The sequence below is a fragment of the Paraburkholderia sp. Ac-20342 genome (assembly GCF_017104985.1).
Taxonomy (GTDB): domain Bacteria; phylum Pseudomonadota; class Gammaproteobacteria; order Burkholderiales; family Burkholderiaceae; genus Paraburkholderia.
Genome location: NZ_JAAGPQ010000047.1, coordinates 1 through 56,914, shown reverse-complemented (window position 1 = coordinate 56,914; position 56,914 = coordinate 1). Strand labels below are relative to the sequence as shown.

Annotated in this window: 52 protein-coding genes and 1 tRNA gene (1 of these 53 cut by a window edge); 35 read left to right on the top strand and 18 right to left on the bottom strand. The window is 64.8% G+C overall.

The genetic code is table 11. The features are described from left to right. The 18 genes from coq7 to lpxC form a co-directional block, all read left to right on the top strand. Positions 1-559, top strand: the 3' portion of a protein-coding gene (coq7, locus tag G3N58_RS20165) for a 2-polyprenyl-3-methyl-6-methoxy-1,4-benzoquinone monooxygenase (RefSeq protein WP_206000023.1). Its footprint begins 80 nt before the window's first position; the window shows 559 of its 639 coding nt (coding positions 81-639); the start codon falls outside the window, past its left edge; its stop codon occupies positions 557-559. A 421-nt stretch (positions 560-980) separates the two neighbouring features. After that, complete coding sequence (gene mraZ, locus G3N58_RS20160) at positions 981-1,409, top strand: division/cell wall cluster transcriptional repressor MraZ (protein WP_167048669.1); 429 nt, start codon at positions 981-983, stop codon at positions 1,407-1,409. Positions 1,410-1,424: 15 nt separating this feature from the next. After that, on the top strand, positions 1,425-2,378 hold the full coding sequence (rsmH, locus tag G3N58_RS20155) for a 16S rRNA (cytosine(1402)-N(4))-methyltransferase RsmH (RefSeq protein WP_167048671.1): 954 nt from the start codon (positions 1,425-1,427) through the stop codon (positions 2,376-2,378). Beyond that, positions 2,375-2,725, top strand: coding sequence for a cell division protein FtsL (ftsL, locus tag G3N58_RS20150; RefSeq protein ID WP_167048673.1), 351 nt, complete (start codon positions 2,375-2,377; stop codon positions 2,723-2,725). Before rsmH ends, ftsL begins: the two co-directional genes overlap by 4 nt. Continuing rightward, positions 2,722-4,587 (top strand): penicillin-binding protein 2, encoded by a 1,866-nt coding sequence (locus tag G3N58_RS20145; RefSeq protein WP_167048675.1) that lies wholly within the window; start codon positions 2,722-2,724, stop codon positions 4,585-4,587. The genes ftsL and G3N58_RS20145 overlap by 4 nt, the downstream gene beginning before the upstream one ends. Next, positions 4,584-6,146 (top strand): UDP-N-acetylmuramoyl-L-alanyl-D-glutamate--2,6-diaminopimelate ligase, encoded by a 1,563-nt coding sequence (locus tag G3N58_RS20140; protein ID WP_206000022.1) that lies wholly within the window; start codon positions 4,584-4,586, stop codon positions 6,144-6,146. Before G3N58_RS20145 ends, G3N58_RS20140 begins: the two co-directional genes overlap by 4 nt. Next, positions 6,143-7,555 (top strand): UDP-N-acetylmuramoyl-tripeptide--D-alanyl-D-alanine ligase, encoded by a 1,413-nt coding sequence (murF, locus tag G3N58_RS20135; RefSeq protein ID WP_206000021.1) that lies wholly within the window; start codon positions 6,143-6,145, stop codon positions 7,553-7,555. The genes G3N58_RS20140 and murF overlap by 4 nt, the downstream gene beginning before the upstream one ends. A 17-nt stretch (positions 7,556-7,572) precedes the next feature. Further along, positions 7,573-8,742 carry a phospho-N-acetylmuramoyl-pentapeptide-transferase gene (gene mraY, locus G3N58_RS20130; protein WP_167048681.1) on the top strand — a complete coding sequence of 390 codons (1,170 nt, stop codon included), beginning with the start codon at positions 7,573-7,575 and terminating at the stop codon, positions 8,740-8,742. A 25-nt stretch (positions 8,743-8,767) separates the two neighbouring features. Continuing rightward, positions 8,768-10,279 carry a UDP-N-acetylmuramoyl-L-alanine--D-glutamate ligase gene (gene murD, locus G3N58_RS20125; RefSeq protein ID WP_206000020.1) on the top strand — a complete coding sequence of 504 codons (1,512 nt, stop codon included), beginning with the start codon at positions 8,768-8,770 and terminating at the stop codon, positions 10,277-10,279. Next, positions 10,276-11,541 carry a putative lipid II flippase FtsW gene (gene ftsW / locus G3N58_RS20120; protein ID WP_167048685.1) on the top strand — a complete coding sequence of 422 codons (1,266 nt, stop codon included), beginning with the start codon at positions 10,276-10,278 and terminating at the stop codon, positions 11,539-11,541. The genes murD and ftsW overlap by 4 nt, the downstream gene beginning before the upstream one ends. Next, positions 11,538-12,662, top strand: coding sequence for an undecaprenyldiphospho-muramoylpentapeptide beta-N-acetylglucosaminyltransferase (murG, locus tag G3N58_RS20115; RefSeq protein ID WP_206000019.1), 1,125 nt, complete (start codon positions 11,538-11,540; stop codon positions 12,660-12,662). Before ftsW ends, murG begins: the two co-directional genes overlap by 4 nt. Next, positions 12,659-14,062 carry a UDP-N-acetylmuramate--L-alanine ligase gene (murC, locus tag G3N58_RS20110; protein WP_167048689.1) on the top strand — a complete coding sequence of 468 codons (1,404 nt, stop codon included), beginning with the start codon at positions 12,659-12,661 and terminating at the stop codon, positions 14,060-14,062. Before murG ends, murC begins: the two co-directional genes overlap by 4 nt. 1 nt (position 14,063) lies before the next feature. Next, a complete protein-coding gene (locus G3N58_RS20105) occupies positions 14,064-15,017 on the top strand; it encodes a D-alanine--D-alanine ligase (RefSeq protein WP_167048691.1) in 954 nt (317 codons plus the stop codon). Positions 15,018-15,040: 23 nt separating this feature from the next. Continuing rightward, complete coding sequence (locus G3N58_RS20100; RefSeq protein WP_167048693.1) at positions 15,041-15,793, top strand: cell division protein FtsQ/DivIB; 753 nt, start codon at positions 15,041-15,043, stop codon at positions 15,791-15,793. A gap of 27 nt (positions 15,794-15,820) precedes the next feature. After that, a complete protein-coding gene (gene ftsA, locus G3N58_RS20095; RefSeq protein WP_167048695.1) occupies positions 15,821-17,053 on the top strand; it encodes a cell division protein FtsA in 1,233 nt (410 codons plus the stop codon). Positions 17,054-17,169: 116 nt separating this feature from the next. Next, positions 17,170-18,372 (top strand): cell division protein FtsZ, encoded by a 1,203-nt coding sequence (gene ftsZ / locus G3N58_RS20090; protein ID WP_167048697.1) that lies wholly within the window; start codon positions 17,170-17,172, stop codon positions 18,370-18,372. 269 nt (positions 18,373-18,641) lie between these two features. Then, entirely contained in the window at positions 18,642-19,145 is a 504-nt protein-coding gene (locus tag G3N58_RS20085; protein WP_167048699.1) for a peroxiredoxin, read from the top strand. A gap of 288 nt (positions 19,146-19,433) precedes the next feature. Then, on the top strand, positions 19,434-20,351 hold the full coding sequence (gene lpxC, locus G3N58_RS20080; protein ID WP_167048701.1) for a UDP-3-O-acyl-N-acetylglucosamine deacetylase: 918 nt from the start codon (positions 19,434-19,436) through the stop codon (positions 20,349-20,351). Positions 20,352-20,439: 88 nt separating this feature from the next. On the opposite strand, the gene G3N58_RS20075 is transcribed toward lpxC, so the two are convergent. Beyond that, positions 20,440-20,922 carry a DciA family protein gene (locus tag G3N58_RS20075; RefSeq protein ID WP_206000018.1) on the bottom strand — a complete coding sequence of 161 codons (483 nt, stop codon included), beginning with the start codon at positions 20,920-20,922 and terminating at the stop codon, positions 20,440-20,442. Between the two features lie 300 nt (positions 20,923-21,222). Here G3N58_RS20075 and secA point away from each other — a divergent pair, with 300 nt between their 5' ends. From secA to G3N58_RS20055, 4 genes are all read left to right on the top strand, one after another. Continuing rightward, positions 21,223-24,042 carry a preprotein translocase subunit SecA gene (gene secA / locus G3N58_RS20070; RefSeq protein WP_167048705.1) on the top strand — a complete coding sequence of 940 codons (2,820 nt, stop codon included), beginning with the start codon at positions 21,223-21,225 and terminating at the stop codon, positions 24,040-24,042. A 161-nt stretch (positions 24,043-24,203) separates the two neighbouring features. Beyond that, the gene (gene argJ, locus G3N58_RS20065) at positions 24,204-25,445 is read left to right on the top strand and encodes a bifunctional glutamate N-acetyltransferase/amino-acid acetyltransferase ArgJ (RefSeq protein WP_167048707.1); all 1,242 of its coding nucleotides are present in this window, start codon (positions 24,204-24,206) and stop codon (positions 25,443-25,445) included. A 37-nt stretch (positions 25,446-25,482) separates the two neighbouring features. Further along, on the top strand, positions 25,483-26,352 hold the full coding sequence (locus G3N58_RS20060) for an ATP-binding protein (RefSeq protein ID WP_206000017.1): 870 nt from the start codon (positions 25,483-25,485) through the stop codon (positions 26,350-26,352). After that, positions 26,349-26,783, top strand: coding sequence for an NUDIX domain-containing protein (locus G3N58_RS20055; RefSeq protein ID WP_167048711.1), 435 nt, complete (start codon positions 26,349-26,351; stop codon positions 26,781-26,783). Before G3N58_RS20060 ends, G3N58_RS20055 begins: the two co-directional genes overlap by 4 nt. Positions 26,784-26,924: 141 nt before the next feature. Here G3N58_RS20055 and yacG read toward each other — a convergent pair whose 3' ends face one another. From yacG to G3N58_RS20010, 9 genes are all read right to left on the bottom strand, one after another. Next, positions 26,925-27,125, bottom strand: a complete 201-nt coding sequence (yacG, locus tag G3N58_RS20050; protein WP_206000016.1) for a DNA gyrase inhibitor YacG — start codon at positions 27,123-27,125, stop codon at positions 26,925-26,927. A gap of 125 nt (positions 27,126-27,250) precedes the next feature. Next, the gene (zapD, locus tag G3N58_RS20045) at positions 27,251-28,006 is read right to left on the bottom strand and encodes a cell division protein ZapD (protein ID WP_167048715.1); all 756 of its coding nucleotides are present in this window, start codon (positions 28,004-28,006) and stop codon (positions 27,251-27,253) included. Between the two features lie 513 nt (positions 28,007-28,519). Further along, the gene (coaE, locus tag G3N58_RS20040; protein WP_206000015.1) at positions 28,520-29,122 is read right to left on the bottom strand and encodes a dephospho-CoA kinase; all 603 of its coding nucleotides are present in this window, start codon (positions 29,120-29,122) and stop codon (positions 28,520-28,522) included. Between the two features lie 3 nt (positions 29,123-29,125). Beyond that, entirely contained in the window at positions 29,126-30,067 is a 942-nt protein-coding gene (locus G3N58_RS20035; protein ID WP_206000014.1) for an A24 family peptidase, read from the bottom strand. A gap of 28 nt (positions 30,068-30,095) precedes the next feature. Further along, on the bottom strand, positions 30,096-31,322 hold the full coding sequence (locus tag G3N58_RS20030) for a type II secretion system F family protein (RefSeq protein WP_206000013.1): 1,227 nt from the start codon (positions 31,320-31,322) through the stop codon (positions 30,096-30,098). Continuing rightward, positions 31,319-32,575 (bottom strand): ATPase, T2SS/T4P/T4SS family, encoded by a 1,257-nt coding sequence (locus tag G3N58_RS20025; RefSeq protein ID WP_206000012.1) that lies wholly within the window; start codon positions 32,573-32,575, stop codon positions 31,319-31,321. The genes G3N58_RS20030 and G3N58_RS20025 overlap by 4 nt, the downstream gene beginning before the upstream one ends. Before the next feature lie 147 nt (positions 32,576-32,722). After that, positions 32,723-34,018, bottom strand: a complete 1,296-nt coding sequence (locus G3N58_RS20020; RefSeq protein WP_206000011.1) for an HlyC/CorC family transporter — start codon at positions 34,016-34,018, stop codon at positions 32,723-32,725. A 206-nt stretch (positions 34,019-34,224) separates the two neighbouring features. Beyond that, positions 34,225-34,301 (bottom strand) — tRNA-Pro (locus tag G3N58_RS20015). A gap of 49 nt (positions 34,302-34,350) precedes the next feature. Further along, positions 34,351-35,343, bottom strand: coding sequence for a polyprenyl synthetase family protein (locus G3N58_RS20010; RefSeq protein ID WP_167048727.1), 993 nt, complete (start codon positions 35,341-35,343; stop codon positions 34,351-34,353). Between the two features lie 282 nt (positions 35,344-35,625). On the opposite strand from G3N58_RS20010, the gene rplU reads away from it, so the two are divergent. The 4 genes from rplU (at position 35,626) to proB (ending at position 38,748) form a co-directional block, all read left to right on the top strand. After that, positions 35,626-35,937: a 50S ribosomal protein L21 gene (gene rplU, locus G3N58_RS20005; RefSeq protein WP_007180329.1), complete on the top strand. Its 312-nt coding sequence runs from the start codon at positions 35,626-35,628 to the stop codon at positions 35,935-35,937. 25 nt (positions 35,938-35,962) lie between these two features. After that, positions 35,963-36,223 (top strand): 50S ribosomal protein L27, encoded by a 261-nt coding sequence (gene rpmA, locus G3N58_RS20000; RefSeq protein WP_008923994.1) that lies wholly within the window; start codon positions 35,963-35,965, stop codon positions 36,221-36,223. A gap of 213 nt (positions 36,224-36,436) precedes the next feature. After that, positions 36,437-37,558, top strand: coding sequence for an Obg family GTPase CgtA (gene cgtA / locus G3N58_RS19995; protein WP_167048729.1), 1,122 nt, complete (start codon positions 36,437-36,439; stop codon positions 37,556-37,558). Between the two features lie 71 nt (positions 37,559-37,629). Beyond that, on the top strand, positions 37,630-38,748 hold the full coding sequence (proB, locus tag G3N58_RS19990) for a glutamate 5-kinase (protein ID WP_167048731.1): 1,119 nt from the start codon (positions 37,630-37,632) through the stop codon (positions 38,746-38,748). 141 nt (positions 38,749-38,889) lie between these two features. Here proB and G3N58_RS19985 read toward each other — a convergent pair whose 3' ends face one another. Both G3N58_RS19985 and G3N58_RS19980 read right to left on the bottom strand, forming a co-directional pair. Next, on the bottom strand, positions 38,890-39,447 hold the full coding sequence (locus tag G3N58_RS19985) for a CNP1-like family protein (protein ID WP_167048733.1): 558 nt from the start codon (positions 39,445-39,447) through the stop codon (positions 38,890-38,892). Positions 39,448-39,523: 76 nt separating this feature from the next. Next, positions 39,524-40,270 (bottom strand): RNA pyrophosphohydrolase, encoded by a 747-nt coding sequence (locus tag G3N58_RS19980; protein ID WP_167048735.1) that lies wholly within the window; start codon positions 40,268-40,270, stop codon positions 39,524-39,526. Between the two features lie 298 nt (positions 40,271-40,568). Between G3N58_RS19980 and G3N58_RS19975 the strand changes: the two genes are divergently transcribed. Continuing rightward, the gene (locus tag G3N58_RS19975) at positions 40,569-42,305 is read left to right on the top strand and encodes a proline--tRNA ligase (protein ID WP_206000010.1); all 1,737 of its coding nucleotides are present in this window, start codon (positions 40,569-40,571) and stop codon (positions 42,303-42,305) included. 38 nt (positions 42,306-42,343) lie between these two features. Next, positions 42,344-42,943, top strand: coding sequence for a MarC family protein (locus G3N58_RS19970; protein ID WP_167048739.1), 600 nt, complete (start codon positions 42,344-42,346; stop codon positions 42,941-42,943). Between the two features lie 102 nt (positions 42,944-43,045). Here G3N58_RS19970 and G3N58_RS19965 read toward each other — a convergent pair whose 3' ends face one another. Next, entirely contained in the window at positions 43,046-43,597 is a 552-nt protein-coding gene (locus G3N58_RS19965; RefSeq protein WP_167048741.1) for a hypoxanthine-guanine phosphoribosyltransferase, read from the bottom strand. Positions 43,598-43,769: 172 nt separating this feature from the next. After that, on the bottom strand, positions 43,770-45,137 hold the full coding sequence (ffh, locus tag G3N58_RS19960) for a signal recognition particle protein (protein ID WP_167048743.1): 1,368 nt from the start codon (positions 45,135-45,137) through the stop codon (positions 43,770-43,772). An 81-nt stretch (positions 45,138-45,218) separates the two neighbouring features. Here ffh and ccsA point away from each other — a divergent pair, with 81 nt between their 5' ends. From ccsA to G3N58_RS19925, 7 genes are all read left to right on the top strand, one after another. Further along, on the top strand, positions 45,219-46,154 hold the full coding sequence (gene ccsA, locus G3N58_RS19955) for a cytochrome c biogenesis protein CcsA (protein WP_206000009.1): 936 nt from the start codon (positions 45,219-45,221) through the stop codon (positions 46,152-46,154). Positions 46,155-46,164: 10 nt separating this feature from the next. Then, positions 46,165-46,482: a PP0621 family protein gene (locus G3N58_RS19950; RefSeq protein ID WP_167048756.1), complete on the top strand. Its 318-nt coding sequence runs from the start codon at positions 46,165-46,167 to the stop codon at positions 46,480-46,482. Further along, the gene (ampD, locus tag G3N58_RS19945; RefSeq protein ID WP_167048758.1) at positions 46,479-47,075 is read left to right on the top strand and encodes a 1,6-anhydro-N-acetylmuramyl-L-alanine amidase AmpD; all 597 of its coding nucleotides are present in this window, start codon (positions 46,479-46,481) and stop codon (positions 47,073-47,075) included. Before G3N58_RS19950 ends, ampD begins: the two co-directional genes overlap by 4 nt. Positions 47,076-47,608: 533 nt before the next feature. After that, complete coding sequence (locus tag G3N58_RS19940) at positions 47,609-50,635, top strand: ribonucleoside-diphosphate reductase subunit alpha (protein WP_167284621.1); 3,027 nt, start codon at positions 47,609-47,611, stop codon at positions 50,633-50,635. Between the two features lie 690 nt (positions 50,636-51,325). Then, entirely contained in the window at positions 51,326-52,570 is a 1,245-nt protein-coding gene (locus G3N58_RS19935) for a ribonucleotide-diphosphate reductase subunit beta (RefSeq protein WP_206000008.1), read from the top strand. Positions 52,571-52,655: 85 nt separating this feature from the next. Then, a complete protein-coding gene (locus tag G3N58_RS19930; protein WP_167048764.1) occupies positions 52,656-52,973 on the top strand; it encodes a hypothetical protein in 318 nt (105 codons plus the stop codon). 29 nt (positions 52,974-53,002) lie between these two features. After that, entirely contained in the window at positions 53,003-53,632 is a 630-nt protein-coding gene (locus G3N58_RS19925) for a histone H1-like DNA-binding protein (RefSeq protein WP_206000007.1), read from the top strand. A 330-nt stretch (positions 53,633-53,962) separates the two neighbouring features. Here the strand turns inward: G3N58_RS19925 and G3N58_RS19920 are convergent, their stop codons facing one another. The 4 genes from G3N58_RS19920 to G3N58_RS19905 form a co-directional block, all read right to left on the bottom strand. After that, on the bottom strand, positions 53,963-54,439 hold the full coding sequence (locus tag G3N58_RS19920) for a glycine zipper 2TM domain-containing protein (RefSeq protein WP_167048766.1): 477 nt from the start codon (positions 54,437-54,439) through the stop codon (positions 53,963-53,965). Positions 54,440-54,464: 25 nt separating this feature from the next. Further along, positions 54,465-55,403 carry a carbohydrate kinase family protein gene (locus G3N58_RS19915; RefSeq protein ID WP_206000006.1) on the bottom strand — a complete coding sequence of 313 codons (939 nt, stop codon included), beginning with the start codon at positions 55,401-55,403 and terminating at the stop codon, positions 54,465-54,467. Between the two features lie 96 nt (positions 55,404-55,499). Then, positions 55,500-56,000 carry a thiol peroxidase gene (gene tpx / locus G3N58_RS19910; RefSeq protein ID WP_167048770.1) on the bottom strand — a complete coding sequence of 167 codons (501 nt, stop codon included), beginning with the start codon at positions 55,998-56,000 and terminating at the stop codon, positions 55,500-55,502. Between the two features lie 69 nt (positions 56,001-56,069). Further along, a partial coding sequence (locus G3N58_RS19905; RefSeq protein ID WP_206000005.1) for a DUF3426 domain-containing protein occupies positions 56,070-56,914 on the bottom strand: 845 nt, incomplete at its 5' end.

Below are 56,914 nucleotides of genomic sequence, written 5' to 3'. Positions count from 1 at the left end.
ACCGGTTCCACACGAGTCGGTGGCGACGGCCGAGGCACCCGAACTCTCGCCAGCGGAGCGCGCGCACGCGGCCGGTTTGATGCGCGTGAACCATGTCGGCGAGGTCTGCGCACAGGCGCTTTATCAGGCGCAGAAACTCACCACGCGTTCGCCCGTATTGCGCGCCATGTTCGAGCACGCCGCCGCCGAGGAAGAAGACCATCTTGCGTGGACCGCGAAGCGTCTCGAGGCGCTCGACTCGCGTCCGAGTCTGCTGAATCCTCTTTGGTACGCGGGCGCGTTGGCGGTCGGTTTCGCGGCCGGGCGCATGGGCGATCGCGTAAGCCTCGGCTTCATGGCCGAAACCGAGCGTCAGGTGGAGTTGCATCTCGATAGCCATCTCGAGAAACTGCCGGCAGCCGATCACGAATCGCGCGCGATCGTCGAGCAGATGCGTATCGACGAAGCGCAGCACGGCCGGGCCGCGATGGATGCGGGCGGCGTCGAACTGCCGTTTCCCGCGCGCGCGCTGATGCGCGCGATGTCGAAGGTCATGACGCGCACGGCCTATTACCTATAAAACTGTCAAGCCGAACCGCCGCTGAAACCCGTTTTCCGAAACCGGGGCGGCGTCGCACCCGCCGCTTCCTGTAAGCCCTCCGCAAGGCCTGTTTATCCCTCCCGATCCGGCTTAACGATCTCTTTCAATCCGCGCTGTTTCCCCGCACTTTTCACGTATCACCTTCACAAGTTTCACTAGCTCATTCATTTATAACGGTTTTCCGTTTTATATCTGACGTGAGGGAGTCGCGCTAAGTCCTTGTTCTAGCAAACAAAATTCGCTCGAAAAGCGGGCCGCTCCCTTGACCCGTGTTTAGCGTTCCTCTAAAGTGGGAGACAGTGTGAGAAAGTGTATTTTTGTGTGATCTCAACACCACTTTCGGGTAGATTTTTACGAATCGGGAAGCCGGCGCAATAGCGCTGCAAGAGGGGAGAGCGAAGTGTTCCAAGGGGCGTCGGCGCTGACGCTCGATGCGAAGGGGCGGATGTCGATTCCCTCTCGTTATCGGGATGCGCTGCAAACACAGGCAGAGGGACGGGTGACGATCACCAAGCACCCGGACGGCTGCCTGTTGCTCTTTCCGCGCCCCGAATGGGAAATCTTCCGTGACAAGGTCGACAAGCTGCCCATGAACGCAGCCTGGTGGAAGCGCATTTTTCTCGGCAATGCAATGGATGTGGATATGGACGGCGCAGGCCGTGTGCTCGTGTCGCCGGAGTTGCGCACGGCCGGCTCGCTGGAGAAGGAAGTGACCCTGCTCGGCATGGGCCGTCACTTCGAGTTGTGGGACGCACAGATTTACGCCGCGAAGGAACAGGCGGCGATCGCCGAGGGCATGCCCGACGCGTTGAAAGATTTCACGTTCTGATCGCGGCTTATTTATATGGCATCTGCGATGAGAAACGAGTTGCAGCATCGCACGGTGCTGCTGAACGAAGCGGTTGACGCGCTGGTGACGCGCGCGGACGGCACGTATGTGGACGGCACGTTCGGCCGCGGCGGGCATAGCCGTCTCGTGCTGGAGCGCCTGGGCGACGCGGGGCGGCTGATCGCGTTCGACAAGGACCCGCTCGCCATTGCGACGGCGCAGCAGATCGGCGATCCGCGCTTTGGCATCGTGCACGAGAGTTTTGCTTCACTGCGCTCCGCGATGGCGGAGCGTGGCGTAGGACGGGTGTCGGGGGTGTTGCTGGATCTGGGCATTTCGTCGCCGCAAATCGACGATCCGGAGCGGGGCTTCAGCTTTCGCGCCGACGGCCCGCTCGACATGCGGATGGACCCGACGCGCGGCGAGTCCGCGGCTGACTGGCTCGCGCGGGCCACGGTGCAGGAATTGACGGAGGTGATACGAGATTATGGGGAAGAACGGTTTGCTTTTCAGATTGCAAAGGCGCTTGTTGCTCGCCGGGCAGAGTCCGACCGTCTTGGGCCTCTCGTCAGCACGGGCGAGCTTGCCCAAATCGTGGCTAACGTCGTCAAAACCCGTGAGAAGGGTAAGGACCCGGCAACCCGCACCTTTCAGGCTATACGGATTCACGTCAATCAAGAGCTTGCGGAGTTGCAAGTCGTTCTAGAAGCAGCACTGTCGTTGCTGGAGCAAGGGGGGCGGCTGGTGGTCATCAGCTTTCATTCGCTCGAGGATCGGATCGTCAAGCGATTCATGCAGGCGCACGCGAGCACGCCGGCGGTCGACCGCCGCCTGCCGATCCGCGCGGTCGACCTGCCGAGCCCCCCGCTCAAGATCATCGGGCGCGTATTCCCGGGCGACGCCGAGCTCGCCGACAACCCGCGCGCCCGTTCTGCCGTGATGCGCGTGGCGGAGCGGATCGCGCCATGAACCGTCTCAACATTTTCCTGCTGATCATCGTGATGGGCTGTGCCTTGTCGGTCGTCAACGCGACCAATCAGCAGCGTCAGATTTTCATCCAGCTGCAGCGCGCCCAATCGCAGGAGCGCCAGCTGCAGCAGGACTATTCGCAGCTTCAATATCAGCAGAGCGCGCTGTCGAAAACCTCGCGCATCGAGCAGATCGCCACCGCCTCGCTGAAGATGCAGTCGGTCACGACGGGCCGCACCCAATACCTGACGCTCGACCCGGGCGCCGCGAAGGCCGTCGACGCGCCGATCCCCACTTCGGCGCCGGCCTCGGCACCGGCGGCAACCCGTCGCGGAGGCGTGCGATGAAAAAATCGTCGGCTCGCAAGAGCGTTGCGTTTTCCGCCAATCCGATCCTGTCGGTGCGCCTGCCGATGTGGCGCTCGAAGCTCGTCGTGTTCATGCTGTTCATGGCGTTCGTCGCGCTCGCCGGGCGCGCGTTCTGGATTCAGGGACCGGGCAACGCGTTCTATCTGAAGCAGGGCGAAATCCGCTATCAACGCCGCATCGAATTGCCGGCCACGCGCGGCAAGATTCTCGACCGCAACGGTCTCGTGCTTGCCACGAGTCTGCCCGTGCGCGCGATCTGGGCGATTCCCGACGCGGTGCCGGACGATCTCGGCGCCGACAAGCTCGACTCGCTCGGGCGTCTGCTCGGCATGACGACGAAGGAGCTGCGCACGAAACTGTCGGAAGACAAGAATTTCGTCTACGTGAAGCGCCAGGTGCCGCTCGACGTCGCCACGAAAGTCGCCGCGCTCGACATCCCCGGCATCTACTCGCGCGAGGAATACAAGCGCTTCTATCCGGAAGGCGAGATTACCGCCCACCTGATCGGCTTCACGAACGTCGAGGACGAGGGCCAGGAAGGCGTCGAACTCGGCGACCAGAAGCTGCTCGCCGGCATGTCGGGCAGCCGCCGCGTCATCAAGGACCGCATGGGCCACGTGATCGAGGACGTGGACGAGCAGGTCGTGCCGCACAACGGCCAGGACGTGGACCTGTCGATCGACAGCAAGATCCAGTACATCGCGTATACGAACCTGAAAGCGGCCGTCGAGAAATTCAAGGCGAAGGCCGGCGCGGCGATGGTGATCGACGTGCGCACGGGCGAAGTGCTTGCGCTCGTCAATTACCCGACCTACAACCCGAACGACCGCTCGCACCTGACCGGCGACCAGCTGCGCAACCGCATCCTGACCGACACGTTCGAGCCGGGCTCGATCATGAAGCCGTTCACGATTTCGCTCGCGCTCGATCTGCACCGCGTGACGCCGACTACACTGGTTGATACGGGCAACGGCCACTTCGTACTCGATGGCGCGCCGATCACCGACGACGCCGGCTTCGGCGTGCTGACGGTCGGCGGCGTGATCCAGAAGTCGAGCAACATCGGCGCGACCAAGATCGCGATGCAGCTGCGGCCCGAAGAGATGTGGAACATGTACACCAGCATCGGTCTCGGCCAGGCGCCGAAGGTCGGTTTCCCCGGCGCGGCGGCGGGCCGTCTGCGTCCGTGGAAGAGCTGGCGCCGCATCGAGCAGGCGACCATGTCGTACGGCTACGGCCTGTCGGTGTCGCTGTTCCAGCTCGGCCGCGCGTACACCGCGATCGCGCACGACGGCCAGCTCATGCCGGTGACGATTTTCCACACGCCGGGTGACCAGCCGGCCACCGGTCCGCAGATCTTCTCGCCGACCACCTCGCGCGAAGTACGCACGATGCTCGAATCCGTCGTGTCGGCGCAGGGTACGTCGCCGGATGCGGCGGTGCCCGGCTATCGCGTCGGCGGCAAGAGCGGTACCGCGTACAAGCACGGTCCGCACGGCTACGACCACTCCAAATACCGCGCGTCGTTCGTCGGCATGGCGCCGATGCCGAATCCGCGCATCGTCGTCGCCGTGTCGGTCGACGAACCGACCGCGGGCAGCCACTTCGGCGGCCAGGTGTCGGGGCCGGTGTTCTCGGGCATCGTCGGCGACACGCTGCGCGCGCTCAACGTGCCGCCCGACATGCCCGTCAAGCAGATGGTCGTGACCGACGACTCGGCTCCGCCCGCGCCCGGTGCGCCGGCGACGCAAGCCACGGTGAAGAAGCTGTCCACGAGTCCCGGCGTGAAAAAGATGACCATTTCCGCCAACGCGAAAAATCGTCCCGGAGTCGAGCGATGAGCGTGCTGCGCGAGCAACATCCAGCGCACCGGCAGATCGCCGACGCCCTCGCCTGGCTGCACGAGCACGTGCGGCCAGGCGCGCAATTGCATGCCGACACGCGCTCGCTCGCGGCCGGCGACGCGTTCTTCGCCTACGCGGTCGACGGCGCGGACAACCGTCCGTTCATCGACGCGGCGCTCGAACGCGGCGCGACAGCCGTGCTCGTGCAGCCCGAAGGTTTCGCTGGCGCGCTCGATGCGTCGGTCGCGCACGCGGTGCCGGCGCTGAACGAACTGGCCGGCTCGATCGCGAGCGCATGGTACGGCGAGCCGAGCGATGCGATGCTCGCGGTCGGCATTACGGGCACGAACGGCAAGACTTCGTGCAGCCAGTGGATCGCCACGGCGCTCAGTGCGCTCGGCACGCGCTGCGCGATCGTCGGCACGCTCGGTACCGGTTTCCCCGGCCAGCTCGTGCACACCGGCTTCACGACGCCCGACGCGCCGCAACTGCAACGCAGTCTCGCGCAACTGCGCGACGCGGGCGCGCAGGCGATCGCGATGGAAGTGTCGTCGCATGCGCTGCATCAGGGGCGCGTGAACGGCACTGCATTCGACATCGCCGTATTCACGAATCTCACGCAGGATCATCTCGACTATCACGGTACGTTCGACGCCTACGAGGCGGCGAAGGCACGCCTGTTTGCCTGGCCCGAACTGCAGGCAGCCGTGATCAATCGCGACGATGCCGCCGGCCGCCGTTTGCTCGCGGCCACGCGCGGCCATGCGCGCACCATCGCGTACGGCATCGAAGCCGGGCAAGGCAGCGTCGACGCCAAGGATGCGCCGCAAGCCGACGCGTGGCTCGTCGCCTCGAACGTGCGTGCCACGACCACCGGCACGGCGTTTCATCTGACTACCTCGGACTGGGGCAGCGCCGAAGTCGACGTGCAAACGCTCGGCGCGTTCAACGTGAGCAATCTGCTTGCGGTGCTCGGCACGCTGCTCGCCGCGGACGTGCCGTTCGACGCGGCGCTTGCCGAACTCGCGAAGCTCGAATCGGTGAACGGCCGCATGCAGCGCCTTGGCGGCCGTCTGCAAAACGACGAGCCGCTCGTCGTGGTCGATTACGCGCATACGCCCGACGCGCTCGAAAAGACGCTCGCCGCGCTGCGCCCGATCGCGGCCGCGCGCGGCGGCGAACTCGTCTGCATGTTCGGCTGCGGCGGCGACCGCGATGCAACCAAGCGTCCGCTGATGGGCGCGATCGCCGAAAAGCTCGCCGACAGCGTTGTCGTTACGAGCGACAACCCGCGCAGCGAAGATCCGCAGTCGATCATCGAGCAGATCGTCGCGGGCATGCGGGACGCGTCGCGGGCGCGCCGCATCGAAGACCGCGCGAGCGCGATCCTGCAGGCGATCCGCGGCGCCGCGCGCGACGACGTCGTCGTGCTGGCCGGTAAGGGACACGAAGCCACCCAGGAAATCATGGGCAAGAAACGCGCATTCTCCGATCAGGACCACGCCCGCCTCGCGCTTGCCGCGCGCGCGACGCACGCACGCGGAGGTGGCGAATGAGCATGTTCTCGCTGCACGAAGCCGCCGCGCTGATTCCGGGCGCCACCGTGTCGGGCGACGCCGGCGTGCGTTTCGAGCGCGTCTCGACCGACAGCCGCAGTGCCGGCCCCGGCGACCTGTTCGTCGCGATCAAGGGCGACCGTTTCGACGCGCACGACTTCCTGCCGCAAGTCGCCGAGCGCAACGTCGCGGCCGTGCTCGTTACGCGCACGCCGGAGAACTGGAGCGTGCCCGCGATCCGCGTCGCCGAGACGCGCGCCGCGCTCGGCGCGCTCGCGCGCGGCTGGCGCCGCCAGTTCGGCATGCCGCTCGTCGCGGTCACGGGCAGCAACGGCAAGACCACGGTCAAGGAAATGATCGCGTCGATTTTCGCGGCCGCGGTCGGCGCGGATGCGCGTCTTGCCACCGCCGGCAATTTCAACAACGACATCGGTCTGCCGCTCACGCTGTTCCGTCTGCACGCCGCGCATCAGCTCGCGGTGGTCGAGCTCGGCATGAATCATCCGGGCGAAACCGAACTGCTCGCGAAGATCGCCGAGCCGACGGTTGCCGTCGTCAACAACGCGCAGCGCGAGCATCAGGAATTCATGGCGACCGTCGAAGCGGTCGCGCTCGAACACGCGAGCGTGATTCACGCGCTGGCGCCCGAAGGCACGGCCGTGTTCCCCGCCGACGACGCCTACGCGAGCATCTGGCGCGTGGCCGCGACCGGCAACCGCATGCTCGATTTCGCGCTGAACAGCGCGGAGCGCACGACCGAAGCCGCGGTGACGGGCCGCTTCGACGGCCAGCGCCTGAGCATCGACACGCCGCAAGGCCACCTCGACGTCACGCTGCAGGTGCTCGGCGATCACAACGCGCACAACGCGCTCGCGGCGACTTCGGCGGCGCTCGCCGCGGGCGTGTCGCTCGACGCGATTCGGCGCGGTCTCGAATCGTTCGGCGCGGTGAAGGGGCGTCTGCAAGTGAAGCAGGCCGCGCTCGGCACGCTCGCGGGCGCCACGGTGATCGACGACACCTACAACGCGAATCCCGATTCGATGCGCGCCGCGATCGACGTGCTCGCGTCGCGCGCCGCGCCGCGCGTGCTCGTGATGGGCGACATGGGCGAAGTCGGCGACAACGGCCCGGCGTTTCATCGCGAAATCGGCGCGTATGCGAAAGAGCGCGGTATCGACGCGCTGTATGCAATGGGCGACGCCTCGCGCGACGCCTGCACCGCATACGGCGCGGGCGCGCACCACCTCGCCGATGTCGGCGCGCTGGTCGCGCAATTGCAGCAGGCCGGCTTCGGCGCGGCCGCAACGCTTCTCGTGAAAGGCTCGCGCTTCATGCAGATGGAGCGCGTGGTGGACGCCGTGACGAGTCCACAACCCAACGCCGCGGGCACGACGCCCGCGGCACATTGAAATAGAAGGAACCCGGCATGCTACTGGCGCTGGCGCAATGGCTGCAGAATGACGCAAGCTTCTTGCGCGTGTTCAGTTATCTGACGTTTCGCGCGGTGATGGCGACCATCACCGCGCTGTCGATCGGGCTCGTCTGCGGCCCGGCGGTAATTCGCAAGCTGACCGCGATGAAGGTCGGCCAGGCCGTGCGCAAGGACGGTCCGCAAACGCACCTCGTCAAATCCGGCACGCCGACGATGGGCGGCGTGCTGATCCTGCTCGGCATCGCCGTGGCCACGCTGCTGTGGGCCGACCTGACCAACCGCTTCATCTGGATCGTGATGCTCGTCACGTTCGGCTTCGGCGTGATCGGCTGGGTCGACGATTACCGCAAGGTCGTCTACAAGGACCCGCGCGGCATGTCCTCGCGCGAGAAGTATTTCTGGCAGTCGGTGATCGGTCTGTTCGCGGCGGTCTATCTCGCGTTCAGCGTGTCCGAGGCGAGCAACGTGCGCGTGTTCGACCTGTTCATGGCGTGGGTGCGCAGCGGCCTGTCGATGGGCTTGCCCGCGCGCGCCGACCTGATGCTGCCGTTCTTCAAGTCGATCAGCTATCCGCTCGGCGTGTGGGGCTTCATCGTGCTGACGTATCTCGTGATCGTCGGCGCGAGCAATGCCGTGAATCTGACCGACGGCCTCGACGGCCTCGTCATCATGCCGGTCGTGCTGGTGGGCGCGTCGCTCGGCGTGTTCGCGTACGTGATGGGCAGCTCGGTCTATTCGAAGTACCTGCTGTTCCCGCACATTGCCGGCGCGGGCGAATTGCTGATCTTCTGCTCGGCGATGGGCGGCGCGGGCCTCGCGTTCCTGTGGTTCAACACGCACCCGGCGCAGATGTTCATGGGCGACGTCGGCGCGCTCGCGCTCGGCGGCGCGCTCGGCACGGTCGCGGTGATCGTGCGCCAGGAAATCGTGCTCTTCATCATGGGCGGCATTTTCGTCGCGGAAACGCTGTCGGTGATGTTGCAGGTCACGTGGTTCAAATACACCAAGCGCCGCTACGGCGAAGGGCGGCGCCTCTTCAGGATGGCGCCGCTGCATCACCATTTCGAATTGTCGGGCTGGAAGGAAACGCAGGTGGTCGTGCGTTTCTGGATCATCACGTTGATGTTGTGCCTGTTCGGTTTGTCCACTCTCAAATTGCGTTAAGCAGCGGTATTTAAGGAAGCAGGCGATGTTCGGCGAGAAGTTTCGGGATCGGCAAAAGCCGAGGGTGCTCGTGCTGGGACTGGGTGAATCCGGTCTCGCGATGGCGCGCTGGTGCGCCAGGCACGGTTGTCGGCTGCGGGTGGCCGATACGCGCGAGGTGCCGCCGAACCTGTCCGCGCTCGAAGCGCATGGCGTCGATGCCGATTTCGTCGGCGGTCCGTTTGTGCCGGCGCTGCTCGACGGCGTCGAACTGGTCGCGATCAGCCCGGGGCTGTCGCCGCTCGCCGCCGATCTGCTGCCGCTGATCGCGGCGGCGCGCGAGCAGGGCATTCCGGTGTGGGGCGAGCTCGAACTGTTCTCGCAGGCCTTGCGCACGCTCGGCGAATCGGGCTACGCGCCGAAGGTGATCGCGATTACCGGCACGAACGGCAAGACCACGACGACGAGCCTGACCGGCCTGCTGTGCGAACGCGCGGGCAGGAAGGTCGCGGTGGCCGGCAACATCAGCCCGTCGCTGCTCGACAAGCTCTCCGAAGCGATCGACCAGACCGCGCTGCCCGACGTGTGGGTGCTCGAACTGTCGAGCTTCCAGCTGGAAACCTCGCATACGTTTGCGCCCGATGCGGCGGCCGTGCTCAACATCACGCAGGATCACCTCGACTGGCACGGCGGGCTCGATGCGTACGCGGCGGCGAAGGGTCGCATCTTCGGTACACAGACCGTGCGCGTGCTGAATCGCGACGACGCGCGCGTGATGTCGCTCGCGTCCGCGAGCGGTGAAGCCGAAGTGATCACGTTCGGCGTGGCCGAACCGCAGAACGACGGCGATTATGGTCTGCTGCGCGATAACGGCATGGTGTGGCTCGTCGAGGCGCACGATCGCGACGCGAGCGACGAACCGACACCGAAGCGCCGCCGCAAGAACGAAGCGGCCGCCACGCCGGACATCGCGCTGAAGCGCCTGATGCCCGCCGACGCATTGCGCATCCGCGGCTTGCACAACGCCGCGAACGCGTTGGCCGCGTATGCGCTCGCGCGCGCGATCGGCCTGCCCGGCGCGCCGTTGCTGCATGGCTTGCGCGAATATCGCGGCGAGCCGCATCGGGTGGAACTGATCGCGTCGATCGACGGCATCGACTACGTGGACGACAGCAAGGGCACCAACGTCGGCGCGACGGTCGCCGCGCTCGACGGTCTCGCGCAGCGCATCGTGCTGATCGCCGGCGGCGACGGCAAGGGCCAGGCGTTCGAACCGCTCGCCGAGCCGGTCATGCGCTGGTGTCGCGCGGTGATGCTGATCGGCCGCGACGCGCCGCAGATTCGCGCGGCGCTTGAGCACAGCGGCGTCGCAATGACGGATCACGCGACGCTCGAAGAAGCGACGCGCGCTGCCGCCGCGCTCGCTCAGCCTGGCGACGCGGTGCTGCTCTCGCCCGCCTGCGCGAGCCTGGACATGTTCAGGAGTTACGCACATCGGGCCGAGGTATTCCGCGGCACGGTGGAAGACATCGCGGCCGAACGGGGGACGATGATATGAGCTGGTCGGAACGTTTCGGCTCGCGCGAAGCAGCCGGCAGTAGCGCCGGCCCGGCGCGCGCCGCTGGCCGCACGGGCGGCAGCGGTCTCGCGAGCGCGGTCAACGGCGTGCGTCCGCTGCGCTCGCGCATGCTCGACTACGACCACTCGCTGCTGTGGGTCGTGGTCGCATTGCTCGGGCTCGGCATCGTGATGGTGTATTCGGCGTCGATCGCAATGCCCGACTCGCCGAAGTACGCCTCGTATCACGACTATGCGTTCCTCGTGCGCCAGGTCATCTTCGTCGTGATGGGCGCCGTGGTCGGCGTCGTGTCGTTCCGCATTCCGATTTCGACGTGGGACAAGTACGCGCCGAAGCTCTTCCTGATCTCGCTCGCTGCGCTCGTGATCGTGCTGATTCCGCACATCGGCAAGGGCGTGAACGGCGCGCGCCGCTGGATTCCGCTCGGCATCACGAACATGCAGCCGTCGGAAATCATGAAGCTCGCGGTGACGATCTACGCAGCGAACTACACGGTGCGCAAGCAGGAGTACATGCACAGCTTCGCCAAGGGCTTTCTGCCGATGGCGGTCGCGGTCGGTCTTGTCGGCGCGCTGCTGCTGCTCGAACCGGACATGGGCGCGTTCATGGTGATCGCGGCGATCGCGATGGGCGTGCTGTTCCTCGGCGGCGTGAACGGCAAGCTGTTCGGCGGTCTCGTCGCGACCGCGGTGGGCACCTTCAGTCTGCTCGTGTGGGCGTCGCCGTGGCGTCGCGAGCGGATTTTCGCCTACCTCGATCCGTGGGACGACCGCTACGCGCAGGGCAAGGCCTATCAGCTGACGCACTCGCTGATCGCGTTCGGCCGCGGCGAGTGGTTCGGCGTGGGCCTCGGCGGCAGCGTCGAGAAGCTCAACTATCTGCCGGAAGCGCATACCGACTTCATTCTCGCGGTGATCGGCGAGGAACTCGGTTTCGTCGGCGTGCTGGTCGTGATCCTGATGTTCTACTGGATCGTGCGCCGCTCGTTCGAGATCGGCCGTCAGGCGCTCGCGCTCGACCGCACGTTCGCGGGTCTCGTCGCCAAGGGCATCGGCCTCTGGTTCGGCGCGCAGACCTTCATCAACATGGGCGTGAACCTCGGGCTTCTGCCGACCAAGGGGCTCACGTTGCCGCTCGTCAGTTACGGCGGTTCGGGCATTCTGCTGAACTGCGTCGCTATCGCTGTCCTGATGCGGGTGGATTACGAGAACCGGGTGCTGATGCGCGGGGGCAAAGTATGACGGCTCTGCCACAACGCACGCTGATGGTGATGGCCGGCGGCACCGGGGGACACGTGTTCCCGGGGCTCGCGGTCGCGCACCGGATGCAGGCGTGGGGCTGGAAAGTCGTGTGGCTCGGCAACCCGGCGGGCATGGAAGCGACGCTCGTGCCGAAGCACGGCATTCCGATGGAGTACGTGCGTTTCGGCGGCGTGCGAGGCAAGGGTTTGAAGACCAAGCTGATGCTGCCGGTGAACCTGCTGAGCGCCTGCACGCAGAGCTTCTCCGTGCTGCGTCGCGTGAAGCCCGATGTCGTGCTCGGCATGGGCGGCTACATCACGTTTCCGGCCGGTCTCATGACCGCGCTGAGTGGCCGGCCGCTCGTGCTGCACGAACAGAATTCGATTGCGGGTCTCGCGAACAAGGTGCTCGCGAAGCTCGCGAAACGCGTGCTCGTCGCGTTCCCGAATGCGCTGCCGCACGGCGAATGGACCGGCAATCCGATCCGTGAGGAACTTGCGCGCGCGAATGCACCCAAAGCTCGCTACGCGCAACGCAGCGGTCCGCTGAACGTGCTGGTGGTGGGCGGCAGTCTCGGCGCGGCGGCGTTGAACGAAGTGGTGCCGCGCGCGGTTGCGCTGCTGGGCGCCAACGAGCGCCCGCGCATCGTGCATCAGGCGGGGGCCAGGCATATCGACGCGCTGCGCGAGAACTACGCGGCAGCCGGCTTGCAGGCGGGTGCCGACGTCTCGCTCGTGCCGTTCATCGACGACATGACGAGCGCCTACGAAGCGGCCGATCTGGTGATCTGTCGCTCGGGCGCGATGACGGTGTCGGAGATTGCGGCGGTCGGCGTCGCGGCGTTCTTCGTGCCGTTCCCGTATGCGGTGGACGATCACCAGACCACCAACGCAGCGTTTCTCGCCGACAACGGCGCGGCGCTGGTCGTGCAACAACGCGATCTGTCGGCGCAAAAGCTCGCCGACTGGTTGCGCAGCCGGACACGCGAAAGTCTCGCGGAGATGGCGGAGCGTTCGCGCTCGCTCGCGAAACCGGATGCCACCGAACAGGTCGCGCAGATCTGCGCGACGGTGGCGGGTGCGGGTTCGACGGCGGGCATGAGCCCTGAAGGAAAGCAATGAAACACATCGTCAAACATATTCATTTCGTCGGCATCGGCGGCGTCGGCATGAGCGGCATCGCCGAGGTGCTCGTCAATCTCGGCTATCAGGTGAGCGGCTCGGACCTGTCGGGCAACGCGGTCACCGAACGTCTCGCCGCGCTCGGCGCGCGCATTTCGATCGGCCATGCGGCGGAGAACATCGAGGGGGCGAACGCGGTGGTCGTATCGACCGCGGTGCGCAGCGACAACCCCGAAGTACTCGAAGCGCGTCATCGCCGCATTCCGATCGTGCCGCGCGCGGTGATGCTCGCGGAGCTGATGCGCCTGAAGCAGGGCATCGCGATTGCCGGCACGCACGGCAAGACCACGACCACCTCGCTCGTCGCGAGCGTGCTCGCGGCGGGCGGGCTCGATCCGACCTTCGTGATCGGCGGGCGGCTGATCAGCGCGGGCGCGAATGCGCGCCTGGGCACCGGCGACTTCATCGTTGCCGAGGCCGACGAATCGGACGCGTCGTTCCTGAACCTGTTCCCGGTGATCGAAGTCATTACGAACATCGACGCCGATCATATGGATACCTATGGTCACGACTTCGCGCGTCTGAAGCAGGCGTTCATCGAATTCACGCACCGTCTGCCGTTCTACGGCATCGCGGTGCTGTGCGTCGACGATCCGAACGTGAAGGAGATTCTGCCGTTCGTGTCGAAGCCGATCATCCGCTACGGCTTCGCGGCCGACGCGCAGGTGCGCGCGGTCAACGTCGAGGCGCGCGAAGGCCGCATGCATTTCACCGCGATGCGCGAAGACGCGGCGCCGCTCGACATCACGTTGAATCTGCCGGGCGAGCACAACGTACAGAACGCGCTGGCCGCGATCGCGATTGCGACTGAACTTGAAGTGAAAGATGCCGATATCCAGCGAGCGCTTGCGGATTTCAACGGCGTCGGCCGGCGCTTCCAGCGCTACGGCGAAGTGCCGGTTATGAGCAACGGCGAGGCCGCCGGCGCCTACACGCTGGTGGACGACTACGGTCATCACCCGGTCGAAATGGCGGCCACGGTGGCAGCGGCGCGCGGCGCGTTTCCGGGCCGGCGTCTCGTGCTGGCATTCCAGCCGCACCGCTTCACGCGCACGCGCGACTGCTTCGAGGATTTCGTGAAGGTGCTGTCGACTGTCGACGCGCTCGTGCTGACCGAGGTCTACGCGGCCGGCGAAGCGCCGATCGTCGCCGCGGACGGCCGCGCGCTCGCGCGCGCGCTGCGCGTCGCGGGCAAGGTCGAGCCGGTGTTCGTCGATACGGTCGATGAAGTGCCGGACGCGCTCTCCACCGTGGTGCGCGACGGCGATGTGGTGATTACGATGGGCGCGGGTTCGATCGGCGGTGTGCCGGGTCGCCTCGCTCAGGAACAGAAGGTGTGAGATGAGCAGCATCAAATCCGATCAACTCGCTAAACAATTCGGCAAGGTGGCCGTGCTGCTCGGTGGAGATTCCGCCGAGCGCGAGGTGTCGCTCAATTCCGGGCGGCTGGTGTTGCAAGGCCTGCGCGACGCGGGCATCGACGCGCATCCGTTCGACCCGGCCGAGCGTCCGCTGTCCGCGTTGAAGGAAGAGGGTTTCGTGCGCGCGTTCAACGCGCTGCATGGCGGTTACGGCGAGAACGGCCAGATTCAGGGCGCGCTCGATTTCTACGGCATCAAGTACACCGGTAGCGGCGTGCTCGGCTCGGCGCTCGGTCTCGACAAGTTCCGCACCAAGCTCGTGTGGCAGCAGCTCGGTATTCCGACGCCGCCGTTCGAAGCGGTGCTGCGCGGCGACGACTACGCAGCGCGCTCCAAAGAGATCGTCGCGAAGCTCGGTCTGCCGCTGTTCGTGAAGCCGGCCAGCGAAGGGTCGAGCGTCGCCGTCATCAAGGTGAAGAGCGCGGACGCGCTGCCGGCCGCGCTGCTCGAAGCCGTCAAGCACGACCGTATCGTGGTGGTCGAGAAGAGCATCGAGGGCGGCGGCGAATACACCGCGTGCATCGCCGGCAATCTGGACCTGCCGGTGATCCGCATCGTGCCGGCCGGCGAGTTCTACGACTACCACGCGAAGTACATCGCCAACGACACGCAGTACCTGATTCCGTGCGGCCTGCCCGCCGACGAGGAAACGCGCCTGAAGCAGCTCGCGCGCCGCGCGTTCGACGTGCTCGGCTGCACCGACTGGGGCCGCGCCGACTTCATGCTCGACGGCGAAGGCCAGCCGTATTTCCTCGAAGTGAACACGGCGCCCGGCATGACCGATCACTCGCTGCCGCCGAAAGCGGCGCGCGCGGTCGGCATCAGTTATCAGGACCTGGTGGTCGGCGTATTGGCGCTGACATTGAACGACTAATCAAGGCAATCGCAAGCAACACCATGTGGAACAACGTTCGCCAGCTCAATCTCGCCAGCAATGCCTTGCATGCGTTGCTGGTGCTCCTGCTGCTGGCGGCGGGCGGTTACTGGCTGATCCAGCGCCCGAATTTCGCGTTGCGCGAAATCCAGATCGACGGCGACACCGAGCATATCAATTCGCCGACGGTGCGCGCCGGCGTGGTCGGCAAGTTGAAGGGCAACTTCTTCACCGTCGATCTCGATGTCGCGCGGCAGGCCTTCGAGCAGATGCCGTGGGTGCGCCACGCGAGCGTGCGGCGCGTCTGGCCGAATGCACTGGCTGTCACGCTGGAGGAGTACAAGCCGCTTGGGACGTGGGGCAGCGATCAGCTCGTGAGCGTCGACGGCGAGCTGTTCACGGCGAACCAGGGCGAGCTCGACGAGGATCTGCCCGCGTTCGACGGCCCGGACGGTACGGCAAAGGAAGTCGTCGCGCGTTATCACGACTTCCAGAAGTGGTTCGCGCCGCTCAATGCGACGCCCGAGGAAGTAACGCTGTCGCCGCGCTACGCGTGGACGGTGAAGCTCTCGAACGGCACGCAGGTGGAGCTGGGGCGCGAACGCAATCAGGACACGCTCGCCGATCGCAGCAGGCGTCTGACCGCGGCATGGAACGCGGTCACGCAACGTTGGGGAAAGGATATCGAGTATGCGGACTTGCGCTATCCGAACGGTTTCGCGATTCGTGCCGCTGGCATGCGCTTCATCAGCGAACCCGACAAGGGCAAGAAGTAAACGGACATCACACGCAATGAGCACGCTATGAGTAAAGACTATAAGGATCTGCTGGTCGCCCTCGACATCGGGACGTCGAAGGTCGTGGCCATCGTCGCCGAGTTGAAGGGCGAGGGCCACTACGAGGTGATCGGTCTCGGCCAGAGCGAATCGAAGGGGCTCAAGAAAGGCGTGGTGGTGAACATCGAAGCCACCGTGCAGTCGATCCAGCGCGCGCTCGAGGAAGCCGAGCTGATGGCCGACTGCAAGATCACGAACGTGTTCACCGGCATCGCCGGCAGCCATATTCGCAGCTTCAATTCGAGCGGCATGGTCGCGATCAAGGAGAAGGAAGTCACGCAGGCCGACGTCGCGCGCGTGATCGAAACCGCCAAGGCGATCAACATTCCGACCGACCAGCAGGTGCTGCATATCCTCACGCAGGAATTCATCATCGACGGTCAGGAAGACGTGCGCGAGCCGATCGGCATGAGCGGCATCCGCCTCGAAGTGAAGGTGCATATCGTTACCGGCGCCGTGAGCGCGGCGCAGAACATCGTCAAATGCGTGCGCCGCTGCGGCCTCGAAGTGAACGACCTGATCCTGCAGCCGCTCGCGTCGTCGCTCGCGGTGCTGACGGAAGACGAAAAGGAACTGGGCGTGGTGCTCGTCGACATCGGCGGCGGCACGACCGACATCGCGATCTTCAGCGAAGGCGCGATTCGCCACACGGCCGTGATTCCGATCGCCGGCGACCAGATCACGAGCGACATCGCGATGGCGCTGCGCACGCCGACGCCGGACGCCGAAGACATCAAGGTCGACTACGGCATCGCCAAGCAGGCGCTCGCCGATCCGGACGAGATGATCGAAGTGCCGGGTCTCGGCGAGCGCGGTCCGCGCACGCTGTCGCGCCAGGCGCTCGCGGCCGTGGTCGAGCCGCGCGTCGAAGAACTGTTTTCGCTCGTGCAGCAGGTCGTGCGCGAGTCGGGTTACGAAGAACTGCTGAGCTCCGGCGTGGTGCTGACGGGCGGCGCGTCGATGATGATCGGCATGGTCGAGCTCGGCGAGGACATTTTCCTGAAGCCGGTGCGCATCGGCGTGCCGGAATACGCGGGCGGTCTCGCCGACGTGGTGCGCAATCCGCGCTACTCGACGGCGATGGGCCTGCTCGTCGAAGGCCGCTCGCAGCGCATGCGCGGGCGCAAGGTTGCGGTGCAGTCGGGGTCGATGGGGCAGGTGTTCTCGCGCATGAAGGACTGGTTCCTCGGCAACTTCTGATTACAGGTTTCGAGAAATTCGCGCTGGTGCCGGCGGCTGGCGCGCGACAGGGGGTTGCCCGATCTCCTGCCGGATAACGCCGAGTGGCGGTACTTTTTTATCTTGACGGAGGCAACATGGAATTCCAGATGCTGGAAACCGAAACGAACGGCACCATCATCAAGGTCGTCGGAGTCGGTGGCGCTGGCGGCAATGCCGTTCAGCACATGATCAACAAAGGCGTGCAAGGCGTCGACTTCATCGTGATGAACACGGACGCGCAGGCACTGTCGCGTTCGCGTGCCACCGCGGTGATCCAGCTCGGCAACACGGGTCTGGGCGCGGGCGCGAAGCCGGAAATGGGCCGCGCCGCCGCTGAAGAAGCCCGCGAGCGCATCGCCGACGCACTGCGCGGCGCGCACATGGTGTTCATCACCGCTGGCATGGGCGGCGGCACCGGCACGGGCGCGGCACCGGTCGTGGCGCAGATCGCGAAGGAGATGGGCATTCTGACCGTCGGTGTGGTCAGCAAGCCGTTCGAATTCGAAGGCGGCAAGCGCATGCGCGTCGCGGAAGCCGGTTCGCAGCAACTGGAGGATCACGTCGACTCGCTGATCGTCGTGCTGAACGACAAGCTGTTCGAGGTGATGGGCGATGACGCCGAGATGGACAAGTGCTTCCAGTGCGCTGACGACGTTCTGAACAACGCGGTGGCGGGCATTGCGGAAATCATCAACGTCGACGGTCTCGTGAACGTCGACTTCGAAGACGTGAAGACCGTGATGGGCGAGCAGGGCAAGGCGATGATGGGCACGGCGACGGTTGCCGGCGTCGATCGCGCGCGCCTCGCGGCCGAACAGGCCGTCGCGAGCCCGCTGCTGGAAGGCGTCGATCTGTCGGGCGCGCGCGGCGTGCTGGTCAACATCACGTCGAGCCGTTCGCTGCGTCTGTCGGAAACGCGCGAAGTGATGAACACGATCAAGAGCTATGCCGCGGAAGATGCCACGGTGATCTTCGGCGCGGTGTACGACGATGCGATGGGCGACGCGCTGCGCGTGACGGTCGTCGCAACGGGCCTCGGCCGCGCGGCGAAGAAGCAGCAATCGGCACCGATGACGCTGCTGCGCACCGGCACCGACAACCAGCCGGTCGGCGCGATGCAGCATGCTGCCTACGCACCGGCGGCGGGTCACGCGAGCACGGCCGACTACGGCGCGCTGGATACGCCGGCAGTGTGGCGCACCTCGCGCGACACCGCGGCCTCGCACGTGCAGGCGCTGCAGGAAAAGGGCGTCGACACGTACGACATTCCGGCGTTCCTGCGCAAGCAGGCGGACTGAGCGCGCGGGCAGGCTTTCGTTGCCGCGCTGCGGGTTGTATTGCGGTGCAGCGCTGGCGGACGAATGCACGAGCGTGGCGGGTGAACGGCAAAGAGGTCGCGTATCGTCTGATTCGCGGCAGGGGCGACTGCCCTCTGCGGATTCGCGAAACGGACCAGGCGACTGCCGCCGGGCGGCGCAGCCTGTAGTTGTGTAGTTGGGCTGACGCTGGATTTCACTGCGACACGACGACGTGCGAGCGTGCTTCGCATCGATGCAAAGGACTGAGCATGATCAAGGCAGGTGACAAGCTACCCGACGCGACGCTCTTCGAGTTTGTCGAAGACGAGCGGGCGGGCTGCACGATCGGACCGAACAGTTTCGACGTGCGCGGGCAGACGGCGGGCAAGCGCGTGGTGATCTTCGGATTGCCCGGCGCGTTCACGCCGACCTGTTCGGCCAAACATGTACCGGGTTATGTCGAGCACGCCGAGCAGTTGCGCGCTGCCGGCATCGACGAGATCTGGTGCGTGTCCGTCAACGACGCGTTTGTGATGGGCGCGTGGGGACGCGATCAGCACACCTCGGGCAAGGTGCGCATGATGGCGGACGGCAGTGCGGCTTTCACGCGGGCGCTCGGTCTGGAGCAGGATCTGTCGGCGCGTGGCATGGGAATCCGTTCCCTGCGCTACGCGATGGTGGTCGACGACGGCGTGGTCAAGACGCTGAACGTCGAAGCTGCCGGCAAATTCGAAGTCAGCGATGCGGCGAGTATTCTCGCTACGTTGAGCTAGTTGCTGGCGTCGCACCTTCGCCGCGGGCCTGCGCGCTGATGTCGCGTGAGGTTTCGGCAACGGTGATTGCGACGCTTTTGTGACAGGCCGTTACGCGGGCCGATGACCGGAAACGCCTCCGTTCCGGGGCATCGGCCCGTCCTGCTTCCCCTCGCGGTGCCTAAGGGGTAATGCAGCGAAACAGATTGATACGTTCCCTGCAAAGACGCTTGTCTGGGGATTGGAGTATACTTCGCGCTATGAAATAAAAAGTCCCGATTGGGATTTTCAATCGAGTAGAAGATCACCATGTTGAAGCAGCGCACAATCAAATCGATCGTCAAGACTGTCGGCATCGGCCTGCACTCCGGCCGCAAAGTCGACCTGACGCTCCGTCCGGCGGCGCCGGACACTGGCATCGTGTTTTCGCGCGTGGATTTGCCCACGCCGGTGGACATTCCTGCGTCGGCGATGGCGATTGGCGATACGCGTCTCGCCTCCGTGTTGCAGAAAGACGGCGCGCGCGTGTCGACGGTCGAGCATCTGATGTCCGCCTGCGCCGGTCTCGGCATCGACAACCTTTACGTCGACGTCACCGCCGAGGAAATCCCGATCATGGACGGCAGCGCGGGTTCGTTCGTGTTCCTGATCCAGTCGGCCGGTATCGAAGAGCAGAACGCGGCGAAGAAATTCATCAAGGTCACGAAGCCGGTCGAAATTCGCGACGGCGACAAGTTCGCGCGTCTCGATCCGTACTTCGGCTTCAAGCTCAAGTTCACGATCGACTTCCGCCATCCGGCCGTGGACAAAACCGGCCAGGCGCTCGAAGTCGATTTCGCCAACACGTCGTATGTGCGCGAAATCGCGCGTGCCCGCACGTTCGGCTTCGCGCATGAAGTGGAAATGATGCGCGAACTGGGCCTCGCTCGCGGCGGCAGCATGGACAACGCGATCGTGCTCGACGAGTACCGCATCCTGAACAACGACGGGCTGCGTTACGACGACGAGTTCGTCAAGCACAAGATGCTCGACGCGATCGGCGACCTGTATGTGGTCGGCCACCCGCTGCTGGCGTCGTACACCGCGTACAAGTCGGGCCACGGCCTGAACAACGCGCTGCTGCGCGAACTGCTCGCGCACGAAGACGCGTACGAAGTCGTCACCTTTGAAGACACGCAGAAAGCGCCGCGCGGCTTCGCGTACGAAACGCAAACGGCTTTCGCCTGACGCCCGAGTTGTAGCGCACAGGCAAGCCAGATGGAACAACGGCCCTTCGGGGCCGTTTTTTTCGTCTATTGCTTAGCGATTGCGTTATTCAGCGATTGCGCCGATGCCGGGCCGCCATGCGCGCGAGCGCTTCCTGCAGGGGAGAAGGCGCGAGCGATTCGCTGAGCGCTTGCAGCGCGTCGGCGCCGGCCGGCGTCATGCGCGCCTGTTTGACGGGCGGCGGCTCCTTGAGCGGCTGCGGCCGCACGCGAATCTTCAGCGCATGGACCGGCCAGCCGCGCTGCTGCAAATCCGCCAACAGCCGCGGCTCCAGGTGCCGCAGCCGTGCCGCGAGGGCGTTGTGCGCGGCAAAGAGGGCCAGGACACCTTCCTTGATGAAGCCCGGCTCGATGCTGCTCGCCAGATAATCGGGCAGCAACTCGCGCAGATCCTTCTCGAGCGCGGCAATCTGCTCGACGCCCGCGCGCAGCGCGGCGAACGCGTCCGTGCGGCCCAGCACCTCGGAAAGCGGCTGGGGACGGCGCAGATCGAATTGCTTCGGCGGCCTTGAAAAGGACGAAAAACGGCTCATGTTTGGGATTAACGACGTGGGCGCGCACCTTGCACGCCCATGCCGCGATTGTACCGCGCGGGCAGCGTGCGAACCCCGCTTGCGACGCGTCGCCGGAGTTTGCCGGACGGCCCCCGGGGCACCCCCCGAACGCCCGCGCCGTCGCACCTCTGACACAAGCGCTGCCAAAGGCGCGTGCTAGAATGCCCGATTCGAATTCACTCCTGGACTAAGCGGCCAAAGCCTTTCCGACTCTAGGCTCGCGCGTGCCCGAACCGCACACCGCGAGCCAGCCGAAGCCGCGACGCAGACACCGATCCGATGACCACCGGTTTTCTACAGAAGATTTTTGGCAGCCGTAATCAGCGGCTAGTCAAGCAATATCAAAAGACCGTCGCGGCGATCAATGCGCTCGAACCGCAGATCGAGCAATTGACGGACGATCAGCTGCGCGCCAAAACGGGTGAATTCCGCCAACGCGTCGCGAGCGGCGAATCTCTCGACAAGATCCTGCCCGAGGCGTTCGCGGTTTGCCGCGAGGCCAGCAAGCGCGTGCTGAAAATGCGCCACTTCGACGTGCAGTTGATCGGCGGCATGGCGCTGCACTACGGCAAGATCGGCGAAATGCGCACCGGCGAAGGCAAGACGCTCGTCGCGACGCTGCCGGTGTACCTGAATGCGCTGTCGGGGCGCGGCGTGCACGTGGTCACGGTCAACGACTACCTCGCGCAGCGCGACGCCGAATGGATGGCGCGGCTCTACAACTTCCTCGGTCTGTCGGTCGGCATCAACCTGTCGCAGATGGACCACGAGTCCAAGCAGAAAGCCTACGCCTCGGACATCACCTACGGCACCAACAACGAATTCGGCTTCGACTACCTGCGCGACAACATGGTCTACGAGACCGACGCGCGCGTGCAGCGCGGCCTGAATTTCGCGGTCGTCGACGAAGTGGACTCGATCCTGATCGACGAAGCGCGTACGCCGCTCATCATCTCCGGCCAGGCCGAAGATCACACCGAACTCTACGTGCGCATGAACGCGCTGCCGCCGCTGCTCGAACGCCAGATCGGCGAAGAGAAGGCGGACGGCACCGGCGTCGAGAAGCCGGGCGACTACACGCTCGACGAAAAGGGCCGTCAGGTGTTCCTGACCGAATCTGGCCACGAAAAAGCCGAGCGCCTGCTCGCCGAGTGGGGCCTGATCGGCGAGGGCGAAAGCCTCTACGCGCCGCAGAACATCACGCTGATGCACCACGTGTACGCGGCGCTGCGCGCACACACGCTGTTCTTCAAGGACCAGCACTACGTCGTGCAGAACGGCGAAGTCATCATCGTCGACGAATTCACCGGCCGTCTGATGGCCGGCCGCCGCTGGTCGGACGGCCTGCACCAGGCGGTCGAGGCGAAGGAGCACGTGAAGATCCAGAGCGAGAACCAGACGCTCGCTTCGATCACGTTCCAGAACTACTTCCGCATGTACGCGAAGCTGGCCGGCATGACCGGCACGGCCGACACCGAAGCGTACGAATTCAACGAGATCTACGGTCTCGAAACGGTCGTGATCCCGACCAACCGTCCGCCCAAGCGGATCGACAAGCAGGATCAGATCTACAAGACCGCGAAGGAACGCTACGACGCGGTGATCCGCGACATTCGCGAGTGCTACGAGCGCGGTCAGCCGGTGCTGGTCGGCACGACGTCGATCGAGAACTCGGAACTGCTGTCGCATCTGCTCAAGCAGGCCGGTTTGCCGCACGAAGTGCTGAACGCGAAGCAGCACGCGCGCGAAGCGGCGATCGTCGCCGAAGCGGGCCGGCCGCAGCGCATCACGATCGCCACCAACATGGCCGGCCGCGGCACCGACATCGTGCTCGGCGGCAACGCGGAGAAACAGGCGTCGTTCATCGAGCAGGACGAAACACTTTCTGACGATGAAAAGCAGCGCCGCATCCAGAAGCTGCACGACGAATGGCAGACGCTGCACGATCAGGTGAAGGCCGCGGGCGGTCTGCACATCATCGGCACCGAGCGTCACGAGTCGCGCCGGATCGACAACCAGCTGCGCGGCCGTGCCGGCCGTCAGGGCGACCCGGGTTCGTCGCGCTTCTATCTGTCGCTCGAAGACCCGCTGCTGCGCATTTTCGCGGGCGACCGCGTGCGCGCGATCATGGACCGCCTGAAGATGCCGGAAGGCGAGGCGATCGAGGCGGGCATCGTGTCGCGCTCGATCGAATCGGCGCAGCGCAAGGTCGAAGCGCGCAACTTCGATATTCGTAAGCAATTGCTCGAATACGACGATGTCTCGAACGATCAGCGCAAGGTGATCTATCAGCAGCGCAACGAATTGCTCGAAGCGAACGACATCACCGAGACGATCGGCGCGATGCGTCACGGCGTGATCGCCGACATCGTGCATCAGTTCGTGCCGGCGGGCAGCATCGAAGAGCAGTGGGACGTGCCCGAACTCGAGGAAGTGCTGCGCAACGAATGGCAGCTCGATCTCGCGATTCAGGAAATGATCAACGAGTCGAACTCGATCAACGCGGACGAAATTCTCGAAGCGGTCGAGGCCGCCGCCGACGAAGCGTACGAGTCGAAGGTCCAGCTCGTGGGCCGCGAATCGTTCAGCGCGTTCGAGCGCTCGATCATGCTGCAGACGCTCGACCGCGCGTGGCGCGAACACCTGGCGGCGCTCGACCATCTGCGCCAGGGCATCCATCTGCGCGGCTATGCGCAGAAGAACCCGAAGCAGGAATACAAGCGCGAGGCGTTCGAACTGTTCGCCGCGATGCTCGACGCGGTGAAGCTCGAAGTCACGCGCATCGTGATGAACGTGCAGATCCAGTCGCCGGAGCAGCTCGAGGCGGCTGCGGAGCAGATGGAAGAGCAGGGCGGTCATCTCGAGAACGTCGAGTTCCGTCATGCCGAATTCGCGGAAGCCGGCGCCGCCGCGCCCGTCGCAGCCGAAGCGGCCACCGCCGCGATGATCGGCGACGCGATGAGCCACGGCCACGGTCACGGCGTGGCCCCGCAAGCGGTGCATGTGAATACCGACAACGTGCCGAAGGTCGGACGTAACGACCCGTGCCCGTGCGGCAGCGGCAAGAAGTACAAGCAGTGCCACGGCAAGATCGCGTAACGCCGGTGCGGCGCGCTTCTGGGCGCGCCGCGTTGTTTCGGTGTCGTCGTTAGCGCGGCTTTGCCGTTGATTTCGCCGGTGGCCCGGCAGCACGCCCGGGTCACCTGTTCCGTTTCCCCAATGCCGGCACCCGCCGGCATTTTCTTCGACAGGTCGCGACCATGGCTGTCAACTTTCCCTCGATCGATCCCGCTCAACTCCATCCCGTTGCCGGCGTCACGCTCGGCTGGGCAGAGGCGAATATCCGCAAGCCGAACCGCAAGGACGTGCTCGTCATTTCCGTCGACGAAGGTGCGACGGTCGGCGGCGCGTTTACGCAGAACCGCTTCTGCGCGGCGCCCGTCACCGTGTGCCGCGAGAACCTGCAGCGCGTGCGCGCGGGCGGCAAGCCGATTCGCGCGCTGGTCATCAACACCGGCAACGCGAACGCGGGCACCGGCGAGCCGGGCCTCGCGGCGACGCGCGAAACCTGCGCGGAACTCGCGCGTCTCGCCGACATCGCGCCCGAGCAGGTGCTGCCGTTCTCGACGGGGGTGATTCTCGAACCGCTGCCGGTCGACCGTCTGAAGGCCGGTTTGCCGGCCGCGCTCGCGAACCGCAAGGAAGCGAACTGGTACGACGCGGCGCAGGCGATCATGACGACCGACACGCTGCCGAAGGCGACTTCGCGCCGGGTCACGATCGACGGCCACACGGTCACGCTGACCGGCATCAGCAAGGGCGCCGGCATGATCAAGCCGAACATGGCGACCATGCTCGGCTTCCTCGCGTTCGACGCGGCCGTCGCGCAACCGGTGCTCGACGAACTCGTCAGGCACGTCGCGGACCGCTCGTTCAACTGCATCACGATCGATGGCGATACGTCGACCAACGATTCGTTCATCCTGATCGCGTCGGGCAAATCGAGCCTGCCCGCGATCACGTCCACCGATTCGCCCGCTTATGCAGCGCTGCGCGACGCGGTGACGGAAGTCGCCCAGACGCTCGCGCAGCTGATCGTACGCGACGGCGAAGGCGCGACCAAATTCATGACCGTGCATGTCGAAGGCGGCTCGAGCGTCGAGGAGTGCCGCAAGATCGCCTACGCGATCGGCCACTCGCCGCTCGTGAAGACGGCCTTCTATGCCTCGGACCCGAACCTCGGCCGCATTCTCGCGGCCATCGGCTATGCCGGCGTGGACGATCTCGACGTCGGCAAGATCGATCTGTATCTCGACGACGTGCTGGTCGCCACCGCCGGCGGCCGCAACCCGGCCTACCGCGAAGAAGACGGCCAGCGCGTCATGAAAAAGAGCGAAATCGGCATTCGCGTCGTGCTCGGACGCGGCAATGCGCAAGCCACGATCTGGACCTGCGATCTGTCGCACGACTACGTGAGCATCAACGCCGACTACCGCTCGTAATCAGGCTCAATGTGCGGCCGCTGGCCGCCTACTTAACATGGACAAACTCGAACAGTTTCTGACCCGGGCCGAAGCCGTGCTCGGTCGCCTGGAAGCCATGCTTCCCCCCGCCGCGCCGGAAATCGACTGGTCGGCCGCCGTCGCGTTCCGCTGGCGCAAGCGCCAGGGGCGCGGCTACCTGCAACCGGTGCCCGCGATTTCGTCGATCAGGCTCGACGACCTGCAGAACATCGATCGCCAGAAAGGGCTGATCGAACAGAACACGCGCCAGTTCGTGCGCCAGCAGCCGGCCAACAACGTGCTGCTGACGGGCGCGCGCGGCACCGGCAAGTCGTCGCTGATCAAGGCCTGCCTGAACGCGTACGCAAAAGACGGCCTGCGTCTGATCGAAGTGGACAAGGACGATCTGCACGATCTCGGCGACATCGTCGATCTGATCGCGAAGCGCCCGGAGCGCTTCATCGTGTTCTGCGACGACCTGTCGTTCGAAGAGGGCGAATCGGGCTACAAGGCGCTGAAGGTCGCGCTCGACGGCTCGGTCGCCGCGCAGTCGGACAACGTGCTGATCTATGCGACCTCGAACCGCCGCCATCTGCTGCCCGAGTACATGAGCGACAACGAGACGTACAAGCACACGTCGGATGGCGAGATTCATCCGGGCGAACTGGTCGAAGAGAAGATTTCGCTGTCCGAGCGTTTCGGGCTGTGGGTCAGCTTCTATCCGTTCAAGCAGGACGACTATCTGACGATCATCGCGCACTGGCTGCGGCATTTCGGTTGCGACGACGCCGAAATCGAGGCGGCGCGCGGCGATGCGCTCGTGTGGGCACTCGAACGCGGATCGCGCTCGGGACGTGTCGCGTGGCAGTTCGCGCGCGACTGGTCCGGCCGTAAGACGCCGGCATGAGCGAGGCAAGCGGCAACACGGGCAAGAACGGCGCCGCCCGCCCGGTCACCGAAGTCGCGGTCGGCGTGCTGGTGCAGCCAGACGGGCGCTATCTGCTCGCGCAGCGTCCGGCGGGCAAGCCGTACGAGGGCTACTGGGAGTTTCCGGGCGGCAAGCTCGAACCGGGCGAATCGGTCGAGGCCGCGCTCGCGCGCGAACTGCACGAGGAGCTTGGGATCGAGGTCGAGGCGAGCCATCTGTGGCATACGCTCGAACACGATTATCCGCATGCCTATGTGCGGCTGTTCTTCTGCAAGGTGACGCAGTGGTCGGGCGAGCCGCATGGGCGCGAAGGCCAGGCGTTCGTGTGGCAGAGCTTGCCTGCCGAGGTCTCGCCGCTGCTGCCGGCGACCATTCCGGTGCTGGAGTGGCTGGCGGCCGAGAAGACGTAGTCGGCGGGTAGCACGTGTAGCAGATGAAACCACGCGGTGACGGGGGTTGTGCGAACAGCGCCGGGCCGCGTGGTTTTTTATCGTCTGTTTATCGCCTTTTATTGCCGGTCTTTCGATGGCCTTTTAGTCTCGCGGCCGGACTCAATGCGGGTTGTAATCGTCACGAGACGTTTCCTCGGATGACGAGGCTTCCTGGTCGTTGCCGCCGATCTTGTATTTCTCGGCGGCCCATGCGCCGAGATCGATCTGCTTGCAGCGTTCGGAACAAAAAGGACGGAAGCGGTTTTCAGGGGTCCAGCGGACATCTTTGCCGCAAGTAGGACATTTGACGACGGTAGGCATACGGTCGGACAGTCAATCGCAAACGGAACAAGTAACGAATATAAGGCTATTTCGCGCCGTTTCAAAGGCGCGTTCCCTGAATCCGGATTGGGCTGTTTGGGTCTGTTAAGGACGGCGACGAGCGCTTACAGGCTGCAAAGCGTGAGCTGGAACGGTACGTCGACGTCGACCGCGCGCGGCCGCAGATCGCCGTCCTGCACCGTGAAGCGCACCCACAGCATGTACTTGTTGGCGCTCGCTTCGGGAATCACGCGCAATTCAGGTGCCACGCGCACCTGCATCAATTGATACGAGCGGCCCGAGAGCATCTGTTGATAGCTGCCCTGCATCGCCATCACCTTCGACGCTTGGCCCGATTCGCGCGCGAGCCGCAGCACGATGGTGGCCGCGTCGCGCAGCGGCAGCAGCGGCGTGACCCATTTGGCGATGTCCTGGCGACGCTGATCGGGATGCAGCTGTTGCCACGCATAGTAGGACGGCAGATCGAATTTGCAGGTGCCGCCAGGAATGATGGCGCGGCTGCGAATGCTCGCGAGCCATTCGTTGTCTGCAAGATGCTGGCCGGTTTTGCCCTGCATCTGCGCGAGCCCTGCGAGCGTTTGCTCGATTTCGCCGAGCACCGCTTCCAGCGCGTTCTGTTCGATGCCGGGATTGCCGCGAAACGGCGCGAGCGTTTGCCGTTGCCGCTCGAGCTCCTTCATCAGATCGGACTTCAGATCTGCGCGACCCGCGACTTCGGAGATTTCGAACAACGTTGTCAGTGCGACGTGATGTTCCCTGGCGTCTTCCTGAGTCAGAAAGAACGTGAAGCGCTCGAACAGATCTTCGAGGCGCAACAGCGTTCTGATTCGCTCGTTGAAGGGGTACTCGTAAAGGATCAAGCGGGCTCGCCTCGGGCGTGGTCGGTGACAGGAATGCAAAACATTCTAATGCCGTGGGACTACCCAAGCAATCACGCACTTTTTCAGCGCGCTTTCGCAACTTTTTTCGTGACTTCACGATGGTTCAGTGCGTTTCGGCTGCTGGGGGCGCGCAAAGTTCAATGCGCGGGTGGCGGTTCGTGTGGGAACCTGGGCTGATGGTGCCTCGTGCCGCGGTTGAGTCATGCCGGTGGCGGGTTTTTGCCTCGGGCGTGCTCGTGCATGAGGCGTGCCGCGGACACGCTTGTGTCATGTTGCGCTCGCGTTGCGCTTCGAGATTCGCGTGGCGCTTCATCGGGACGCATGCATGCGATCGATCCGCGTACGGATCGATCGCGGCCAGGTGCGGCACACGCCTATGCAACGCATGTGTGCGATCCGGGTGCGTCACGTATCGCGGTATTGCGCGTGTGCGCAGGTCAGCGCACGCGGCGGCTTCGGTTTGGCCGGCCCTCTCGCTCGTTCACCCATTACTCACCCATTCGCGAGCAACAGGTACGCGCGATGCCGTACATCCACCTGAGCTTCGAGCGCTTCGAGCGGCGCATTGTCGTTGTCGATGACGTCGTCGGCGGCGGCTAAGCGCGCTTCGCGCGTGGCCTGGCGCGCGATGATCGCGAGGATCTGTTCGCGGCTGAAGCCGTTGCGCTTCATCACGCGCGCGATCTGCGTCTCGACGCTGCAATCGACGGTCAGCACGCGATTCGCCCGGTTCTTCCACGTACCGGATTCGACCAGCAACGGCACCACGACGATCACGTACGGCCCTTGCGCCTCGCGTTGCTCGCGCTCGGTTTCCGCGCGAATCAGCGGATGCGTGATGCTTTCGAGACGCTTGCGCGCCGCTTCGTCGCTGAACACGAGCGAGCGCATGCGCGCGCGATCGAGCGAGCCGTCCGGCGCGACGAACTCCGTGCCGAATTCGGCGGCAATGAGCGGCATCGCGACGCCATGCGGCGCGGTGATGCGATGCGCGATCACGTCGGTGTCGACGAGCGGCACGCCGCGCGCGGCAAACAGATTAGCCACCGTCGATTTGCCGCTGCCAATGCCGCCAGTCAGTCCCACAACGAACATGCTTCAGCCTCCCAGAGCCAGATAGAGCGGCGTGCCGACAAATAGCGTGAGCGCACCGCCCGCGGCGAGAAACGGCCCAAACGGCAGCGGCTCCTCGAAGCGCATGCGGCCGCGCCACGTGGCCGCGAGTCCGACCACCGCACCGGCGACCGCCGCGATCAGCACGATTTGCGGCAGGGCAGCCCAGCCGAGCCAGGCGCCGAGGGCGGCTAGCAGCTTGAAATCGCCGTAGCCCATGCCTTCGACGCCACGTATGAGACGGAACACCCAATGCACGGCCCATAGCGCGAGATACCCGAAGATCGCGCCGAGCACCGCGTCGTGCAGGTTCGTGAACATACCGTTGAAATTGACGATGATGCCGGCCCACAGCAGCGGCAGCGTCATCGAGTCGGGCAACAGGTGCGTGTCGATGTCGATCGCGCTCATCGCCAGCAGCGTCGCGCACAGGCCGAACGCGGCGAGCGCCATCATGGTCGGGCCGAACACCGCGAGCACGCTCGCGGCGCAGGCGGCGCTCGCAATTTCGAGCAGCGGATAGCGCAGGCTCACATGCGTGCCGCACGCGGAGCAACGCCCGCGCAACATGATATAGCTCAGGACCGGCAGGTTTTCCCACGCGCTCAGAACGTGACCGCAATGCGGGCATGCGCTGCGCGGCACCCACAGGTTATAGCGCGCGGGCAGGCCGTCGTCGGCTTGCGGCGTCTCGGTGGCCTCGTTGATTTCCTCGCGCCAGGCGCGTTCGAGCATGATGGGCAGCCGATGCACGACCACGTTCAGAAAGCTGCCGATCACGAGGCCGAACACGATCGCGAACGCGATCTGCACGCCCGCGGGCAGACTGGCGATCGCGAGCCCGACATCGCTCGCGAAGCGGCCTGGCAGTAAGCCCGCGAGCAGGCTGGAAGAGGTTTCTTGCACGAGCGGAAGAGGAGCCTGCATGGAGTTTGGAATGGATTCGGCTGCGATGCTACACCACGTTGCCGAGTTGAATAATGGGAAGATACATCGCAATCACGAGGCCCCCGACCAGCGCGCCGAGCACGACGATCACGAGCGGTTCGCACAGGCTCGACAGCGTGCCGATCTTTTCGTCCACCTGGCGATCGGCGAGCGAGGCGACGTCGAGCAGCATCGTGTCGAGCGCCCCCGATTCCTCGGCGACCGCAACGGGCTGCACGACCTCGGACGGGAAGCATTGCGCGGCGCGCATCGCCGCGGCGAGCCGTTCGCCGCGCCGCAATCTCACCGCGATGCCCGCCGTGGCGCGATCGAAAAAGGCATTGCCGGTTGCGTGCGTGAGCGAGTCGAAGGCATCGGCGAGCGGTGTGCCGGCGGACAGCAGCGTGCCGAGCGCGCGGCTCCAGCGCGCCGCGCACAGCGTGCGCAGCAGCGGGCCGGCTACCGGCAGGTTGAGCGAGGCGCGCGCAAAACGGATGCGGGCGCTGGCCGACCGCCGCAACACGAACGTCATGGCCGAGCTCAGCGCGGCCAGCAGCGCAAACGCCGGCACGCTCCAGCGCGCCGTGCCGGCTGACAACGCCAGCACGAACTGTGTCGGCGCGGGCAACTGCGCGCCGAAACCGTCGAAAATCTGCTTGAAGGTCGGCACGACCCACACCAGCAACGCAGCCGTAATTGCCATGGCGAGCAGCAGGATCGCGACCGGGTAGGTCAGCGCCGCGCGTACTTTCGCGCGTTGCGCGGCGGCGCGTTCGCGGTCGTCGGCGAGACGGGCGAGCACCGTGGCGAGCGCACCCGCGGCTTCGCCGACTTCGACGAGCTGGCAGTACAGCGCGTTGAACTGCGCGGGGTGCCGCTGCAATGCCGCCGAAAAGCGCAGGCCGGCGGTGATGTCGCGCGCGACGGCGGCGATGATGCGCGGCATGCCTTGCCGGCGCGACGCGGGTGCTTGCGCGAGCAGTTCGAGCGCGGGTGCGAGCGGCAGACCGGCGCGCAACAGGCTCGCGAGTTGCCGCGTGAACAGCGTGACGTCGGCGGCGCGGGTTTGGGGGCGTGGCGCCGGCCCTTGCATCGCGAGTTCCACGATGAACAGGTTGTCGCGTTTGAGCATGGCCCGTGCGGCGCTCGCGTCCGGCGCGATCAGCGAGCCGCTTTGACGCGCGCCGTCGGCGTCGAGGCCGCGCCATTTGAAGCGCTGGTCGGCAGCGGGGCGAAGGAGCGGAACGGTGCTCATGCGACTTCGGTGGCGGCGAGCGCTTCGGCGAGACTCGTGGTGCCGTCGCGTACGCGCGCGAGCGCGGCGTCGCGCAACGTCGCGACCTGTTCGGTCTGCGCGAGCCGGGCCAGCTCGTGGACGCCCGCGCTGGCGACGATCAGTTCGCGCATAGCGTCGGAGACCGGCATCACCTGGTGAATGCCGACGCGTCCCCGGTAGCCGATGCCGTGGCAGGCCGCGCAGCCGACTGCCGCATAAGGCTGCCAGCCATCGAGCCGGTGGGCGGCGAACCCGGCTGCCTCGAGCGCCGCCGCCGAATGCGGCGCTGGCTTGCGGCACGCGGCGCACAGGCGCCGCACGAGCCGTTGCGCCGTCACCATCCGCAGCGCGGCCGCGAGGTTGTAGGGCTCGACGCCGATGTCGATGAGCCGCGCGATCGCCGCGGGGGCATCGTTCGTATGCAAGGTGGACAGCACGAGGTGGCCGGTTTGCGCGGCCTTGACCGCGACGTCGGCGGTCTCGTTGTCGCGGATTTCGCCGACCATGATGACGTCCGGGTCCTGACGCAGAAACGCGCGCAGTGCGACTGCGAAAGTCAGCCCGGCTTTCTCGCGCACACTGACCTGATTGATGCCGGCGAGCTGGATCTCCGCCGGGTCCTCGACCGAGCAGAGATTGCGCGCCTCGCCGTTCAGCAGATTCAGAAAGCAGTACAGCGACAGGGTTTTGCCGCTGCCGGTCGGTCCGGTGACGAGCACAAGACCGTGCGGCGCGCGAATCGCAGCGTCGACGGTTTGACGCTGTTGCGGATCGAGGCCGAGCGAATCGAGCGAAAGATCGGCGGGCAGTGCGTCGAGCCGGCGCAGCACGAGCTTTTCGCCGAACAGAGTGGGCAGCGAGTTGACGCGATAGTCCTCGATGCGCTGCGGCGTGCTGGCGATGCGCAGGCGACCGTCCTGCGGCACGCGCCGTTCGGCGATGTCGAGCCGCGCGAGTACTTTCACGCGCGTGACGAATGCATCGCGCAGATGAGCGGGCGGCTGCGGGATTTCATGCAGCACGCCGTCGATCCGCAAGCGTATGCGCCAGCCGTGCTCGGCCGGCTCGATGTGAATATCCGACGCATTGCGCCGCGTCGCTTCCCGCAGCGTGTCGGTCAGGAGACGCACGGCCGGGGCGTTGTCGGGATCGGCGAGACTGGCTGCGCCAGTTTCGCCGTTGAAGGGCAGGGCGCGTGGCGCGGCCGCCGCGGCTGCAAAGGAGTTGGGCATGAGAGACCGGCGATGAGCCGCCTGTAGAACGTGACGGCTTCATCTTCCGGCAGTGAGGACGGCGGCGCCATTCAGCCATTCGGCTAATGGCGCGCTGAACGGCCGTGTGCGATGCTGATCGCGAATCGGCGATTGCCAGCCAGGGCGTTAGTTGAGGCGCGCTTTGGCGGCTTTGCGCGACGGCGGTTTGAACAGCTTGACGGTGCGAATCGCCTGATCGTCGCTGCGCATGACTTCGAGCTTGATCTCGCCGATCTGCACGCAGACGTCGCCATCGGGAATGTCTTCGAGAATTTCGAGAATCAGGCCGTTGAGCGTTTTCGGGCCGTCGGTGGGCAGCGTGAGGTGCAGCCAGCGGTTCAGTTCGCGCAGCGGCATGCTGCCCGCGACGATGCATTCGCCATCCTCGTTCCAGCCGCCGCGCGAACTGGCGCCGCGCGGAATCGAGGTGGTGAATTCGCCGATCAGCTCCTCGATGATGTCTTCTGGCGTGACGAGCCCTTGCAGTTCGCCGTATTCGTCGACGACGAGCGCGGTGCGCTGGCGGCTCTCCTGGAAATATTGGAGCTGCTGGAACACCGGCGTGCCGCTCGGCACGAAATACGGCTCGGTCAGCAGTTCGCGCAGGGTGTCGCGCCCGAGTTCCTGGTTGTGCAGGGCCGCGAGCGTTTTGCGTACGTGCAGCACGCCGAGCACACGGTCGATGTCGCCCTGGTAGACGATCAGCTTGTTGTGATAGCAGGTTTCGAGTTGATGCAGGATCTGCTCGAACGGCGCGTCGAAGTCGAGCGCCTCGATGCGGCGGCGCGGGATCATTACGTCGTCCACGGAGATGTTTTCGAGGTCGAACAGATTCAGCAGGATGCTGCGGTGCTTGGTCGGCATGAAGCTGCCGGACTCGAGCACGATGGTGCGCAATTCTTCGGTGGAGAGCCGCTGGTCGCGCGCGCTTTTCGTGTTGATGTGCAGCACGCGCAGGATGCCGTTCGCGAACAGGTTGACGAACCAGATGAGCGGTTTCGCGGCGCGCATCAGCGGCGCGATGAGCAGGCTCGCGGGTAGCGCGATCTTCTCGGGAAAGGTTGCGCCGACGATTTTCGGCGTGATCTCCGCGAACACGATGATCAGAAACGCGACGAGCCCGGTCGCGATCGACAGGATGAGGTTGTTGCGGCCGAACGTGTGCAGCGCGAGCGAGGTCGTGAGCACCGGGATGATCGTATTGAACAGGTTGTTGCCGATCAGGATGACGCTCAGCAGTTGATCGGTACGCGCGAGCAGGCCCTGGGTCGTTTTCGCGCCGAGCGTGTTCTGGTTGGCAAGGTGCTTCAGACGATGGCGGTTGAGCGCCATCATCGCTGTCTCGGAAATGGAAAAGAAGGCGGAGCAGACGAGCAGCAGAAGGACGGCGCCAATCTGCGCCCATAAGGGAAGTTGTTCCACGCGTCGTGAAAAATAAGGGAAAGGATGGAGAGAATATAGCAGAGGGGGCTATGCGGCCCGCCACTGGGGTTGGCGCCGATATGGACGATGTGGTGGCTGTGTGTCGCCGGTGTAGCAACGGCTGCGGGTAAAAAACGACGTGCAAAACAAAAAACCGCCGAGCAATGCTGCGGCGGTTTTTGAACCTTGAACGAACAAGGAGAATCTGGTCGGGGTGAGAGGATTCGAACCTCCGGCCTCTACGTCCCGAACGTAGCGCTCTACCAGGCTAAGCTACACCCCGATTAGGTACTGCTGACTCGATTCAGACTAACCCGGCGTTTCAGTCTCGTTCAAGACTGCCTTGCCGTCGAGTAAGAACATAATTCTAGCAGGCTCTCTTTAAAAATGGAATGGGGGAATGAAGAAATTGCCGTCGCGGCTGCCTGGGCTTCCTGTTTCGCGCATTCGAGCGTGTGATCGAGCGCGCCGGAGCGCGTGATCGCCTCGAAAATCGTTTCGAAACGGTCGGTGCCGCCCTGCTCGATCGCTTCGCGCGCGAGTGCCGACTGCTCCGGCGTGCCGCGTTCGATCAGATAGATGAGCGGCAGCGTCGGTTTGCCTTCGCGCAGATCGTCGCCGGCGTTCTTGCCCATCGATTCGGCCGTGCCCGTGTAGTCGAGCCAGTCGTCCATGATCTGGAACGCTGTGCCGATGCGCCTGCCGAATTCCGCCGCGGCCGCTTCGATTTTCGCGTCCGCGCCGGCCAGTACTGCGCCCAGCTGGGCGGCCGCTTCGAACAGCTTGGCGGTCTTGTAGCGGATCACCTGCATGTAGCGGGCTTCGTCGACGTCCGCGTCGTGCATGTTCAGCAATTGCAGCACTTCGCCCTCGGAGATGATGTTGGTCGCCTCCGACAGAATCTCCATGACCCGCATCTTGCCGACGCCGACCATCATCTGGAACGAGCGCGAGTAGAGAAAATCGCCGACCAGCACGCTCGCGGCGTTGCCGAACAGCGCGTTGGCGGTCTGACGGCCGCGCCGCAGGTCGGATTCGTCGACCACGTCGTCATGCAGCAAGGTGGCCGTGTGGATGAATTCGACGACCGCCGCCAGTTCGTGCCGGTGCCCCGTCGTGTCGCCGAGCGCGCCCGCCACGAGCAGCAGCAGCGCGGGCCGCAGTCGTTTGCCGCCGGCGCCGATGATGTACTCGGAAATCTGGTTGATCAGCATCACGTCGGACGCAAGACGTTGCCGGATGACGCGATTCACCTGCTGCATGTCTTCGGCGACCGGAGCAAGCAGGCTGGCGACGTTGGGGGAAGGGGTGGCAGTCGACGACATGATGGCTGAATTGGGTAGTGCCGCGAATTATAAGGCGATCGGGGCGCTTCCGGGTCGTCGGCTGCGGCGCGGGCGCTTTGCCGCGTCGGCAGCGCCGCATGCCGGGGCTGCGTGGGAGGTGCCGGGTGCCGCTCGCCCCGTCGCGAAAGTAAGGCCGGAAGGCGGCGGAAAGACTCTTAAACGGTTTTGGAAACAGGTTTTGACCGAGCAGCTAACTCCATGTATAATCGAGAGTTTCCGCGCGCGGTGCGTGGGAAAAATGAACAAAGAGTGAGGTTCTCAATGTACGCGGTCATAAAAACCGGTGGCAAGCAGTACAAGGTTGCCGTCGGCGAAAAACTTAAAGTAGAACAGATACCGGCAGACATTGACGCTGAAATCACGCTCGACCAGGTTCTCGCAGTGGGCGAAGGCGAATCGATTAAGTTCGGTACGCCGCTGGTCAGTGGGGCTTCCGTCAAGGCTACCGTCGTGTCGCAAGGTCGTCACGCAAAAGTGACCATCTTCAAGATGCGTCGCCGGAAGCACTACCAGAAGCATGGCGGCCACCGCCAGAACTATACCGAACTGCGCATCGACGCGATCAACGCGTAAGCGCACCGGTTAAGGAGCAGATCAAATGGCACACAAAAAGGCAGGCGGATCGTCCCGGAACGGCCGCGACTCCGAATCGAAGCGCCTCGGCGTGAAGGTTTACGGCGGCCAGGCTATCAACGCTGGCGGCATCATCGTGCGTCAGCGCGGCACGCGCATGCACGCTGGTGAAAACGTCGGCATGGGCAAGGATCACACCCTGTTCGCGCTGAAGGACGGCCACGTTCAGTTCTCGACGAAGGGCGCGGCGAAGAAGCACACCGTTTCCGTCGTCCCGGCAGCCTGAGTTTAATCAGGCACGGGCTTCAGGACCGGAAAAAGGCCCCGCGAAGTTCGCGGGGCCTTTTTTATTGCGGCGCCTTCTGCGCGCGGCATCGATCGCTGGCTGTGCCTATGCCGTTCGGTCGATTGATCAACGCGCAACGCGCGCGGCAAAATAGCAGCATCCAATCAGGCAGTACACCCTGCATCTGGCAGCACATACGGGACGGAGTTACGCATGAAGTTCATTGACGAAGCGAGGATTGAAGTCATCGCCGGCGACGGAGGGGATGGCAGCGCGTCGATGCGCCGCGAGAAATTCGTTCCGTTCGGCGGTCCGGATGGCGGCGACGGCGGCCGGGGCGGCAGCGTGATCGCGGTCGCGGACCGCAACATCAACACGCTGATCGACTACCGCTACGCGAAAAAACATCTGGCTCGCAACGGCGAAAACGGTCGCGGTTCGGACTGCTACGGCAAGGGCGGCGACGACATCACGCTGCGCATGCCGGTCGGCACCACGATCACCGACATGGAAACCGGCGAGTTGATCGCCGATCTGACCGAGCACAATCAGAGCGTGCAAATTGCGCAGGGCGGTGCGGGCGGTCTCGGCAATCTGCATTTCAAATCCAGTACGAACCGCGCGCCGCGTCAGAAGACCGACGGCAAGCCGGGCGAGCGCCGCATGGTGCGCCTCGAACTGAAAGTGCTGGCCGACGTTGGCCTGCTTGGCATGCCGAACGCCGGCAAGTCGACGTTTATCTCGTCGGTGTCGAACGCGAAGCCGAAAATCGCCGATTACCCGTTCACGACGCTCGCGCCGAATCTCGGCGTGGTGCGCGTCGGGCCGAGCCGCAGCTTCGTGATCGCCGACATTCCCGGTTTGATCGAAGGCGCGGCCGAAGGCGCGGGTCTCGGCCACCAGTTCCTGCGCCACCTGCAGCGCACTGGCCTGCTGCTGCACATCGTCGACATTGCACCGTTCGACGAGTCGATCGATCCGGTCGTGGAAGCGAAGGCGATCGTCAACGAACTGCGCAAGTACGACGATCAGCTCTATCAGAAGCCGCGTTGGCTCGTTCTGAACAAGCTCGACATGGTGCCCGAAGACGAGCGCGAAGCGCGCGTGTCGGCGTTCCTCGAAGGTTTTGGCTGGGATGGTCCGGTGTTCGAGATTTCGGCGCTGACCGGCCAGGGCTGTGAGAATCTCTGCTACGCGGTGTTCGATTACCTCGCCGAACATTCCGATGCGCAGCGCGCGGCCGAAGCCGAAGACCTTGCTTCCGACGTGCGTTTCCGCGAAGGATCGGGAGTCCAGGCCGCGGTTGGCGAGTCCGGCAGCCACCCGCAGGAATAAAAACTCCAGCGCCGGCGCCAGCAGGCGGGCTGCCGGCATGTATCACGCGTCATCTTGGGAGACAGCGCACGATGCGTTCGGTCATCGCGGATTCACGGCGATTGGTAGTGAAGGTCGGTTCGAGCCTCGTCACGAACGACGGGCGCGGCCTCGATCATACGGCGATCGGCCGCTGGGCCGCGCAGATTGCGGCGCTGCGCGCGCAAGGCAAGGAGGTGGTGCTGGTCAGCTCGGGCGCCATCGCCGAGGGCATGCAGCGGCTCGGCTGGACCAAACGGCCGCGTGAAATCGACGAGTTGCAGGCGGCCGCGGCCGTCGGGCAGATGGGGCTTGCGCAGGTGTACGAAAGCCGCTTCGCCGAGCACTCGATCCAGACCGCGCAGATTCTGCTGACGCACGCCGACCTCGCCGACCGCGAGCGTTACCTGAATGCGCGCTCCACGTTGCTCACGCTGCTGCGCCTCGGCGTCGTGCCGATCATCAACGAAAACGACACGGTCGTAACCGACGAAATCAAGTTCGGCGACAACGACACGCTCGGCGCGCTGGTCGCCAATCTGATCGAAGGCGACGCGCTCGTCATTCTCACGGATCAGCAAGGCCTTTTCACGGCCGATCCGCGCAAGGAGCCGAGTGCCACGCTCGTTCAGCAGGCCGACGCCGGCGCGCCGGAGCTCGAAGCGATGGCGGGCGGCGCAGGTTCGAGCCTCGGCCGCGGCGGCATGCTGACCAAGATTCTTGCTGCCAAGCGCGCTGCGCATAGCGGCGCCAATACGGTGATCGCGAGCGGACGCGAGGTGGACGTGCTGTCGCGGCTTGCGTCGGGCGAAGCGATCGGCACGCAGCTCATCGCCCGCACCGCGCGGATGGCGGCGCGCAAGCAGTGGATGGCCGATCACCTGCAGGTGCGCGGCCACGTCGTGATCGACGACGGCGCGGTGGAAAAGCTGACCGCAGGCGGCAAGAGCCTGTTGCCGATCGGCATCGTCGGTGTGCAGGGGGCGTTTGCGCGCGGCGAGGTGATTGCGTGCGTGAGCGCGTCGGGGCGCGAGGTGGCGCGCGGTTTGACGAACTACAGCAGCGCCGAAACCAGGCTGATCCAGCGGCGCCCCAGCGGCGAAATCGAGTCGGTGCTCGGCTATATGCTGGAGCCCGAGTTGATCCACCGCGACAACCTCGTGTTGCTCTGATTCGTCCCGCGACGCGAACCCGAACAAGGTTAGTAGAAAGCCAAAGCCCACAAAAAAGCCGCTCCAGCCTGAACTGGAACGGCTTTTTCCGTCTTCGGCGCAACGCACCGGGAAGACCCGGAGCGCGCCCGCGAACGCAACTCAGTGAATCTGCGACGTTTGCGTGCGCTTGTAGCGGATGTTCTCGACGATGTGCTGCGCGCTGCCAGTCGGAATCTTGTTCGCGCACATGTAGTCCTGGTACAGCGCCGCCTGGTACGCGTTCAGCGCGCCATTCTCGATGCGCGAAAACTGGTTGGCGACATCCTTGTCCCAGCCGTCGTGATCGGCATTCAGGCCCGCATACTGGCGCCACTCGTACGTGTCGCAGCGGATACCTTCGTAGTTCACGTTGCGCGCGCCGCTCGGGCTCGTGACGACCACCGTGTAACGCACGACGCCGTCGTCGCCGACGCTGACCGATTTCGCGTCGATTGCGAATTGCAGCGGCGTATTGCCGGACACCTCGAACGGCAGCAGATTCGCCTCCGTCGGCAGAGGTGGCAGCGTGTCTACCTTGTTTTCAACCCAGTTGCCCTTGCGGTCCAGCAGATAGACGAACGCGCTGTCGTCTTTATTGGTCGGTTTGCCGGCGCTCGAACAGCCTGCCAGCAGGGCGCCTGTGGCGACGCACGCCGCGGCGAGAGCAAATGCTTTCAATCTGATTCCCTCGAAAGACGGACGCGGCCCGAAAGCCGCGCCAGAGAGAGGCGGCATGGACAGCCGCCCGGAATTGTTAACCGCGCATGCCCGGCCGGACCAGCGGGCCGGCGCTTTCGTCGGCGGATTCCTCGTCGTGCCGCGCTTCGCTGTTCGCTTGTACGGCTTCGGCGTCATCTCCGCAATCCTGCATGACCACAACGTGAGTCGTGGTCGCGATGCTCACCGAACTCACGACAGTGACCGAAGTCACCGTACTGACCGTGGAATCCGGAGGACTCTGCATCGACGAGGTCACCCGGGGATAGCGCGACCCATGGTGCCCGCCAGGTTTTTCCGCACGCGGCACAGGCCGGCGCATGAAACGGGATAGCTCCGTCAGCGCCAACTGATACACATCCCGCTTGAACTCGATCACACAGTCGAGCGGCACCCAGTACTCGTTCCAACGCCAGGCATCGAACTCCGGGTGGTCGGTGGCGCGCAAGCAGATATCGCAGTCGCGTCCCACCATCCGGAGCAAGAACCAGATTTGCTTCTGGCCGCGGTAATGACCGCGTACTTCACGCTTGATGAACTTGTCAGGCACCTCATAACGCAACCAGTCGCGCGTGCGACCGATCACCTTGACGTGCTCAGGAAGCAGTCCGGTTTCTTCGTGTAACTCCCGATACATCGCTTGCACGGGGGTCTCACCATATTTGATGCCCCCTTGCGGAAACTGCCAGGAATGTTCACGGAGCCGTTTGCCCCAAAACACCTCGTTGTGCGCGTTCAAGAGGATGATGCCGACGTTCGGGCGAAAGCCTTCACGATCCAGCATACAACCACCTTCGAATCCTTTAAAATTGCTTTGATTATAAACAGATAACGGACCCTACGCACCGAATCGCATAAGAATGGAACGATTCGCCGCAATGGGCCCGTGTTTGCGGTAGCCTGTCGGTTTCCCGTGCCATGTCCCTTGTGCGAAGGCTGCGCGCGGCGGTTGCGGCGCCGTGCGGGGCTGGGTGCCGCCGGTCGGGCGAACGGTGCTCCCGGCGGCGGATCTGTATCGATTTCCCCAACGTTTTCACCTTTTCGGGCGGTCCCTCCGGAGCCGCCGCTTTTGGACAATCTGAATGAAAGCCTCCCGTTTCTTTATCGGCACGCTCAAGGAAGCTCCTGCCGACGCCGAGATCGTCAGCCACAAGCTCATGGTGCGCGCCGGCATGATCCGCCGCGTCGCCGGCGGTATCTACAATTACCTGCCGGTCGGGCTGCGTTCGATCCGCAAGGTGGAAGCCATCGTGCGCGAGGAAATGAACCGGGCGGGCGCCATCGAACTCCTGATGCCGGCGGTGCAGCCGGCCGAGCTGTGGCAGGAATCGGGCCGCTGGGAGAAGTACGGCCCCGAGCTGCTGCGCTTCAAGGACCGTAAGCAGGCCGACTTCGTGATGGGGCCGACGCACGAGGAAGTCGTGACCGACATCGCGCGCAACCAGATCAGGAGCTACCGTCAGTTGCCGGTCAACTTCTATCAGGTCCAGACGAAGTTCCGCGATGAAATCCGTCCGCGTTTCGGCGTGATGCGCGGCCGTGAGTTCATCATGAAAGACGCGTACTCGTTCGACAAGGACATCGAAGGTTTGCGCGAGTCGTATCGCAAGATGTACGACGCGTACGTGCGCATCTTTACGCGCCTCGGGCTCGAGTTCCGCGCGGTCGCGGCGGACAACGGCTCGATCGGCGGCAGCGGCTCGCACGAATTCCACGTGATCGCCGACACCGGCGAGGACGCCATCGCTTATTGCCCGACTTCCGACTTCGCCGCGAACGTCGAAGCGGCCGAAGCGCTGCCACTCATCGCGCAGCGCGCGGCGCCCGCCGAGGACATGAAGAAGACCGCCACGCCGGGCAAGGCGAAGTGCGAGGCCGTCGCCGAACTGCTGAACATCCCGCTCGAGCGCACGATCAAGTCGATCATTCTCGCCACCGAAAACGAAGGCGCTGAGCCGACCATCTGGCTGCTGATGCTGCGCGGCGACCACGACCTGAACGAGATCAAGGCCGCCAAGCTGCCCGGTCTCGCCGACTTCCGCATGGCGACCGAAGCCGAGATCATCGAAACGTTCGGCACGCCGCCGGGTTATCTCGGTCCGATCAACACGAAGAAGCCGGTCAAGGTGATCGCGGACTGCACCGTCGCGAACATGAGCGACTTCGTGGTCGGCTCGAACGAGGTCGACTATCACACCACCGGCGTGAACTGGGGCCGCGATCTGCCGGAGCCGGTCGTCGCCGATATTCGCAACGTGAAGAAGGGCGATCCGTCGCCGGACGGCAAGGGCGTGCTCGACATCTGCCGCGGCATCGAAGTGGGCCACGTGTTCCAGCTCGGCACCAAGTATTCGGAAGCGATGGACGCGACCTGCCTCGACGAAACCGGCAAGCCGCGGCCGATGGAAATGGGCTGCTACGGCATCGGCATCACGCGTATTCTCGGCGCGGCGATCGAACAGAATTTCGACGACAAGGGCATCATCTGGCCGGAGTCGATCGCGCCGTTCGAGGTCGTGCTGTGCCCGATGGGCTATGACCGCAGCGACGCGGTGCGCGAGCAGGCCGACAAGCTGTACGCGGAACTCGTCGCGGCCGGCATCGACGTGATCCTCGACGATCGCGGCGAGCGTCCGGGCGTCATGTTCGCCGACTGGGAGCTGATCGGCGTGCCGCATCGTCTCGTGATCGGCGACCGTGGCCTGAAGGACGGCAAGCTCGAATACCAGGGCCGCCGCGATGCCGAAGCGACGCTGCTGCCGGTCGAGAGCGCGGCGCAGACCGTGATCGACAAAGTGCGCGCGGCACTCGCGCATTAAGCGAGTGAGCTGAGCGGGCGTACCAGGCGGAGCGAGCGGTGGAGTACACCTTTCTGTCGGCGACCGTGCTGCTGATCCTGATTACCGATCCGCTCGGCAACATCCCGATCTTCGTCAGCTGTCTGCAGGGCGTGGCGCCCGAGCGCCGCACGGTCGTGATCCTGCGCGAGGTCGCGATCGCGTTTGCGATCCTGCTGGTGTTCATGGTGCTCGGGCAGGGCTTTCTGCGCATGATGAGCCTCAGCGACCTGTCGTTGCGGATCGGCGGCGGGATCGTGCTGTTCCTGATCGCGCTGCGCATGGTGTTTCCGCATCCGGACGGCCCGTTCGGCGGGGACGCGCGCGGCGGCGAACCGCTCATCGTGCCGCTCGCGATTCCGGCGCTGGCCGGCCCGTCGGCACTGGCGACGGTGATGCTGCTGACCTCGCAGGCGCCGGGCAAGACGTTCGAGTGGATCGGCGCGCTGACCGTTACGATGATCGTCTGCGCGATCGTGCTGATGCTCGCCGAGCGCATCCAGGCCTGGCTCGGCGAACGCGTGATGGCGGCGTTCGAGCGACTGATGGGGCTCGTGCTCGTGGCGATCTCGGTCGAGATGATGCTCGGCGGGATTCGCTCTTTCGTGCACCAGCTATGACACGGGAGTCGGTAGGCCACCTGTCGCCGATGCAGCCATAAAAAAAGCAGCCAACACAGGCTGCTTTTTTTACGCCGGAGCGCCGAGGCGCCAGTGCGCGACTTACGCCCCCTCGGTCAACGCCCGGATGGTCGGCAGGTTGCGCCAGTACCCCTTCGCATCCATCCCGCAGCCGAACACGTAGCGGTCCGGCACCTCGAAGCCGCAGTAGTCGGGGCGCAGCGGCTTCGCCTTCGGAATGATCTTCTCGCACAGCACCGCCGACAGGAAGCGCTTCGCGCCCATCGCGAGGATGCGGTCGCGGATCGCGGCCATCGTCTCGCCTTCGTCGAGGATGTCGTCGAGCACGAGCACGACGCGATCCTTGACCGACTCGGCCGGAGCGACGCGCCATTGCATCTCGTCGCTGCCTTTCGTCGTATTGCGGTAGCGCGTGAGGTGGATGTAGTCGAACTCGAGCGGGAAATCGAGGTGCGGCAGCAGCATGCCGGTGAACACCGCGGCACCGCCCATCACCGACAGCACGAGCGGGAAGTCCTCGCTCATCTCGTTGCGGATGGCTGTTGCCATGCCGGCGATCGATGCGTTGACGTCCGAGGCCGAAACGATCTCTTCGGAGTGTTGAAAAATATGGAGGGCTTCTTCGCGGTTCATGACGTCTAACGGGCGGTAACTGTATACATAGAGTGAGTGGGAACATCCCGTGGGACGTTCCGGTCGGGGACGGCGCCGTGCGCTAGAGAATATAAACCCGCGCGAACCCGGCGTCAGCCGCACGATGCCACGGCGTTTGCGCGCGTGGCGTGCGCGACCGTCCCCATCAAGCTTAGCGCATGCCGGGTAGCATGCCTTTCATGCCGCGCATCATCTTCTGCAGATTGCCGCCCTTGAGCTTCTTCATCATCGTGCGCATCTGCTCGTACTGGTTCAGCATGCGGTTGACTTCCTGCACCTGCACGCCCGCACCCGCAGCGATGCGGCGCTTGCGGGTCGCCTTGATCAGCTCGGGCTTGGCGCGCTCGGCCGGCGTCATCGAGTTGATGATGCCTTCCATGCGGCGCATCTGCTTCTCGGCCTGGCTCATGTCGGCGCCGGCCGCGGCCTGCTGGAACTGCGCGGGCAGCTTGTCCATCAGTGACGACAGGCCGCCCATGCCTTTCATTTGCGTGAGCTGCGCGCGGAAGTCGTTGAGGTCGAAGTCGCCGCCTTTCTTGACCTTGTCGGCGAGCTTCTGCGCGGCCTGCACGTCGACGCCGCGCTGCGCTTCCTCGACGAGCGCGAGGATGTCGCCCATGCCGAGAATCCGGCTTGCCATGCGGTCCGGGTGGAACACTTCGAGGCCGTCGAGCTTTTCGGCCACGCCGACGAACTTGACCGGCTTGCCCGTCACGTGACGCACCGACAGCGCCGCGCCCCCGCGCGAATCGCCGTCAAGCTTGGTGAGCACGACGCCGGTGAGCGGCAGCGCGTCGCTGAACGCCTTCGCGGTATTGACCGCGTCCTGGCCGAGCATCGCGTCGACGACGAACAGCGTTTCGGCGGGCTTCAGTTCGGCGTGCAGCGCGGCGATTTCGTTCATCATCGCTTCGTCGATACCGAGACGGCCGGCCGTGTCGACGAGCAGCACGTCGTGGTAATGGCGCCTGGCCCAGTCCACCGCGGCGCGCGCGATATCGACCGGCTTCTGGTCGGGCTCGGACGGGAAGAAGTCCGCGCCGACCTGCTCGGTCACCGTTTTCAGCTGGGCGATAGCGGCGGGCCGATAGACGTCGCACGAAACCGTCAGCACCTTCTTCTTGTACTTCTCGCGCAAGAGCTTGGCGAGCTTGCCGACCGTGGTCGTCTTACCGGCACCCTGCAGACCCGCCATCAGGATGATCGCGGGCGGCGTGACGGCGAGGTTGAGCTCGGCGGCCTTGCCTTCGTAGTCGCCGCCGATCACCGCGGTCAGCTCGCGCTGCACGACGCCGACGAGCGCCTGGCCCGGCGACAGGCTGGCGATCACTTCCTCGCCGAGCGCCTTCTCCTTGACCTTGGCGATGAACTCGCGCACGACGGGCAGCGCCACGTCGGCCTCGAGCAGTGCGAGACGCACTTCGCGCAGCATTTCCTGGGTGTTCGCCTCGGTGAGCCGGGCTTCGCCGCGCAGCGTCTTGACGACGCGCGCCATCCGTTGAGTCAGATTGTCGAGCATGGGGAGCGATGAACGGTGGAGCCCGCGCAGCGCGCGAAGCGCAAGACGTCGCGGAGCAGGGCCCTAGTGTAAACTTCGAATATGGATATTGTACTGTATGCCCTCACCGCGCTTCTCTACGGCGGCCTCGCCGTGGCCGGCTGGCGCTCGCACCGGCACGCGGCCGCGCGCCCGCTGCTCGAGAGCGTGCCGCCGTTGTCCCCGCCGTTGCCTGTCAATGCCGGCGGCACGGGCGCTTCGGTCGCCACCGGTATGAGCGTGCCCGGGCGCGCGCTCCTGTGCGTCGCGCTGCTCGCTCACGGCGTGCTGCTGCATACCACGATCTTCCCGCAGAACGCGATGGTGTTCGGCTTCGCGTTCGCGTTGTCGGCGATGTTCTGGCTCGGCGCCGGCATCTACTGGATCGAGAGTTTCTTCTTCCCGCTCGACGGTTTGCGGCTGCTCGTGTTGCCGCTCGCCTGCGTCGCGTCGCTGCTGCCGCTCGCGTTCGGCGGGGTGCGCGTGCTGCCGTATGCGGCCGCGCCGATGTTCAAGCTGCACTTCCTGATCGCGAACATCGCCTACGGTCTGTTCGCGATCGCGGCACTGCACGCGATCCTGATGCTCGCGGTCGAGCGGCGTCTGCATGCGATGCGCGGCGGTCTCGCGCAACGGCACGCGGCGGCCGGCAACGGCTGGTGGTCGAGCTGGCTCGACACGCTGCCGCCGCTGCTTACGCTCGAAAAGCTGCTGTTCCGTCTGATCGGCGCCGGCTTCGTGCTGCTCACGCTGACGCTCGTCTCGGGCATCCTGTTCAGCGAGCAACTGATCGACCGCGCGTTGCGGCTCGATCACAAGACCGTGTTCGCGATTCTCTCGTGGGTGATGTTCGGCGCGCTGCTGACCGCGCGCAAGGTATCCGGCTGGCGCGGCCGTGCGGCATTGCGCTGGGTGCTGGCCTCGTTCGTCGCGCTGTTGCTCGCGTACGTCGGCAGCCGTTTTGTTTTCGAGGTGCTGTTGCACCGGCTTGTAGTGTGAGCGTGTCACCATGCGACAAATCTTTTTGCTGATCCTGCTGTTCATCGTCGGTCAATGGCTCGTGAAGGCGCTGCGCCGTCACGACGCGCAAACCGCGCAACGCACGGGCGCCGGCGCGAATGGTGCGAACAGCGGTGCCAACGCCGCGAATAACGGCGCAGGTTCGTCCAACGGGCAGCCGCAGCTTGCCGAGCCGATGATCCGCTGCGTCGAGTGCGGCGTGCATGCGCCGCAGAGCGACTCGGTGAGCGTGGCGGGGCAGACCTTCTGCTGCGCCGCGCACGCGCAGCGTCACGGCGCGCGTCCGAGCGGCCGCGACGCCCGATGAGCGTCGCGTTCGCCGTCGATGCCGACGGTTGGGTTTCCGCCGCGCGCAAGCTGCCCTCGCCGAATTTCGAAGCGCGGCCGCAAGGTGCCGTGCCGACGCTGATCGTCGTCCACAACATCAGCCTGCCGCCGAACGAGTTCGGCGGCACCGCGATCGCCGAGCTGTTCCAGAACACGCTCGACTGCGATGCGCATCCGTACTACGACACGCATCTGCGCGGCGTGCGCGTGTCCGCGCATTTCGTGATTCATCGCGACGGCGCGCTCGAACAGTTCGTGTCGTGCAACGAGCGCGCGTGGCACGCGGGGCCGTCGAATTTTTTCGACCGCGAGCGCTGCAATGATTTCTCGATCGGCATCGAGCTCGAAGGCAGCGACACCACCGCCTTCGAAGCGGCGCAATACCGCACGCTCGCCGCGCTCGTGAGCGCTTTGAAGGCACGCTATCCGATCGACGCGCTCGCCGGTCACTCCGACATCGCGCCCGGCCGCAAGACCGATCCCGGTCCGCATTTCGAGTGGCCGCGACTGCAGCGCGACACCTCGCTCGACGCTCGGTATTTCCCCTATCTCAAGTTTTCCGCGGGCCGGTAAACGGCCTTCCGCGATCCTTCGCGCAATCTCGTGTAAAGCGCGCGGAACAAGGCGCCGCCTCGTTCCGCACGCGATGCCTTTTGCGCGCGCGAGCAGAAAAGTCAAGACTTCGAAAGCAAATAAAACGGTTTGACCTGTCTCGAATCTCCACTATACTTGGTGCCACAAACCCGGTTTCGCACTATATCTTGTGTTGGCTGTGCATAACCATGTGAATAACCGGGTGTATAAGTCTGCGGCGCCCCGCTCTTCGAGCATGGCGCCGCAAGCATTCCAGGCAGCGAAAAATTCCTGGGGCGCGGCGGGTAAGGGGATCTCCGGCCGCATCCAGACGCATTCAGGAAAGGACCAGCCAGTGATCGCGACATGCTCGATGACGACCGACATCAAATCGAACCAGGCCTCATCGCAGTCGCATCCCGCCAACCGGCGTAGCCGGCCTTCCTGTATCTCATCGCACGCGCTCGCGGCGGCGCGGCGTTCGATTTAATCCGCGGCACTCGCCGCAATTTCCAGGACCAGGAGCTTTGCACATGCAAACCACCGACAACGCGACGACCCGCTACGAGGGCTCACCGGCTGGCCAGGCCTTCGGCCAGGCACAGAGCGCGCAGGCGCTCGCGCCGCACACCAGCTACGCCGACTACAAGGTGATCCGCCGCAACGGCAGCGTGGTGGCGTTCGAGCCGTCGAAAATCGCGATCGCCGTGACGAAGGCGTTCCTCGCCGTCAACGGCGGTCAGGGCGCGGCGTCGGCGCGGGTGCGCGAACTGGTCGAGCAACTGACGCAGAGCGTGGTGCGCGCGCTCGTGCGCAGCCGCCCGAACGGCGGCACGTTCCATATCGAAGACATTCAGGATCAGGTCGAACTCGCGCTGATGCGCGGCGGCGAACACAACGTCGCGCGTGCCTACGTGCTGTACCGCGAGAAGCGCAACCAGGCGCGCGTGCACGACGAGCAGGCCGGCGCGGGCAGCACGCCGGGCCTGAACGTGACCGACAACGGCGTCACGCGTCCGCTCGACATGGCGGCGCTGCGCGGCATCATCGAGTCGGCGTGCGCGAATCTCGGCGAGGCGGTGAGCGCCGAGCCGATCGTCGCGGAAACGGTGAAGAACCTGTACGACGGCGTGCCGATGAGCCAGGTGTACGACTCGGCCATCCTCGCCGCGCGCACGATGATCGAAAAGGACCCGGCCTACAGCCAGGTCACCGCGCGCATCCTGCTGCACACGATCCGCCGCGAGATTCTCGAAGAAGAAGTGACGCAAGCCGAAATGGGCGAGCGCTACGCCGAGTACTTCCCGCAGTTCATCAAGCGCGGCGTGCAGGCGGAACTGCTCGACGACAAGCTGCTGCAGTTCGACCTGAAGCGTCTCGGCGCCGCGCTCGACGCGAATCGCGACCTGCAGTTCGGCTACCTCGGTCTGCAGACGCTGTATGACCGCTACTTCCTGCATCACGACAACGTGCGCATCGAGATGCCGCAGGCATTCTTTATGCGTGTGTCGATGGGCCTCGCGCTCAACGAGATCGACCGCGAAGCGCGCGCGATCGAGTTCTACAACGTGCTGTCGAGCTTCGACTTCATGAGCTCGACGCCGACGCTGTTCAACTCGGGCACGCGCCGCTCGCAACTGTCGTCGTGCTACCTGACCACGGTCGACGACGACCTCGACGGCATCTACGAAGCGCTCAAGGAAAACGCGCTGCTCTCGAAGTTCGCGGGCGGCCTCGGCAACGACTGGACGCGCGTGCGTGCGCTCGGCTCGCACATCAAGGGCACCAACGGCAAGTCGCAAGGTGTCGTGCCGTTCCTGAAGGTCGTCAACGACACGGCGGTCGCCGTGAATCAGGGCGGCAAGCGCAAGGGCGCGGTGTGCGCGTACCTCGAATCGTGGCACCTCGACATCGAGGAATTCCTCGAGCTGCGCAAGAACACCGGCGACGACCGTCGCCGCACGCACGACATGAACACCGCGAACTGGATTCCCGACCTGTTCATGAAGCGCGTGATGGAAGGCGGCGACTGGACGCTGTTCTCGCCGTCCACCTGCCCGGACCTGCACGACAAGTTCGGCGCCGAGTTCGAAGCGGCTTACACGGCTTACGAAGACAAGGTCGCGCGCGGCGAGATCAAGCTGTTCAAGAAGATTCCGGCGGCGCAGCTGTGGCGCAAGATGCTCGGCATGCTGTTCGAAACCGGCCATCCGTGGATCACGTTCAAGGACCCGTGCAACGTGCGCTCGCCGCAGCAGCACGTCGGCGTCGTTCACTCGTCGAACCTGTGCACGGAAATCACGCTGAACACGAGCGATGCCGAAATCGCCGTCTGCAACCTCGGCTCGGTGAATCTCGTCGCGCACCTGAAGGAGCAGGCCGACGGCACGCTCGCGCTCGACCACGACAAGCTGAAGCGCACGGTCAGCGTCGCGATGCGCATGCTCGACAACGTGATCGACATCAACTACTACGCGGTCGCCAAGGCGCGTAACTCGAACCTCAAGCATCGTCCGGTCGGCATGGGCATCATGGGCTTCCAGGACTGCCTGCACGTGCTGCGCACGCCGTACGCGTCGCAGGAAGCGGTCGAGTTCGCCGATCGCTCGATGGAAGCGGTCTGCTACTACGCGTACTACGCGTCGACCGAGCTCGCCGAAGAGCGCGGCCGCTATTCGAGCTACCGCGGTTCGCTGTGGGATCGCGGCATCCTTCCGCAAGACTCGGTGAAGCTGCTCGAGCAGGCGCGCGGCGGCTACGTCGAAGTCGATGCGAGCGAGTCGATGGACTGGGCGGCGCTGCGCTCGCGCATCGCGACCTACGGCATGCGCAACTCGAACTGCGTGGCGATCGCGCCGACCGCGACGATCTCGAACATCATCGGTGTGTCGGCATGTATCGAGCCGACGTACCAGAACCTCTACGTGAAGTCGAATCTGTCTGGCGAATTCACCGTGGTCAACGACTACCTCGTGCGTGACCTGAAGGCGCGCGGCCTGTGGGACGAAGTGATGGTCGCCGACCTCAAGTACTTCGACGGCACGCTCTCGCGCATCGACCGCATCCCGGCCGACCTGCGCGCGATCTACGCGACCGCGTTCGAAGTCGATCCGGTGTGGCTCGTCGAGGCGGCGTCGCGTCGTCAGAAGTGGATCGACCAGGCGCAGTCGCTGAACATCTATATGGCGGGCGCATCGGGCAAGAAGCTCGACGAGATCTACAAGCTCGCCTGGGTGCGCGGTCTGAAGACGACCTACTACCTGCGCACGATGGCGGCGACGCACGTCGAGAAGTCGACGGTTGCGCACGGCGCGCTGAACGCGGTGAGCTCGGGTCACGAAGGCTCGGGCGGCGCAGGCGGCGCGGCGGGCGGTGCAGCCGGCGGCTTCGGCGTGAGCGGCGGTGCGGCGGGTGGCGCAGCGGGTGGCTTCCAGGCTGCGGCTTCGTCGGCGGCATCGGCAGCGGTCGAAGCAGTTGCTTCGGCACCCGAAGCAGAGGGTCCGGTGTGCATGATGCGTCCGGGCGACCCTGGCTTCGACGAGTGCGAGGCTTGCCAGTAAGCGGACGGCAGGCAGCGGGAGCGCTGCTTGCTCAATGCGAGCGAGGTCGTAGGTGATGACCCGCATGCGGCGAGCAGCGCACCGCGCGCAGATGAAGTAGCAGCAGGCCGATGAGCGGCGAGCGGGATCGAAGTCTCGCCGCTCATCGAAGTAGCGAAGCAGCACCGAAGTGAGCAAGACAGTCGGCAGAGCGGTCGGCAACAGCGGACGAAGCGCACGACAGTGCGCGCAACACGGTGTCCGGCGAACGCCTCGCTCGACGAGGCGAGCAAGGAAGCGAGTCGGGAAGCGAGCAACGTCGGCAGCCGCACGCATCGCTCGACACCACATCGAGCTTCACTCGCCAGCGCCGACGCAAGACGGCCAACACAGCTCACCGCCGACGCTCGCGATGAGCGGCTCGCGCGGCATCGATCGATCAACGGATGCCGCGAACGCACTGCGCAATACAGATAGATAGAGCAGCGAAACGTCGTGACGAAACGTTGCTCTTCGAGTTCGCGAAGTACCTCGACAACGCATGTTCAACACGCATTCGATACGCCTCACTCGACGCATCGCACGCAGCATGTCGAACAAAGTGTTGTATGAACGTAGCAACGCGAATCGAAAACAGGAATTTTCATGAACGAACTCTTTTATCGCTCGTGAAAAGATGGTACAAACCGTTCTAAATTGATGGTGACATTTATGCTCAACTGGGATGACGAGATCACTGCCGTAACTCCCTCGAGCGCGACGCAACCGAACGTGTTGCGCAACGCTGCGGGATCGGCTGTCGGTTCGCAAGTCGGAACGCGTTCCGCTCCTCATGCTCCCTCGGCTCAAGAAGTTTTCGCGAACGACCTCGCCGTCGCTCCCGTTACTCATGCCGCCAATCCGGTTCCTAACGTTGCCGCTGCTGCCGCTACTTCCGAAGCGCGCGTCAATGTTGCCGACAAGCGCATCATCAACGGCCAGACCGACGTCAATCAGCTGGTGCCGTTCAAGTACAAGTGGGCCTGGGAAAAGTATCTGGCCGGCTGTGCCAACCACTGGATGCCGCAGGAAGTGAACATGTCGCGCGACATCGCCTTGTGGAAAGACCCGAACGGTCTGACCGAAGACGAGCGCCGCATCGTCAAGCGCAACCTGGGCTTCTTCGTGACGGCCGACTCGCTCGCCGCCAACAACATTGTGCTGGGCACCTACCGCCACATCACGGCGCCCGAATGCCGCCAGTTCCTGCTGCGCCAGGCGTTCGAAGAGGCGATCCACACGCACGCTTACCAGTACATCGTCGAGTCGCTCGGTCTCGACGAGGGCGAAATCTTCAACGCGTATCACGAGGTCTCGTCGATCCGCGAGAAAGACGAATTCCTGATTCCGTACATCCATGTGCTGACCGACCCGGCCTTCAAGACCGGTACGCTCGAAGCAGACCAGACGCTGCTGCGCTCGCTGATCGTGTTCGCCTGTGTGATGGAAGGCCTGTTTTTCTACGTCGGCTTTACGCAGATCCTGGCGCTCGGCCGCCAGAACAAGATGACCGGCGCGGCGGAGCAGTACCAGTACATCCTGCGCGACGAGTCGATGCACTGCAATTTCGGCATCGACCTGATCAACCAGATCAAACTCGAAAACCCGCATCTCTGGACCGCTGAGTTCCGCGCGGAAATCCGCGAGATTTTCCAGCAGGCCGTCGAGCTCGAATATCGCTACGCCGAAGATACGATGCCGCGCGGGGTGCTCGGCCTCAATGCGTCGATGTTCAAGAGCTATCTGCGCTTCATCTGCAACCGCCGTTGCCAGCAGATCGGTCTCGATCCGCTGTACCCGAACGAGGAAAACCCGTTCCCGTGGATGAGCGAGATGATCGACCTGAAGAAGGAACGCAATTTCTTCGAGACGCGAGTGATCGAATATCAAACCGGCGGTGCGCTGACCTGGGAATAAGCCGGGTTCGCATAGCTGATGTATTCATTGATGGGGATGCCGCGGCTCGTGTCGCGGCAACCTGGGTTAGGAGCAGAACGGCCTGATGCAAAGCGTGCCCGGTGCCTTGACGGCCCACAAACATGACAGGCACTTTGCGGACCCTTCAGTGGGATGGGCAAACTTCCCCCCGGAAAAAGCCGCTGGCGTGAGCGCCGGCGGCCCGATCAAGCAATTGCCGGCGTCGCCTTGCGATGCCGACCATATCTGGCGCGCGGTGCCTCGGGGCACGGCGCGCCTTACCGCATTCATTAGCGTAAGCGCGCAGCATCTGCGTACGCCGATGAATAGCCCGCTTCGTAGCGCGCGCCCTGAGAAGCGTCCGCGGGAAGCGGGTTTTGACGAAGGGTGTAGTTTGAACTGACCTCATCTGAAAACCTGAAGGAGAAAATGATGGCAACTGCAAAGAAAGCCGCGGCCAAGAAACCCGCAGCGAAGAAAGCCGCAGCCAAGAAGGCAGCTCCGGCCAAGAAGGCAGCACCGGCTAAGAAAGTCGCTGCCAAGAAGGTCGCAGTGAAGAAGGTTGCGGCGAAGAAGGCAGCGCCGGCCAAGAAGGCGGCAGCAAAGAAAGTCGCGGTGAAGAAGGTTGCGGCGAAGAAGGTTGCGCCGGCCAAGAAGGCGGCAGCGAAGAAAGTTGCGGTGAAGAAGGTCGCAGCGAAGAAGGCAGCACCGGCGAAGAAAGCCGCGGTGAAGAAGGTTGCCGCGAAGAAGGCGCCGGCTAAGAAGGCTGCTGCGAAGAAGGCAGCACCGGCCAAGAAGGCTGCGGCGAAGAAGACCGCTGCCAAGAAAGCCGCGCCTGCGAAAAAGGCTGCCGCGAAGAAAGCTGCACCTGCCAAGAAGGCTGCCGCGAAGAAGGCCGCTGCGCCCGCGAAGAAGGCTGCTCCTGCGAAGAAGGCCGTCGCCAAGAAGGCTGCGCCTGCTCCCGCTGCGCCTGCTGTCTCGAGCGCAGCACCGGCGTCGACGGTGAAGACCGCGCTGAACCCGGCAGCGGCATGGCCGTTCCCGACGGGCAGCCGTCCGTAAGCAGCAGAGGCAATTCGACACATCGCATCATGATGTGTCCGATGACCGGGTCGCGCGCGAGTGTTGAGCGAACCCGGTCAATGTCCCGTTACCGGTTTCCGGTGACGGGATTTTTTTGCGCCGTGCTGGGGTTCAGTGATGGCGTGTGCTGACGGTAGCGGCGGTAGATAGGCGCACACAGGCGCACACAGGCGCACGTAGTGCAGTGCACGTATGCAAAATCCGCGGGCGAAAAAAACACGCACGGACCCGTGAGGGTGCATGCGTGCGAGGGTCGTCGTGGCGGCGCGCAAGTCAGGCGCCGCGGGTCGCCGCGAGGGGCGGGTGGTATCAGTGCGTGACGCGCGTGACGCCGCCGCTCGACAGCAGCCGCACACGGTCGCCGGCGCGGAAGATTTCGCCAGTCGAGGTTTGCGTGATCGCGCGGATGTCGCCGTTGTCGAGCCGCACGGTGATTTCGAGGCCGTCGCGCATCGCGACGTTGTTCTCGATCGCATTGCCGGCCACCGCACCGCCGATGCCGCCGACGATGCCGGTGGCGACCGAGCCGCGTCCGCCGCCGAACGCGCTGCCGGCGAGGGCGCCGAGCGCCGCGCCGCCCAGTGCGCCGACGCCGCTCGGCTGACCGTTGTTGGAACTGATGCGTACCGCGCGCACGCTATCGACCGTGCCGAAGCGAACCGTCTGTTCGCGCTGCGCCTGCGAGGCGGTGAAAACGTCGGGAGAACTACTGTTGACCGCGCAGCCCGACATGGCCAGCGAACCGGCGATCAAGGTGGCGACGACCAGGCGACTCGTTGTTCCCATTACCAAACTCCCATAGCTCGCGGTGTCAGGGCAGCTCGTATCCGAATGCCTGCTTGAACCGCTCGTTGATTTCCGCCCGGGTGGGCGCGTAGTTTTGCGGGCCCTGCTGTTCGATCTTCAATGCGCCCAGCAGACTGGCGAGACGTCCCGTGGTGGACCAGCCCAGACCCTTCTCGATACCGTACAGCAAGCCGCCGCGAAATGCATCGCCGCAACCGGTGGGATCGAGCACTTGCTTTGCCTCGACCGCCGGAATCTCTTCGATGCCGCCGCCGTGATAGATCTGCGCGCCCTTTTCGCCGAGCGTGACGATCAGTGCGTCGACCTTGCTGGCGATCTCTTCGATCGACCAGCCGGTCTTGTTGCTCACGAGCCGGGCTTCGTAATCGTTGACCGCGACATAGGTGGCAAGTTCAATCATGCGCCGCAGCGTCTCGCCGTCGAAGAGCGGCAAGCCCTGGCCCGGATCGAAGATGAACGGCACGCCTTTGGCGGCCAGTTGCTCGGAGTGCTGGACCATGCCGTCGTAGCCGTCCGGCGCCACGATGCCGAGCGTGATGCCCTGCGCTTCGTCGGCGCGGTTGCGATGCGACTGCATCATCGCGCCGGGGTGGAACGCGGTGATCTGATTGTTCTCGAGGTCGGTCGTGATCATCGCCTGCGCCGAGTAGGTGTCGGGCACGACGAGCACGTTCTCGGTCGACAGGCCGAGCTGCGCGAGCCGGTCCAGATAGAGCTGCGCGTCGACCGCGCCGATCGCGCCCATGATGCGTGCGTCGCCGCCGAGCAGATTCAGCGCATAGGCGATGTTGCCCGCGCAGCCGCCGAACTCGCGGCGCATGGTCGGCACGAGAAAGCTCACGTTGAGGATGTGAACCTGCTCCGGCAGGATGTGCTCCCGAAAGCGGCCTTCGAAGGTCATGATGTTGTCGTAGGCGAGCGAGCCGCAGATGAGCGTAGCCAAGGCGAGCGTTCCTGTGAAAAAACGGTGAAAAAGAGGGGCGCCGATGCGACAGCGCCGCGCGGGAAGGCGCGGCGCCGGGCTCGTGCGCGAACGGTTTTACTTCAGCGCGGCGAGTGCTGCGTCGTAGTTCGGCTCGTTCTTGATTTCGCCGACCAGCTCCGCGTGCACGACCTTGTCGTGCTCGTCGATCACGACGACGGCACGCGCCGTCAGGCCGGTCAGCGGGCCGCTCGTCACGTCGACGCCGTACGCCTGCGCGAATTCATGGCCGCGGAACGTCGAAGCCGTCACGACGTTTTCGATGCCTTCGGTCGTGCAGAAGCGCGACGCCGCGAACGGCAGATCGCCCGACACGACGATCACAGCGGTGTTGCTGAGCTTCGCGGCGGCTTCGTTGAACTTGCGGGTCGACGTCGCGCAGGTCGGCGTGTCGAGGCTCGGGACGATGTTGAGCACCTTGCGCTTGCCGGCGAAATCGGCGAGCGACAGCGGCTTCAGGTCGCGGCCGACCAGCGAGAACGCGGCGGCCTGCTGGCCCACCGACGGGAACGTGCCGCTTACTTCGATCGGGTTGCCACCCAGCGTGACTTGACTCATGTTGTGCTCCGAAATTGCGTCAGTAATGACAATGGAACGCCCGCTTCTCAGCGGGCGCGTGAAGGTGCGTTACGGATAAAAAATCTGTACGCGGAAATTGGACGCCACCGCATTGCCGGTGTCGAGATGCACGATCATCGTCTGCGTCGCATGCGCGGGCAGGCCGTCCGCGATCACGGTGCCGGGCGGCACGTAGTCCTGCGGCCACAGCACGCGCCGCACGGCGACGTTGTTCTGCTCGTCGAGCAGCGTGAGTTCGATCGCCGGGTAGGCGAGCGCGATGTTCATGCGGTTGTGCAACGGCATCTTCAGTTCGAGCTTGTGCGGGCCGTCGATCTGCCGCAGATCGGACGGCTCGACGAGCAGCCCCTCGATGTCGTGCGGCGGGCTGACCTGGCAGCCGAGATGCGCACACACCTTCGCGTAGAGGCTCTGCGAGCGCGGCAGGTTGACCATCACGGCTTCGCGCTGCCACCACGCGAGTTGCGCAAGCAGCGCGATGACGAGTAGCGTCACGACGACCGCGCCGGCCACGAGCCAGCCGATACGCTTGCTCTCGGCGGGGCGGGTCTCGCGCATGACCGGGAACGGATCGGCGCCGCTGTTGACGGGGTTGACCGAGAACGGCTCGCCGCTCGACGCGGCGGGACCGCGGGGCGGACGGGGGCCGCCTGGCGCGCCGATGCCCGAGCCGCCTGCTGCTGCTGTTGCCGCGGCTGCCTCGCCGAGGCCGGCGGCTGCGCCGAAATCGGCCACGCCCGAGCCATCGATGCCTGAGCCGATCGCGCCGAAATGCGGTTCGTTATCGGGGATGCCATGCAGAGGCACCGCCGGTTCGCGCAGCGCCGATGGCTCGACACGCCCGGTTTTGTGCCACACGCGCGGCGCTTCGTCGGCGGACGGCGGCACGGGTA

Excerpts from the sequence above, each read along its gene's own strand:
- rsmH (WP_167048671.1), top strand. The coding sequence starts at position 1,425 with ATGGCATCTGCGATGAGAAACGAGTTGCAGCATCGCACGGTGCTGCTG.
- ftsL (WP_167048673.1), top strand. The coding sequence starts at position 2,375 with ATGAACCGTCTCAACATTTTCCTGCTGATCATCGTGATGGGCTGTGCC.
- G3N58_RS20145 (WP_167048675.1), top strand. The coding sequence starts at position 2,722 with ATGAAAAAATCGTCGGCTCGCAAGAGCGTTGCGTTTTCCGCCAATCCG.
- G3N58_RS20140 (WP_206000022.1), top strand. The coding sequence starts at position 4,584 with ATGAGCGTGCTGCGCGAGCAACATCCAGCGCACCGGCAGATCGCCGAC.
- murF (WP_206000021.1), top strand. The coding sequence starts at position 6,143 with ATGAGCATGTTCTCGCTGCACGAAGCCGCCGCGCTGATTCCGGGCGCC.
- mraY (WP_167048681.1), top strand. The coding sequence starts at position 7,573 with ATGCTACTGGCGCTGGCGCAATGGCTGCAGAATGACGCAAGCTTCTTG.
- murD (WP_206000020.1), top strand. The coding sequence starts at position 8,768 with ATGTTCGGCGAGAAGTTTCGGGATCGGCAAAAGCCGAGGGTGCTCGTG.
- ftsW (WP_167048685.1), top strand. The coding sequence starts at position 10,276 with ATGAGCTGGTCGGAACGTTTCGGCTCGCGCGAAGCAGCCGGCAGTAGC.
- murG (WP_206000019.1), top strand. The coding sequence starts at position 11,538 with ATGACGGCTCTGCCACAACGCACGCTGATGGTGATGGCCGGCGGCACC.
- murC (WP_167048689.1), top strand. The coding sequence starts at position 12,659 with ATGAAACACATCGTCAAACATATTCATTTCGTCGGCATCGGCGGCGTC.
- G3N58_RS20105 (WP_167048691.1), top strand. The coding sequence starts at position 14,064 with ATGAGCAGCATCAAATCCGATCAACTCGCTAAACAATTCGGCAAGGTG.
- G3N58_RS20100 (WP_167048693.1), top strand. The coding sequence starts at position 15,041 with ATGTGGAACAACGTTCGCCAGCTCAATCTCGCCAGCAATGCCTTGCAT.
- ftsA (WP_167048695.1), top strand. The coding sequence starts at position 15,821 with ATGAGTAAAGACTATAAGGATCTGCTGGTCGCCCTCGACATCGGGACG.
- ftsZ (WP_167048697.1), top strand. The coding sequence starts at position 17,170 with ATGGAATTCCAGATGCTGGAAACCGAAACGAACGGCACCATCATCAAG.
- G3N58_RS20085 (WP_167048699.1), top strand. The coding sequence starts at position 18,642 with ATGATCAAGGCAGGTGACAAGCTACCCGACGCGACGCTCTTCGAGTTT.
- lpxC (WP_167048701.1), top strand. The coding sequence starts at position 19,434 with ATGTTGAAGCAGCGCACAATCAAATCGATCGTCAAGACTGTCGGCATC.
- G3N58_RS20075 (WP_206000018.1), bottom strand. The coding sequence starts at position 20,922 with ATGAGCCGTTTTTCGTCCTTTTCAAGGCCGCCGAAGCAATTCGATCTG.
- secA (WP_167048705.1), top strand. The coding sequence starts at position 21,223 with ATGACCACCGGTTTTCTACAGAAGATTTTTGGCAGCCGTAATCAGCGG.
- argJ (WP_167048707.1), top strand. The coding sequence starts at position 24,204 with ATGGCTGTCAACTTTCCCTCGATCGATCCCGCTCAACTCCATCCCGTT.
- G3N58_RS20060 (WP_206000017.1), top strand. The coding sequence starts at position 25,483 with ATGGACAAACTCGAACAGTTTCTGACCCGGGCCGAAGCCGTGCTCGGT.
- G3N58_RS20055 (WP_167048711.1), top strand. The coding sequence starts at position 26,349 with ATGAGCGAGGCAAGCGGCAACACGGGCAAGAACGGCGCCGCCCGCCCG.
- yacG (WP_206000016.1), bottom strand. The coding sequence starts at position 27,125 with ATGCCTACCGTCGTCAAATGTCCTACTTGCGGCAAAGATGTCCGCTGG.
- coaE (WP_206000015.1), bottom strand. The coding sequence starts at position 29,122 with ATGTTCGTTGTGGGACTGACTGGCGGCATTGGCAGCGGCAAATCGACG.
- G3N58_RS20035 (WP_206000014.1), bottom strand. The coding sequence starts at position 30,067 with ATGCAGGCTCCTCTTCCGCTCGTGCAAGAAACCTCTTCCAGCCTGCTC.
- G3N58_RS20030 (WP_206000013.1), bottom strand. The coding sequence starts at position 31,322 with ATGAGCACCGTTCCGCTCCTTCGCCCCGCTGCCGACCAGCGCTTCAAA.
- G3N58_RS20025 (WP_206000012.1), bottom strand. The coding sequence starts at position 32,575 with ATGCCCAACTCCTTTGCAGCCGCGGCGGCCGCGCCACGCGCCCTGCCC.
- G3N58_RS20010 (WP_167048727.1), bottom strand. The coding sequence starts at position 35,343 with ATGTCGTCGACTGCCACCCCTTCCCCCAACGTCGCCAGCCTGCTTGCT.
- rplU (WP_007180329.1), top strand. The coding sequence starts at position 35,626 with ATGTACGCGGTCATAAAAACCGGTGGCAAGCAGTACAAGGTTGCCGTC.
- rpmA (WP_008923994.1), top strand. The coding sequence starts at position 35,963 with ATGGCACACAAAAAGGCAGGCGGATCGTCCCGGAACGGCCGCGACTCC.
- cgtA (WP_167048729.1), top strand. The coding sequence starts at position 36,437 with ATGAAGTTCATTGACGAAGCGAGGATTGAAGTCATCGCCGGCGACGGA.
- proB (WP_167048731.1), top strand. The coding sequence starts at position 37,630 with ATGCGTTCGGTCATCGCGGATTCACGGCGATTGGTAGTGAAGGTCGGT.
- G3N58_RS19980 (WP_167048735.1), bottom strand. The coding sequence starts at position 40,270 with ATGCTGGATCGTGAAGGCTTTCGCCCGAACGTCGGCATCATCCTCTTG.
- G3N58_RS19975 (WP_206000010.1), top strand. The coding sequence starts at position 40,569 with ATGAAAGCCTCCCGTTTCTTTATCGGCACGCTCAAGGAAGCTCCTGCC.
- G3N58_RS19965 (WP_167048741.1), bottom strand. The coding sequence starts at position 43,597 with ATGAACCGCGAAGAAGCCCTCCATATTTTTCAACACTCCGAAGAGATC.
- ffh (WP_167048743.1), bottom strand. The coding sequence starts at position 45,137 with ATGCTCGACAATCTGACTCAACGGATGGCGCGCGTCGTCAAGACGCTG.
- ccsA (WP_206000009.1), top strand. The coding sequence starts at position 45,219 with ATGGATATTGTACTGTATGCCCTCACCGCGCTTCTCTACGGCGGCCTC.
- G3N58_RS19950 (WP_167048756.1), top strand. The coding sequence starts at position 46,165 with ATGCGACAAATCTTTTTGCTGATCCTGCTGTTCATCGTCGGTCAATGG.
- ampD (WP_167048758.1), top strand. The coding sequence starts at position 46,479 with ATGAGCGTCGCGTTCGCCGTCGATGCCGACGGTTGGGTTTCCGCCGCG.
- G3N58_RS19940 (WP_167284621.1), top strand. The coding sequence starts at position 47,609 with ATGCAAACCACCGACAACGCGACGACCCGCTACGAGGGCTCACCGGCT.
- G3N58_RS19935 (WP_206000008.1), top strand. The coding sequence starts at position 51,326 with ATGCTCAACTGGGATGACGAGATCACTGCCGTAACTCCCTCGAGCGCG.
- G3N58_RS19930 (WP_167048764.1), top strand. The coding sequence starts at position 52,656 with ATGCAAAGCGTGCCCGGTGCCTTGACGGCCCACAAACATGACAGGCAC.
- G3N58_RS19925 (WP_206000007.1), top strand. The coding sequence starts at position 53,003 with ATGGCAACTGCAAAGAAAGCCGCGGCCAAGAAACCCGCAGCGAAGAAA.
- G3N58_RS19920 (WP_167048766.1), bottom strand. The coding sequence starts at position 54,439 with ATGGGAACAACGAGTCGCCTGGTCGTCGCCACCTTGATCGCCGGTTCG.
- tpx (WP_167048770.1), bottom strand. The coding sequence starts at position 56,000 with ATGAGTCAAGTCACGCTGGGTGGCAACCCGATCGAAGTAAGCGGCACG.